46 protein-coding genes and 2 tRNA genes (2 of these 48 running past the window's edge) are annotated in these 57,671 nt (G+C 34.3%); 19 read left to right on the forward strand and 29 right to left on the reverse strand.

The window, feature by feature from the left end; all coding sequences use genetic code 11:
- Positions 1-287, reverse strand: partial view of a helix-turn-helix domain-containing protein gene (locus L0669_RS06000; protein WP_263762063.1) — the 5' portion only. It extends 103 nt beyond the left edge of the window; 287 of the gene's 390 nt are visible here — the first part of the coding sequence; it begins with the start codon at positions 285-287; its stop codon lies beyond the left edge, outside the window.
- 306 nt (positions 288-593) lie between these two features.
- Here L0669_RS06000 and L0669_RS06005 point away from each other — a divergent pair, with 306 nt between their 5' ends.
- Positions 594-1,301 carry a hypothetical protein gene (locus tag L0669_RS06005; RefSeq protein WP_263762065.1) on the forward strand — a complete coding sequence of 236 codons (708 nt, stop codon included), beginning with the start codon at positions 594-596 and terminating at the stop codon, positions 1,299-1,301.
- Between the two features lie 245 nt (positions 1,302-1,546).
- On the opposite strand, the gene L0669_RS06010 is transcribed toward L0669_RS06005, so the two are convergent.
- The 4 genes from L0669_RS06010 to rseP all read right to left on the reverse strand — a co-directional run bounded on the left by L0669_RS06010 (position 1,547) and on the right by rseP (position 3,509).
- Positions 1,547-1,837: a GIY-YIG nuclease family protein gene (locus L0669_RS06010; protein WP_263762067.1), complete on the reverse strand. Its 291-nt coding sequence runs from the start codon at positions 1,835-1,837 to the stop codon at positions 1,547-1,549.
- A gap of 59 nt (positions 1,838-1,896) precedes the next feature.
- A tRNA-Asn gene (locus L0669_RS06015) sits at positions 1,897-1,970 on the reverse strand.
- Between the two features lie 38 nt (positions 1,971-2,008).
- Positions 2,009-2,082, reverse strand: a tRNA-Asn gene (locus tag L0669_RS06020).
- Positions 2,083-2,168: 86 nt separating this feature from the next.
- A complete protein-coding gene (gene rseP / locus L0669_RS06025; protein WP_263762069.1) occupies positions 2,169-3,509 on the reverse strand; it encodes an RIP metalloprotease RseP in 1,341 nt (446 codons plus the stop codon).
- A 200-nt stretch (positions 3,510-3,709) separates the two neighbouring features.
- Between rseP and L0669_RS06030 the strand changes: the two genes are divergently transcribed.
- The 7 genes from L0669_RS06030 to hflX all read left to right on the forward strand — a co-directional run bounded on the left by L0669_RS06030 (position 3,710) and on the right by hflX (position 14,659).
- Positions 3,710-4,780 (forward strand): NADH:flavin oxidoreductase/NADH oxidase, encoded by a 1,071-nt coding sequence (locus L0669_RS06030; RefSeq protein ID WP_173970721.1) that lies wholly within the window; start codon positions 3,710-3,712, stop codon positions 4,778-4,780.
- Between the two features lie 198 nt (positions 4,781-4,978).
- Entirely contained in the window at positions 4,979-6,019 is a 1,041-nt protein-coding gene (locus tag L0669_RS06035) for a Gfo/Idh/MocA family oxidoreductase (protein WP_263762071.1), read from the forward strand.
- A gap of 309 nt (positions 6,020-6,328) precedes the next feature.
- On the forward strand, positions 6,329-7,552 hold the full coding sequence (locus tag L0669_RS06040; RefSeq protein WP_173970723.1) for an MFS transporter: 1,224 nt from the start codon (positions 6,329-6,331) through the stop codon (positions 7,550-7,552).
- 460 nt (positions 7,553-8,012) lie between these two features.
- Complete coding sequence (locus L0669_RS06045; RefSeq protein ID WP_263762073.1) at positions 8,013-10,850, forward strand: TonB-dependent receptor; 2,838 nt, start codon at positions 8,013-8,015, stop codon at positions 10,848-10,850.
- A gap of 20 nt (positions 10,851-10,870) precedes the next feature.
- A complete protein-coding gene (locus L0669_RS06050; protein ID WP_263762075.1) occupies positions 10,871-12,220 on the forward strand; it encodes a DUF5689 domain-containing protein in 1,350 nt (449 codons plus the stop codon).
- 138 nt (positions 12,221-12,358) lie between these two features.
- A complete protein-coding gene (locus L0669_RS06055; protein WP_173970726.1) occupies positions 12,359-13,225 on the forward strand; it encodes a hypothetical protein in 867 nt (288 codons plus the stop codon).
- A gap of 189 nt (positions 13,226-13,414) precedes the next feature.
- On the forward strand, positions 13,415-14,659 hold the full coding sequence (gene hflX, locus L0669_RS06060) for a GTPase HflX (protein ID WP_173970727.1): 1,245 nt from the start codon (positions 13,415-13,417) through the stop codon (positions 14,657-14,659).
- A 159-nt stretch (positions 14,660-14,818) separates the two neighbouring features.
- On the opposite strand, the gene L0669_RS06065 is transcribed toward hflX, so the two are convergent.
- The 6 genes from L0669_RS06065 to L0669_RS06090 all read right to left on the reverse strand — a co-directional run bounded on the left by L0669_RS06065 (position 14,819) and on the right by L0669_RS06090 (position 18,947).
- Positions 14,819-15,769 (reverse strand): DUF3078 domain-containing protein, encoded by a 951-nt coding sequence (locus L0669_RS06065; protein WP_173970728.1) that lies wholly within the window; start codon positions 15,767-15,769, stop codon positions 14,819-14,821.
- Positions 15,770-15,848: 79 nt separating this feature from the next.
- Complete coding sequence (locus L0669_RS06070) at positions 15,849-16,358, reverse strand: DUF2480 family protein (RefSeq protein ID WP_194615142.1); 510 nt, start codon at positions 16,356-16,358, stop codon at positions 15,849-15,851.
- Between the two features lie 75 nt (positions 16,359-16,433).
- Complete coding sequence (locus L0669_RS06075; protein WP_055097577.1) at positions 16,434-16,757, reverse strand: SUF system Fe-S cluster assembly protein; 324 nt, start codon at positions 16,755-16,757, stop codon at positions 16,434-16,436.
- Positions 16,758-16,870: 113 nt separating this feature from the next.
- A complete protein-coding gene (locus L0669_RS06080; protein ID WP_173970730.1) occupies positions 16,871-17,296 on the reverse strand; it encodes a SufE family protein in 426 nt (141 codons plus the stop codon).
- A 2-nt stretch (positions 17,297-17,298) separates the two neighbouring features.
- Positions 17,299-17,724, reverse strand: a complete 426-nt coding sequence (locus L0669_RS06085) for a hypothetical protein (RefSeq protein ID WP_173970731.1) — start codon at positions 17,722-17,724, stop codon at positions 17,299-17,301.
- Positions 17,725-17,732: 8 nt separating this feature from the next.
- Positions 17,733-18,947 carry an aminotransferase class V-fold PLP-dependent enzyme gene (locus tag L0669_RS06090; protein WP_263762077.1) on the reverse strand — a complete coding sequence of 405 codons (1,215 nt, stop codon included), beginning with the start codon at positions 18,945-18,947 and terminating at the stop codon, positions 17,733-17,735.
- A gap of 223 nt (positions 18,948-19,170) precedes the next feature.
- Here L0669_RS06090 and L0669_RS06095 point away from each other — a divergent pair, with 223 nt between their 5' ends.
- Positions 19,171-20,520, forward strand: a complete 1,350-nt coding sequence (locus tag L0669_RS06095; RefSeq protein ID WP_263762079.1) for a serine hydrolase domain-containing protein — start codon at positions 19,171-19,173, stop codon at positions 20,518-20,520.
- 393 nt (positions 20,521-20,913) lie between these two features.
- On the opposite strand, the gene sufD is transcribed toward L0669_RS06095, so the two are convergent.
- The 5 genes from sufD to L0669_RS06120 form a co-directional block, all read right to left on the reverse strand.
- Positions 20,914-22,230 carry a Fe-S cluster assembly protein SufD gene (gene sufD, locus L0669_RS06100; protein WP_263762081.1) on the reverse strand — a complete coding sequence of 439 codons (1,317 nt, stop codon included), beginning with the start codon at positions 22,228-22,230 and terminating at the stop codon, positions 20,914-20,916.
- A gap of 66 nt (positions 22,231-22,296) precedes the next feature.
- The gene (gene sufC, locus L0669_RS06105) at positions 22,297-23,043 is read right to left on the reverse strand and encodes a Fe-S cluster assembly ATPase SufC (RefSeq protein WP_017494567.1); all 747 of its coding nucleotides are present in this window, start codon (positions 23,041-23,043) and stop codon (positions 22,297-22,299) included.
- A 12-nt stretch (positions 23,044-23,055) separates the two neighbouring features.
- Positions 23,056-23,544: a flavodoxin family protein gene (locus tag L0669_RS06110; RefSeq protein WP_173970735.1), complete on the reverse strand. Its 489-nt coding sequence runs from the start codon at positions 23,542-23,544 to the stop codon at positions 23,056-23,058.
- A 7-nt stretch (positions 23,545-23,551) separates the two neighbouring features.
- Complete coding sequence (gene sufB, locus L0669_RS06115; RefSeq protein ID WP_263762083.1) at positions 23,552-25,000, reverse strand: Fe-S cluster assembly protein SufB; 1,449 nt, start codon at positions 24,998-25,000, stop codon at positions 23,552-23,554.
- Positions 25,001-25,069: 69 nt separating this feature from the next.
- On the reverse strand, positions 25,070-25,399 hold the full coding sequence (locus L0669_RS06120) for a HesB/IscA family protein (protein WP_055097560.1): 330 nt from the start codon (positions 25,397-25,399) through the stop codon (positions 25,070-25,072).
- 371 nt (positions 25,400-25,770) lie between these two features.
- Here L0669_RS06120 and L0669_RS06125 point away from each other — a divergent pair, with 371 nt between their 5' ends.
- From L0669_RS06125 to L0669_RS06140, 4 genes are all read left to right on the forward strand, one after another.
- Positions 25,771-26,694 (forward strand): hypothetical protein, encoded by a 924-nt coding sequence (locus tag L0669_RS06125; protein ID WP_263762085.1) that lies wholly within the window; start codon positions 25,771-25,773, stop codon positions 26,692-26,694.
- A gap of 206 nt (positions 26,695-26,900) precedes the next feature.
- Positions 26,901-27,758: an MBL fold metallo-hydrolase gene (locus tag L0669_RS06130; protein WP_263762087.1), complete on the forward strand. Its 858-nt coding sequence runs from the start codon at positions 26,901-26,903 to the stop codon at positions 27,756-27,758.
- Positions 27,759-27,968: 210 nt separating this feature from the next.
- Positions 27,969-29,603: a S8 family peptidase gene (locus L0669_RS06135; protein WP_263762089.1), complete on the forward strand. Its 1,635-nt coding sequence runs from the start codon at positions 27,969-27,971 to the stop codon at positions 29,601-29,603.
- A 64-nt stretch (positions 29,604-29,667) separates the two neighbouring features.
- Positions 29,668-31,548 (forward strand): M1 family metallopeptidase, encoded by a 1,881-nt coding sequence (locus L0669_RS06140; RefSeq protein WP_263762091.1) that lies wholly within the window; start codon positions 29,668-29,670, stop codon positions 31,546-31,548.
- 250 nt (positions 31,549-31,798) lie between these two features.
- On the opposite strand, the gene L0669_RS06145 is transcribed toward L0669_RS06140, so the two are convergent.
- Entirely contained in the window at positions 31,799-32,737 is a 939-nt protein-coding gene (locus L0669_RS06145) for an L-threonine 3-dehydrogenase (RefSeq protein ID WP_263762093.1), read from the reverse strand.
- Between the two features lie 435 nt (positions 32,738-33,172).
- On the opposite strand from L0669_RS06145, the gene L0669_RS06150 reads away from it, so the two are divergent.
- Both L0669_RS06150 and mfd read left to right on the forward strand, forming a co-directional pair.
- Positions 33,173-33,799, forward strand: coding sequence for a hypothetical protein (locus tag L0669_RS06150; protein WP_173969096.1), 627 nt, complete (start codon positions 33,173-33,175; stop codon positions 33,797-33,799).
- A complete protein-coding gene (gene mfd, locus L0669_RS06155; protein WP_263762095.1) occupies positions 33,792-37,157 on the forward strand; it encodes a transcription-repair coupling factor in 3,366 nt (1,121 codons plus the stop codon). The genes L0669_RS06150 and mfd overlap by 8 nt, the downstream gene beginning before the upstream one ends.
- A 137-nt stretch (positions 37,158-37,294) precedes the next feature.
- On the opposite strand, the gene L0669_RS06160 is transcribed toward mfd, so the two are convergent.
- Positions 37,295-38,026, reverse strand: a complete 732-nt coding sequence (locus L0669_RS06160; RefSeq protein WP_263762097.1) for an AAA family ATPase — start codon at positions 38,024-38,026, stop codon at positions 37,295-37,297.
- Between the two features lie 223 nt (positions 38,027-38,249).
- Between L0669_RS06160 and L0669_RS06165 the strand changes: the two genes are divergently transcribed.
- Positions 38,250-38,804 carry a DUF5683 domain-containing protein gene (locus L0669_RS06165; RefSeq protein WP_263762099.1) on the forward strand — a complete coding sequence of 185 codons (555 nt, stop codon included), beginning with the start codon at positions 38,250-38,252 and terminating at the stop codon, positions 38,802-38,804.
- 142 nt (positions 38,805-38,946) lie between these two features.
- On the opposite strand, the gene L0669_RS06170 is transcribed toward L0669_RS06165, so the two are convergent.
- The 10 genes from L0669_RS06170 to L0669_RS06215 all read right to left on the reverse strand — a co-directional run bounded on the left by L0669_RS06170 (position 38,947) and on the right by L0669_RS06215 (position 53,762).
- Positions 38,947-41,127 (reverse strand): glycoside hydrolase family 97 protein, encoded by a 2,181-nt coding sequence (locus tag L0669_RS06170; RefSeq protein WP_263762101.1) that lies wholly within the window; start codon positions 41,125-41,127, stop codon positions 38,947-38,949.
- Positions 41,128-41,176: 49 nt separating this feature from the next.
- The gene (locus L0669_RS06175) at positions 41,177-42,562 is read right to left on the reverse strand and encodes an alpha-amylase family glycosyl hydrolase (protein WP_263762103.1); all 1,386 of its coding nucleotides are present in this window, start codon (positions 42,560-42,562) and stop codon (positions 41,177-41,179) included.
- Between the two features lie 132 nt (positions 42,563-42,694).
- Positions 42,695-43,801, reverse strand: coding sequence for a SusE domain-containing protein (locus L0669_RS06180; protein WP_263762105.1), 1,107 nt, complete (start codon positions 43,799-43,801; stop codon positions 42,695-42,697).
- A gap of 17 nt (positions 43,802-43,818) precedes the next feature.
- Complete coding sequence (locus L0669_RS06185; protein WP_173969087.1) at positions 43,819-45,330, reverse strand: RagB/SusD family nutrient uptake outer membrane protein; 1,512 nt, start codon at positions 45,328-45,330, stop codon at positions 43,819-43,821.
- A gap of 8 nt (positions 45,331-45,338) precedes the next feature.
- Positions 45,339-48,611: a TonB-dependent receptor gene (locus tag L0669_RS06190; RefSeq protein ID WP_263762107.1), complete on the reverse strand. Its 3,273-nt coding sequence runs from the start codon at positions 48,609-48,611 to the stop codon at positions 45,339-45,341.
- 131 nt (positions 48,612-48,742) lie between these two features.
- On the reverse strand, positions 48,743-49,921 hold the full coding sequence (locus tag L0669_RS06195) for a FecR family protein (protein WP_263762109.1): 1,179 nt from the start codon (positions 49,919-49,921) through the stop codon (positions 48,743-48,745).
- A gap of 646 nt (positions 49,922-50,567) precedes the next feature.
- A complete protein-coding gene (locus L0669_RS06200) occupies positions 50,568-51,131 on the reverse strand; it encodes an RNA polymerase sigma factor (protein ID WP_173969084.1) in 564 nt (187 codons plus the stop codon).
- Positions 51,132-51,526: 395 nt separating this feature from the next.
- Complete coding sequence (locus L0669_RS06205; protein ID WP_008466087.1) at positions 51,527-52,183, reverse strand: hypothetical protein; 657 nt, start codon at positions 52,181-52,183, stop codon at positions 51,527-51,529.
- 120 nt (positions 52,184-52,303) lie between these two features.
- Positions 52,304-52,675 (reverse strand): YraN family protein, encoded by a 372-nt coding sequence (locus L0669_RS06210; protein WP_263762111.1) that lies wholly within the window; start codon positions 52,673-52,675, stop codon positions 52,304-52,306.
- A 187-nt stretch (positions 52,676-52,862) separates the two neighbouring features.
- Positions 52,863-53,762 (reverse strand): S66 peptidase family protein, encoded by a 900-nt coding sequence (locus L0669_RS06215; protein WP_173969082.1) that lies wholly within the window; start codon positions 53,760-53,762, stop codon positions 52,863-52,865.
- Positions 53,763-53,989: 227 nt separating this feature from the next.
- Here L0669_RS06215 and L0669_RS06220 point away from each other — a divergent pair, with 227 nt between their 5' ends.
- Together L0669_RS06220 and L0669_RS06225 are read left to right on the forward strand one after the other, a co-directional pair.
- Positions 53,990-55,090, forward strand: coding sequence for an endonuclease/exonuclease/phosphatase family protein (locus L0669_RS06220; protein ID WP_263762113.1), 1,101 nt, complete (start codon positions 53,990-53,992; stop codon positions 55,088-55,090).
- Between the two features lie 101 nt (positions 55,091-55,191).
- Positions 55,192-55,731, forward strand: a complete 540-nt coding sequence (locus tag L0669_RS06225; protein ID WP_263762115.1) for a 3-hydroxyanthranilate 3,4-dioxygenase — start codon at positions 55,192-55,194, stop codon at positions 55,729-55,731.
- A gap of 374 nt (positions 55,732-56,105) precedes the next feature.
- Here L0669_RS06225 and L0669_RS06230 read toward each other — a convergent pair whose 3' ends face one another.
- A complete protein-coding gene (locus L0669_RS06230; protein ID WP_263762118.1) occupies positions 56,106-57,065 on the reverse strand; it encodes an MBL fold metallo-hydrolase in 960 nt (319 codons plus the stop codon).
- Between the two features lie 181 nt (positions 57,066-57,246).
- On the opposite strand from L0669_RS06230, the gene amaB reads away from it, so the two are divergent.
- Positions 57,247-57,671 carry the 5' portion of an L-piperidine-6-carboxylate dehydrogenase gene (gene amaB, locus L0669_RS06235; protein ID WP_263762120.1) on the forward strand. 1,129 nt of this gene lie beyond the right edge of the window, so 425 of the gene's 1,554 nt are visible here — the first part of the coding sequence; the start codon lies at positions 57,247-57,249; its stop codon lies beyond the right edge, outside the window.

The following is a 57,671-nucleotide window of genomic DNA, read 5'->3' on the forward strand; positions in this document are numbered from 1 at the left end:
CAGCTATAATTAAATGAAGACGCATTATCATGATTATTGATTGTATTTCCAATAATGTTTAAAACTGCTTCTTCAGAGAAATTCTTAATTCCTTCAACAGTCACGCCTAAAACTTCGGCAATTGCCTTCAGTTTTTCTTCATCTATAGTTTCACTGTTTTCAATAGCCGAAATCGCCTGTTGGTTTGTTCCTAAAGCTTGTGCCAATGCTTCTTGTTTCATGTCACGAAGTTCACGAATACGGCTAATTTTTCGCCCTATATGATTTGGTTTTGTAAGTGTGCTCATAATTCAAAGATATTTAAAATTCTTGACAAATAATCTGTACCGTAAAATACAAGTTGTTCCTTGTGCGATACATTTTAGTATTTCGCGAAAATTTATTGCTTAGTTGCGATGTGTAAAACAAAAATACAATTTTTCGTACATCCGGCAATTAAATCTATTGCAAACAATCCTTCATTATATATTGCCTTTACAAAATTGACACTTAGACGGCTTTTTAGGTTATTTACAGTTGGTTTTTATTATAAGTAATTCAAAATCAGTATATTTATATGTTTTTTTTTAACGAGTGAACTTTACAAAACCATCATGAAAACGTATGGAATACTTTTTATAGCAATTGTATTTAATTTTTCTTTGAGCTGTTTCGGGCAAAGCAAAGACAATGCTCGCGATGTTACAGCAATTGAAAATGCAACCGTACGCTCTGATAATTCCTCAAAAGAAAATATGGTAATTGTAGGCTATTATGTAGAAGAAACCATCAATATGACTTTTGGCAAAAGAGTCACGAAATACGAAGTTTCAAAATTAGATATGGTATACACAAATGACCTGGGACCAAATAATACCAGAGTCGTAACACCAATATACAGAAAACCTAAAGTAAGAAGAGTTGATTTGGCATTGCAGTCGAAAACCTTTGTTGATAGCAGCGCCACAAAAATTTTGCCCGTTAAAGTCGAAGTTATTGCTCCGGCCGAAGATCCGAAATATGTAACGATCGATGTAGTCGATACCTACGCGAAAGTTTTAGGCAAAGGGTACAAATCTGTAGAGATGCTCACAAAAGTTGCCGACAGGGCTTATTTTGATGGTGATTTGGCCACAGCGGCTAAATACTACGAAGAACTGTTTGTTTTGAAAACAGATTTAGATGCCATGTATTATTATCGTTACGCCGAATCTTTAAAAGGCATCAATCAAATGGGCAAAGCAAATGAAGCAATGCTTTTGTTTGAGAGTAAAAATACAAGCAACAATGTAGTAAAACACAATAAATTGGTTAGGAATTAAATGTCAATTTTTGAAAAGAATTATGATCATTGGTATTTAACATAGCCAATGGTTTCAACCGTTGGAACGCAATAAATCTATTGATACAATCTTACTGCTGAAACTGAAGGTGTAATTGAGCTATGGTAGAATTTGGATTCAATACAAATATTATAAGGCAAAAAAAAAGACTATCGTATGATAGTCTTTTTTTTAAGCTCCCCCTCTTGGGCTCGAACCAACCCCGATAGCTATCGGGGCTCTGATTAACAGTCTGGGTTGTATTTATTTTTGAGTTTTAAAATTATATCAGGGTATTTAATTAGATTTTCGATATAAGTTTTACTTTTCATTTTTTTAATATGCTTCTCGATTAGTAGTGCTTGAGCTTTACACTGGCATGTTATTTTGAGAAATAATTCCCAATCATTTGCGTTTGATGTAAATTTATGGGATTCAGCATTTTCATGAAACTCTAGTCTGGTGTCAAAATTAGAAGTGAATCCAATGTAAAATCGATTAAGCTTGTTGGAATGAAGAATGTAAACAATATTCATAGAAATTAAATTTAGGGCAAAAAAAATACCACTTACAGATGTAAGTGGTATTTAATAAGCTCCCCCTCTTGGGCTCGAACCAAGGACCCTCTGATTAACAGTCAGATGCTCTAACCAACTGAGCTAAGGAGGAATCACCTTAAAGGTAAATATGTTTGCTAAAAAAAGTTGCTCCCCCTCTTGGGCTCGAACCAAGGACCCTCTGATTAACAGTCAGATGCTCTAACCAACTGAGCTAAGGAGGAAGATGTTGCTCTTTTTAGCGAGTGCAAATATAGATCATTTTTTAGATTCTCAAAAACATTTTTGCACTTTTTATTAATTTTTTTTTCTACTTGACAATCGCCTTATAAATATCGTTTCCGTTAGCAAACAAAAGTAGTGTTATAAGTAAAACGAAACCAACGATTTGGGCATTTTCAAGGAATTTATCGCTTGGTTTTCGGCCACTAATTATTTCGTATAATAAAAACATAACATGACCACCATCAAGAGCCGGAATTGGCAATAAATTCATAACTCCAAGCATAATTGATAGCAAAGCGGTGATCGACCAGAAAGTTTCCCAGCTCCAGGTATTCGGAAAAATGTTAAAAATCGCAGCAAAACCACCTACTTGTTTGTACGCTTTTGTTTCAGGATTAAAAATCATTTTAAGTTGTTTTCCGTATCCTACTAATTGATCCTTTCCTTTTGTTAATCCAACCGGAATTGATTCAAGGAAACTGTAGTTTTTCTTGCTTACTTTATAGTAACCTAATTTTTCTAAAGATTCGATATTTAATCCACCAACGTTCACGCCTAATTTTCCTGCATCAGAAACTTTAACCGTAACAGGTACTTGTTTCAAATCACGTAACACAACAGCTGGAAGTGTTTTTCCTTTATTGCTTTCTAAAATAGCTTTAACCTGATCAAAGTATCTTGCATCCTGACCATTTAGGGTAATAATTAAATCTTTTGGTTTTAAAGCTGTATTTCCTGATTCTGGAGTAACAGCAGCAACAGCAAAAGGAATTCTCATTCCCACAAGCAATCCTTTTTCATATTTTGATAATTGATCGGCAAAATCATTCGGTATATTGATCGTTTCTTGTTTTCCGGCTCTTTCAATTAAAACCTGCTTCGCCAGAATAATATTCATGTTTAGCTCTTTGTCAAAATTTTCAACTTTTTTGCCATCAATCGAAATGATTTTATCCCCGGTTCTAAAACCAGCTTTAATCATCGCTGGATTTTCGATTAAAACACCATCTTTCAAATCAGCATTTGCTACATATGTATCGCCATAAGCAAACGCCATTCCTATATATATAATGAATGCCAGAATAAAGTTTACCGTAACTCCCCCCAACATAATAATCAAACGTTGCCATGCTGGCTTAGAACGAAATTCCCAAGGTTGAGGAGGCAAAGCCATTTGGTCTTTGTCCATACTTTCGTCGATCATTCCCGAGATTTTTACATAACCTCCAAGTGGTAACCAACCAATTCCGTATTCGGTTTCGCCAATTTTCTTTTTTAACAGAGAATATTTAACATCAAAAAATAAGTAGAATTTTTCGACTCTTGTTTTAAATAATTTTGCAGGAATAAAATGTCCTAATTCGTGAAGAATAATAAGTAAAGATAAACTCAATAGAAATTGAGAGAGTTTGATAACTATATCCATTTTGTATTTTTAGTTCGTAATTTAACGCACAAAAGTAACGTTTCTATTTTAATTTGATAGTGCAATATAATACTTAAGGTTTTAAATGTTTGTTAATTAATAAACATTTAGATTTCTACTTTTACGCAGAAGCTTTAACTTTACTTTTTTAAACACTATCATACTCAATAGGTAGCGTAAACCCATTAAAAGTTACAATTATGGCGTCATTATTATTTTCTCCACTTACAATAAAAAAAATCACTTTAAAAAATAGAATCGTTATATCGCCTATGTGTCAATACTCAGCAATTGACGGATTTGCAAACGATTGGCATTTAGTGCATTTAGGAAGTCGCGCCAGCGGTGGCGTAGGACTGATTATTCAGGAAGCAACAGCAGTTTCTCCCGAAGCCAGAATTTCTCCATCTGACTTAGGAATCTGGAAAGATGAACATATCGAGAAACTAAAAACAATCAATCAATTTATAGTTTCTCAAAATTCGGTTCCCGGAATCCAGTTAGCACATGCCGGACGAAAAGCAAGTGTTTCGGTTCCCTGGGAAGGCAATAAAAAGTTAGACTTCGCTCAGGGTGGATGGCAAACGGTTTCTGCAAGCGCCATTCCTTATCATGATGACGAACCCTTTCTTCCTGAAGCTTTAGACCAAAACGGAATCCAGAAAGTAATTTCAGATTTTAAAGCTGCGACAAAAAGAGCGGTTCAGGCCGGTTATCAGGTAATGGAAGTTCACGGAGCGCACGGTTATTTACTGCACCAGTTTTTATCTCCTTTAACCAATAACAGAACCGATGAATATGGCGGAAGTTTCGAAAACAGAATCCGTTTTACCTTAGAAATTGTTGAAGCCGTACAATCAGAATGGCCATCAGATTTGCCTTTATTCGTTCGAATTTCAGCAACAGATTGGGCAGAAGGAGGATGGAATCCCGAAGAATCTGTACAACTTTCTAAAATCTTAAAAGAAAAAGGAGTAGACCTGATTGATGTTTCATCAGGCGGATTAGTTTCATATCAAAAAATTCCGGTTGGTCCGGGTTATCAGGTTAATTTTGCAGCAAAAATCAAAAAAGAAGTAAATATTGCAACTGGCGCAGTAGGCTTAATTACCGAAGCCAAACAAGCCGAAGCCATCCTGAAAAATGCTCAGGCCGATTTGGTTTTATTCGCCAGAGAATCATTGAGAAACCCAAACTTGCCTTTAGACTTTGCCAAAGAATTAAACGACGATATTCAATGGCCAAAACAATACGAACGCGCTAAAATTTAAGTAATAAAAAAGGTTGCCACGAATTACACTAATTTCCACGAATTATTATGGTTTAATTTTTTAAGTTCAACGATTTGTGAAAATTCGTGAAATTGCTTCGCCTGTTCGCTATCGCTCGGGTCGTGGCGAAAAAAAATCATTTTAATCTGTGAATCCCGATAGCTATCGGGAGTGGCAAAAAAATAAACACCATACAACATGCAAAAAATAAAAACAGCACTATTATCATACGGAATGTCGGGAAAAGTTTTTCATGCTCCGTTTTTAGATATCCATCCAGGATTTGAACTTTTAGGATCTTGGGAAAGAAGCAAAAAACTCATTCAGGAAGATTATCCAACAGTAAAAAGTTATCCTTCTATCGATGATTTATTGGCGGATGATGTCGATTTGGTGATCGTAAATACACCGGTTGGAACACATTTCGAATACGCCAAAAAAGTTTTATTAGCAGGCAAACACGCCGTTGTCGAAAAGGCCTTTACCACAACCGTTGCCGAAGCCGAAGAATTAGCGGCAATCGCCAAAGAAAAAGGATTAAAATTAGCCGTTTTTCAAAACAGAAGATGGGACAGTGATTTTAAAACCGTTCAGAAAATAATCAAAGAAGGCACTTTGGGAGATTTAGTCGAAGCCGAATTTCACTTTGACAGATACAATCCTTTATTGAGTGCCAAAGCACACAAAGAAACCGTAAATGACGGAGCAGGAATTCTGAAAGATTTAGGCCCGCATTTAATCGATCAGGCTGTATGTTTATTTGGCTCACCAAAGTCAGTTTTTGGAGACATTCGTTACACAAGAGAAAACTCTTTAGTAGATGACTGGATCGATTTATTGTTGATTTACGATAATTTCAGAGTACGATTAAAAGCCAGTTTCTTCGTTAGAGAAGCAAATCCGGCTTATACTATTCATGGTAAAAAAGGATCTTTCTTAAAACCTCGCGGTGATGTTCAGGAAGACGAATTAAAATTAGGTAAAAAACCAAACTTAGAATCCTGGGGAACAGAATCAGAAACCTTACAAGGACTTTTGCATACAGAAGTTGACGGAAAAGAAATCAGAGAAAAAATCCCAACGCTTCAGGGTAATTACTTCTCGTTTTTTGATGGCGTTTACGACTCAATTGCAAATAACAAAACAGAACCCGTTACAGCACAAGATGGAGTAAAAGTAATGCAAATTATAGAAGCTGCAATTGCAAGCCATGCACAGCAAAAAGTAATTAATTTGTAAAGATTTGTCCCACGGATTAGACGGATAAAACGGATCATCACAGATTTGTTTTAAGACAAATATTTTCTGTAGAGACGCACAGCAGTGCGTCTTTTTTTATGCGGACAGATAAAAAAACCTTAGCACCTTAGCATCTCAGAACCTTAGCACCTTTAAAAAAAACCTTTGTCCCTTTGCACCTATGAACCTTTTCTCCTTAAAAGAAAATTTATAAACATACAACGTTATAAATTCACGAACTAGTAGGGTTTTGTAGTCTGTAAAGTTGCTTTTTAGTACTTTTATACTAGAATTCAAAAATAAAGCACATTGATAAGTTTCAATCCATTATCGTTATTCCAAACCAAAGGAAAAATCAAGAAAGTTTACAGAGAAGCAAAAGCCTCTTATTTAAACCGAATTCGCTTTGCTGTAGGAATGTTTTATTTCGGTATGGGATTAAGTTTTGCAACCTGGGCAAGTAGAATTCCGGACATCAAAACAGCTTTGCATTTAACCGAAGGCGATTTGGGTTCTATACTTTTTGCCCTGCCAATGGGGCAATTAATCATTATGCCATTTTCAGGAAAAATGGTCACCAAATTTGGCAGCCATCGCATTTTGATTTTTTCATTGATAATGTATGTTTTATGTCTGGCTAATTTAGGTTTGGCAACATCAGCATTACAACTATCGTTAGGATTATTTCTATTCGGAGTTTTCGGGAATTTGGCCAACATCGCCGTAAATACCCAAGGCGTTTATACCGAAGTACTTTTCAAAAAAACAATCATGTCTTCTTTTCACGGTATGTGGAGTTTTGCAGGATTCACCGGAGCCTTGGTAGGTTTAGGAATGTTGACTTTAAAACTCACCCCATTTCACCATTTTTTAATTGTTGGCGCAGCAGTACTTTTAATGGTTGCCTTTAATTTTAAATTTTTGGTCAGAGCCAAAGAAAAAATAAAAAATAAAACATCCGAAAAGAAAAAGCTATTTGTAAAACCCGACAGCTCTTTGCTTTGGCTTGGCGTAATTGGTTTTTGCAGTATGGCAAGCGAAGGCGTGATGTTCGACTGGAGCGGAGTATATTTTAAAGATATTGTAAAAGCGCCCGGCCCATTAGTTATTTTAGGTTATACATCATTTATGATCATGATGGCCAGCGGAAGATTTTTAGGCGATGGCTTAATCAATAAATTTGGTCGCGAACGCGTAATGCAAATTAGCGGAGTCATGATTTCTGTCGGACTTTTTACCGCAGTTTTTCTGCCTTATATAATACCTTGTACCATTGCTTTTATGCTCGTTGGTTTAGGGGTCGCGACAATTGTTCCTACCGTTTATAGTATGGCAGGAAAAAATCCAACCGTTCCTCCCGGCGAAGCATTAACCATTGTGTCAAGCGTAAGTTTCTTAGGTTTCTTAATGGGACCTCCAGTTATCGGACATATCGCAGAGGCTTTCGGACTTCAATTTTCTTTTGCCTTTATCGGAATCTTTGGTGTTCTCATCGCCTTTATGGTGTCTAAAATTAGAACTACTGAAGCATAATTTTTATAGAATTACTTACCTAAAGACGAAGTTAACAAAAGTTTATAAGCAATATTGTCATTTCGACGCAAGGAGAAATCACACGCGTAACTCGACAAAGATTGATGACATTTGGCAAGGAATATCTAGTGTGATTTCTCCTTGCGTCGAAATGACATAAAATGAGAGAAAATCATTTTAATCATTATAATCTGTGGCTATTAGAAAACTCACAAATCCTCAAATTAATTACTAATGCTTAAAAGGCAATATTATTTATAAATAAAAAAATGTAAGAAATTTCTTTTGTAATGTTTTTTATTTATATTTGAAGATTGAAAATTAAGTTTCGTATTAATTTCAATTTTTTGAAAATCTTTTTTCCAAAGACCAATTTTATCTTTTGATGTACGATTAAAAAGCTTTGGCCATCAAAGCAGTTTAATCTCAAAATTATTTATCAAAGTAAATTGGGGTTTCCATGGAAAAAAAGTACCTGCTGATTTTTATTTTATTGTCTTTTACATTTGCTTTTGCGCAACAGCAAACTACTTTTACAGGAATAGTAATCGATGCCAAAACACAAAATCCTCTTGAAAATATTGTAGTAAGTATTCAAAACTCTTCGATCACACAACTTACCAATACAAACGGAAAATTCGAATTGCATTCTTCTATACTCGGAGAACAACTTCTGTTACTGCACAGTCAGGGATATAAAGATTTACTTTTAAAAATAAATTCAAATCCCGATCAAACCGTAAATCTCGGAATATTACAATTAGAAGATAATTTTTCAGATGACGTTCCGGCAACATTAATCACATTATTAGACAGCGATTTATCAGATGATAATAGTTCATCCGAAATGACTTCCGGACTGCTTCAATCCTCAAAAGATGCTTTTATGCAAGCTTCGGCTTTCAATTGGGGACAAGCCCGGTTTAGAGTTCGTGGTTTAGACAGCGAAAACGGAACCATGATGCTTAACGGAATGATCATGAATAAAATTTATGACGGAAGACCACAATGGAGTAATTGGGGAGGATTGAATGATGTACTTAGAAATCAGGAATTTTCTGTTGGTGCTGCAGCTTCAAATTTTACGTTTGGAGGAATATTAGGCACACAACAAATTTCGACCCGGGCATCGACTTATAGAAAAGGAGCAAGGCTTATTTTTTCAGGAAGTAATACCACTTATAATTGGCGTGCCAATGCGACTTATGCTTCAGGAATGAATTCTAAAGGCTGGGCGTATGTAATTTCGGCAGGAAAACGTATGGGCAACGAAGGTTATTTTGATGGAACCAGTTTTGATGCCGAATCATTTTTTATGAGTATCGAAAAGAAGTTAAGCAATAAACATTCCTTAAACTTCACCGGATTTTATACACCAAATTCCAGAGGAAAAAATTCAGCTAATACAAATGAAGTTACAGAATTAATCAACGAAAAATACAATTCGTATTGGGGTTTTCAGGATGGAGAAAAACGAAATGCAAGAGTAAAAAAAGTCGAAGAACCTTTATTGATGCTGAATCATTATTTTAAAATAAACGAAAAAGCAAACCTCAATTCGAGTGTAATGTATCAATTCGGGAAAGTAGGAAACAGCACGATCGATTATCAAAATGCAAACAGTCCGGATCCAACATATTATCGAAAATTGCCCAGTTATTATACCTCACTTTACGGAAAAGATATCGGAGAATTTTCAGGAGAATTTACACCCGATTATGAAAATGCTGAACTTAATAAAAAGCTATTTTTAGAAAATCCCCAAATCAATTGGGATGCAATGTATCAGGCCAATCAGCAGCCAATAGTAAATGCTGATGGAGTCATTACAGGTTATCAGCCTGCTCAAAGCCATTATGTTTTATACGAAGACCGAACAGATGATAGAACCTTTTGTGCCAATTCAAACTTAAACATACAAATTACAGAAAACAGTTTTTTCGATGGCGGAATCACTTTTCGGAATTTAAAATCACATCAATTTCAATATCTTTTAGACTTACTCGGAGGTGAATATTTTGAAGATATCGATGCATTTTACGTCGGAGATCAGGCGCAATCTGATTTACAGCATCCAAATCGCCAGGTAAAAAAAGGAGATATTTACGGCTATAATTATAATTTGCAGGCAACAACAATTGATGCTTTTACACAGTTTAAATTCAGCTATAATAAAGTCGATTTCTATTTGGGGCAAACCTATTCGACATCTAATTATCAAAGAGAAGGATTATATCAAAACGGAATTTATCCCACAACGTCTTTAGGTAAAAGCGAAAAGGTACATTTCGAAAATTTTGGTTTCAAAGGCGGTTTTACCTATAAGATTTCAGGAAAACAATTGTTATTCTTTAATGGGATGCATCTTACTCGTGCGCCGTCGCTTCGAAATACTTTTGCCAATTCACGTTTGAACAATTCAATTGTTGACGGAATTGAAAATGAAAATATAAATAGTGCCGAAGCCAATTATATATTTCGTTCGCCTAAACTTAAAATAAGAACAACGGCTTATTATACTTTAATAAAAAACACCACAAAAACTTCCTTTTTTTATGCTGAGGGAATTTTCGACAGAGGTGCCAGTTACAATAATACAGATGCATTTGTCAGTCAGACTTTAACTCATTTAGATAAAAAGAACATTGGCGCCGAATTAAGTTTCGAATATCAAATTTCATCTACACTAAAAAGTACTTTATCAGTTGCTTATGGCAATTATACTTATAATAGTAATCCCAATGTTTCGATTACAAATGATGCAAATGCTGCCAAAGGAGATACACAAACGACTTTTGATTTTGGTAAATCATATCTTAAAAACTACAAACAACCCGGCATGCCACAACAAGCCTATTCTGTTGGTTTAGAATATCGGGATCCCAAATATTGGTGGTTGGGAGCAAACATAAATTATTTGGCCGAAAGTTATATCGATGTTTCGCCTATTGCCAGAACAGCACGTTTTTATAAAAATCCGATAAGCGGTTTGGTTTTTCCTGAAGCTACAGAAGAACGCGCAACAGCTTTACTCAAGCAAGAAAAATTTGATCCTGTTTCTTTGCTAAATATTTCGGGAGGTAAATCCTGGCGTATCTCAGGTAAATATGTCGGACTTTTTGCGAGTGTAAATAATGTGCTGGATAAAACCTATAAAACGGGAGGTTTTGAGCAAGCACGAAATGCAAATTTCAGAGCATTAAATCAGGATGTTTCTAGTGGTACACCATCATTTGGCCCTAAATATTACTACGGATACGGAAGAACCTATTTCGTAAACCTCACCATAAGTTTATAAAATTCTAATACACATTCGAAATGAAAAATATATTTTTAAATCCTTTTTTTGCCTTGTCGGTTTTCTTTTTTTATGGATGTAATAATGAAGTTGAAGTTCCAAAATTAGAATGTACACAACCTAATTTAACAGTAAATCAAACGGTTCAAAAAGTAAAAGACCTTTCAGGATTAGTTCCTAAACCATATAATTATAATGATATCATTGAAGCATACGTGGTTTCGAGCGACGAAGGAGGCAATTTTTTTAAGGCAATTTCTTTCCAGACCCTAGCAACTGATAAAACACCCGCAATAGGATTTAGTATCCCGGTCGATGTTTCGAATACCTACATCGACTTTCGTGTTGGAAATAAAGTGTTTATAAAACTTAAAAATCAGTTTACAGATTTATATTTTGGAGGAATGCGAATAGGAAGTTTGTACGTAAGTAATGCAGGCGATCCCACTATTGGAAGGGTTTCGCAAAATGACTATAAAAATGTACTGAATGCTTCGTGTACAGTAATTGATGAAAATCAATTGGTGAAGTCCGTTACTATCGAAGAAGCTTTAAACGATGATAAACTCAATACTTTGGTCGAGCTAACAGATGTACAATTTACAGAAGAAGCAATTGGGCGCCATTATTTTGAAGAATCAAATAATGTGGGCGGTTCGACCAATTGGAATTTAAGGGATAAAACCGGTAATCAGATTATTTTTAGAACCAGTAGTTATGCTGGTTTTGCAGATCACATCGTGCCTGAAGGAAGCGGAAAAGTGAGAGGGATATTGACAAAATTTGGTTCAGATTATCAATTGATGATCAGGTCTGAAAAAGATTTGGTAATGAACGGAAAAAGAACCGTTCCGTTTTTTGCAGAAGATTTTCAATCGGTAAAAAACAATGTGAATTTTACGCTGCCGGGTTGGAGTAATATTGTAGAAAAAGCATCAAAATTATGGAAAAGCATGCTGTATGCCGGAAATGGTTATGCTGAATTTAACACCACAAGTACAACAGCGGCCGAAAATGTTGCCTGGCTGGTTACACCAAAAATAAACCTGAACGGTTATAAAAATGCAGTATTATCTTTTAGAAGTGCTCAGCATGATCTTAAAGTCGATTCTCCGTTAAATACTCTTGAGGTTTATATCTCTACAGACTTTAATGGCTCGAGTGTAACCAAGGCAAAATGGACAAAACTAAAAGCAAATTTACCTTCATTATCAACACCTACACGTCAGTTTATAAGTTCCGGCGGGATCGATTTATCTGCCTATTCAGGAAATATTCATATTGCATTCAAGTATATAGGTTCAGGAAAAGACAAAACCTTGAATGGCGCGTTTATGGTCGATGATGTTAAAATTTTTGGAGAAAAGTAAGGCGTTCAATTTTAAAAAATGAAATTAAAGTATTGATTTTTAAGCGATAATTTAATTGTGTATTGTTTTTAAGTTTTAAACTGTTAAAATTTAATTGAATTTTGTATTTTGGTCATCCCAAATCAATACAAATACCACATGAAAACCTACTTTATCGCCATCATGATGATGGTTTTTCCATGCTTGCTGCACAGTCAGGATCAAAATGCTCCTGTTAGATTAAAGCAGATCAACATTGTAAAAACAAATTACCAAAACTCTAAAGACGGTGAAATTGTAAACAAAACAGTTGTTTTTAAAGAAGGTAAGCTTCAAACTATCACTACATCGGATGTTGTTCAGCACTTTTTTTATAACACTAAAGGACTGTTGGATAAAACTGTAAAAGACAAAGTGGGAAGCGAATGGAAGGAAGTCGTAAATTACTCTTATGATGCCGATAATAATATCACAAAATTCATTAAAAAATATCAGGAAGGTAACGACTACATTACTAAAACCGTAACTTTTGGTTATGAGGGAGCAAGAGTAAAAGTAATTACTAAAAAAAGCACCAATCACCAGAATGTGGTTGATGATGTAGAATATATTGTAGAAAACGGTATCATTGTAAGACGTACCACGAGAGACAGAAACAAAGCAATTATTGGTAAAATCGAATATGTTTATACCAATGATAATGTAGTAAAACACAAAGGTTTAGTTGGAGATAAAATATCTAAAACATATACTTTTGATGATAAAAAATCTGTAGATCAATTAATCGTTCAGAGTTTGTTTGGTGATAATTATAAAGTCATTGTACCAATGATTTCGTATCATGAAGATGAGTTTAGTTTTGAAGCAATATCCTATAACAACGAATTGAATTTTAGTCCGTCATCTACCGTTTTAGTAGGTGTAAGCAGAAAATACAAATACAACAAACTGAACTTTCCAATCTCTTGTTCTCAGATTGAAGAAAACGGAATTGTAAAAACAGAAAAGACTTTTATTTACGAATAAAAACATCTTTTTTAAAATAATTAAACCATTTAAAACTTAAGTTTTGTTAAGATTAGATTCTTAGAATGCTTAATTTTTAAATGGTTTGCTTTTTTATACGAGTACTAATTTCCCAAATAGAACTTAAAAACGGAATTCTATAAGCGTTAGTACCTTACAAATCATTAAATTTGCACCTTATTCAAAGCTATGTTAGAAAAAGAAATTATAAATTTTGAGAAAACAGCCATTGTGGGTATTGTAACTCAAAACCAAAGTGAAGAAAAACTTAACGAATATCTTGATGAATTAGAGTTTTTGACTTTTACCGCAGGTGGTGAAGTTATTAAACGCTTTTCGCAAAAAATGGAACGCCCAAATCCTAAGACTTTTGTGGGTACAGGGAAAATTGAAGAAATTAATCTTTTTGTAAAAGAAAACGACATATCGACTTTAATCTTTGATGATGAATTATCGCCATCACAGCAAAAAAATATCTCTAAAATTATAGATTGTAAAATCTTAGACAGAACGCACCTTATTCTGGATATTTTTGCGCAAAGAGCCGAAACATCTTATGCAAGAACACAGGTAGAATTGGCGCAATGTCAGTATTTATTGCCTAGACTTTCCGGAATGTGGACGCACCTTGAGCGTCAAAAAGGAGGAATTGGAATGCGTGGACCTGGAGAAACCGAAATTGAAACTGACAGACGTATTGTTCGTGATCGTATATCGCTCTTAAAAGAGAAAATAAAAACGATCGACAAACAAATGGGTGTGCAGCGTAGTAATCGTGGTGCAATGGTTCGTGTGGCTTTGGTAGGATATACGAATGTGGGGAAATCGACATTGATGAATGCCGTAGGTAAAAGTGATGTTTTTGTTGAGAATAAATTATTCGCTACACTTGATACAACAGTTCGAAAAGTGGTGATTAAAAATTTACCATTTTTACTTTCAGATACTGTAGGTTTTATTAGAAAATTGCCAACTCAATTGGTAGATTCTTTTAAAAGTACCTTGGATGAAGTTCGTGAAGCCGATTTGCTTTTGCATGTTGTAGATATTTCGCATCCGGATTTTGAAGATCATATCGAATCTGTAAATCAAACTTTGTTAGAAATCAAGAGTAATGACAAACCAACGATTATGGTTTTTAATAAAATTGATGCTTACAAACATTTAACAATCGATGAAGATGATTTGATTACTGAGAAAACAAGAAGACATTATACACTTGAGGAATGGAAACAAACCTGGATGAGTAATGTGGGTCAGAATAAAGCCTTGTTTATTTCGGCGACACAAAAAGAAAACTTCGAAGAATTTAGAGAAATAGTTTACGAAGCAGTTCGTCAAATTCATATCACAAGATTTCCTTATAATAAGTTTTTGTATCCGGATTATAAAGATGCAATCGAAAAAGAAGAAGATTCTGAAGATCAGGAATAAATTAATTTTATCGCAAAGGACGCTAAGGTTTTTATTTTAGCGTTTTACAAAACACAAAGTTCGCAAAACTATATATTTTTAGCTTTGCGAACTTTGTGTTTTTATTAAATTTAACCTACAAATATCTTAGCGTTCTTAGCGGTAAAATATAAGCGGTTTTTAGAATCCGAAATTAATTCCTAAGCCAAATACTTCTCTGGTTTGAAAACCACTAAAAGCATTATCATCATAAATAGCCTGGAATGATAAGTTCGCAGATAAAAACTTGTTCACTTTCATGATAATATTCAATGAGTAATTGATATCTACGTTTTGTGGGTCTTCTAAATAATTAGAATATAAGTTCAAAGTATTTTCAGCAGTTACATTGGTCATGATCGCCAATTTGTAATAAACCGATGCATAGAAACCTAATTCGTAACGCATTGTTTTGTTCGCATCTACACCAAAGTAAGACCCATCTACATAAGGTAATCCGGTTGCCTGATCAATTCCTGAAGTGTAAGCACCATCTACAAAAGTGAATTTTGAAGTTAATGGAGCAAAATTTATTTTTAAGTTATCATCTTTTGTCCAGTAAATACCAGGACCTGTTGTAAGATAACCAGGTGACATAAATTTAGTATTCTCAGTTCTGATTTCTTTTCCGTTCTCATCTTTTCCATACAAATAACCAGTTGAAAATTGAGTTCTGAAATTCAGAAAATAAGAGTAATACCATTCTCCAAAAGCTCTTTTCCCTAAGATAGAGTTGAATTCAAGACGGTCATCAGTCTTTTTTTCGTAATCGGCATTTTTGGTTTGTAAAAGTCCGTAAGAAGCCAAAATTTTGTTATCCCAGGTAAGATCGTCTTTTTTGTAATTGAAATCGTAGTTGATTCCTAAAGTTCCGGAAAAGCTATCTTCACCTCCTGCAATCCAGTTATTAAAGCTAGATTGGTTTAGTAAAAGAGAAACAGTTCCTTTAGCTTTCCAGCCTTCTCCCTCAATAGTATCGTTTATTTTCTTTACTGCTTTTTCAGTATTTTGGATTAATTCTTTTTCAGAATTTTGGGCTTGAACAAAAGTTAAGTTCGCTAAAATAAAAAGTAATAATGTTAGCTTTCTCATGGTATATAGTTTAAATGTGTAAGAACAAATATACTAAAAAAGCGTTAAAACGTAGGGTATTGTTGATTGTAAAAGAAAGTTATTTCTTAGATTCTTTATACAAAGGTACCGCAGAACATGCTTCGCCATACATTATACTTCTTGCAAAAGGTTGCAAATAAGTTGCAGCTAAAATATAAGCGCGGGTCGGAACCGGTTTTTTAGAACATCCTTTTACAATAACAGGTTTATTTTTGTATTCAGAATAATCGAGTTTACTTAAGATTTCTTCATACAAACTTGCGTCTAAATCTTCGATAGTTCCGTTTACTACTTTTTTTGCATAAGGAGCCAATTGAATCGCTACCAAAATCGATGACCAGGCAGGAACAATAGCATCTGTACTACAATTGATAGCAACATATTGATCTTGGTATTGCGACCAATCATGATTTTTTAAATGCTCTCTAAAGTCTTTTTCTTTTAATAAAAAACCTTCTAAAAGCCATTGTGAAATGTCAATTTGCACACGCGCTCCTTTAGGATAATAATCCTCAAGATCAAATACTTCTAAAGCACTATTGGCAACTTTATTGATGATTTCTTCCATTTTCTCTAGTTTGCAGTTTACAGTCTCAGTCACAGTTAAATACTGAAAACTGCGACTGTAAACTGTATACTTTTTTTAAAGCATTCCTAATTCTAATTTTGCTTCTTCGCTCATTAAATCTTTACTCCAGGGCGGATCGAAAGTAATTTCAACATCAACATCTTTAATGTTTTCGATTGTTTTTACTTTTTCTTCAACTTCTCTTGGTAAACTTTCCGCAACCGGGCAGTTAGGAGATGTTAATGTCATTAAGATTTTTACTTCGTAATCTGTATTAACCATTACGTCATAAATCAATCCTAACTCATAAATATCTACAGGAATCTCCGGATCGTAAATGCTTTTTAAAACCTTTACAATTGATTCTCCTAATTCGTTTGTGTCTATTTCTTGTTCCATTTTTTTGTTTTTGTAATTTTTTTTTTTTCGCCACGAATTTCACAAATTTCCCGAATTAAGTATTGTGATAAAAAAAATTCGTGCTAATTCGTGAAATTCGTGGCAAAATAAACTTAATTTTTATTTTTAGCATCAAAAGCCAAAGCGTACATTTTGATGTTTTTTATCATCGAAACCAATCCGTTGGCGCGAGTGGCTGATAAATGTTCTTTTAAACCAATTTCATCAATAAATTGAGTATCGGCATTGATAATATCTTCTGCTTTTTGATTAGAGAAAGCACGAATTAAAATCGCGATAATTCCTTTGGTTAAAATCGCATCACTATCTGCGGTAAAAACAATTTTATCGTCTTTTTGTTCGCCTTGTAACCAAACTTTCGATTGACACCCTTTTATTAAATTCTCTTCGGTTTTATATTCTTCTTTAATCAACGGAAGACTTTTTCCCAGTTCGATGATGTACTCATAGCGTTGCATCCAGTCATCAAACATCGAAAATTCGTCGATTATTTCGTTTTGTATTTCTTTTATAGTCATAATTATTCTTTCGTAAAACTAATCAGCAAATTTACCAATTTTTCTATTTCCTTTGGAGGATAGCCATTGTCGAAACCCGGAGTTTCATATATTTTCTGATTCTGAGTTATCTTCAAATTTCCAATTGCAGCGCCGTCATAAAAACGTTTCTCGGTTGGACCTTTTAAAGTTGGAATACTCTCTAAATTTATTTTCGAAAATTCAGCTACAATCTGTTTCCATTTTGCATCGTCTATTTTGCTTTCTACTGCTTCGGTATTTCTACCATTGGTAACAGAAACGGTTTTATTCTGAACCACTATCTTTTTGTAAAGTCCACGAGACATCGCAGAATATTCCATTTGTGTTGATGTCATATCGCTGGTTTTTTGACTTGAGCAACTTGTTCCGATGAAAATCGTTAACAACAATAAAGATAATAGTCTCATAAATTTTTTTAGCTTAACATGGTTTTTGCCTTCTTAACCGCTTCAACCATTGTGTCAATTTCTTCTATAGTATTGTAAAAAGAAAACGATGCACGAATAGTTCCCGGAATACAGAAAAAGTTCATGATAGGTTGTGCACAATGATGTCCGGTTCTAACGGCAATTCCTAATTTATCGATAATCGAACCAATATCATAAGGATGAATTCCGTCAATATTAAACGAAACTACAGAAGCTTTATTTTTTCCGGTTCCGTAAATTTTCAAACCTTCAATTTCTAAAAGACGTTTTGTAGCGTGCTCTAATAATTTCTCTTCTTGTTTCTGAATATTATCAAAACCAATATGATTTAAATAATCTACAGCTGTTCCTAACACAATTCCGCCCGAGATGTTTGGAGTTCCTGCTTCAAATTTATGAGGAAGGTCAGCATAAGTCGTTTTCTCGAAAGTAACTTCTTTGATCATTTCGCCACCACCTTGATAAGGAGGAAGTTTGTTTAACCATTCTTCTTTTCCGTATAAAATTCCGGTTCCGGTTGGACCACACATTTTATGGCCAGAAAAAGCATAAAAATCACAATCTAAATCCTGAACGTCTGGTTTTAAATGCGGAACAGCTTGTGCTCCATCAATTAAAACAGCAGCGCCAACAGCGTGTGCTTTTTCGATCATGTATTTTATAGGATTAATAATCCCTAATGCATTCGAAATATGATTTACCGTAACCACTTTAGTTTTTTCTGAAAGTAAAGCGTCAAAGGTTTCCATAATCAGTTCACCTTCTTCGTTTATCGGAATAACTTTAAGAATTGCTCCGGTTTTTTCGCATAACATTTGCCAAGGCACAATATTACTATGATGCTCTAATGCCGAAACCAATATTTCGTCGCCAGGTTTTAAAATAGAGGCAAAACCATTGGTTACTAAATTGATTCCGTGCGTTGTTCCTGAAGTAAAAAGTACTTCGTGAGAAAACTTAGCATTGATATGATGTTGGATTTTTACTCTTGAAATTTCGTAAGCATCAGTTGCCAATTGACTTAGTGTATGAACACCGCGGTGAATATTGGCATTTATTTCCTGATAATAGGTTGCGATCGCATCGATCACAACTTGAGGTTTTTGTGAAGTTGCTCCGTTGTCGAAATAAACCAAAGGTTTTCCGTTTACTTTTTCCGAAAGTATCGGAAAATCAGCTCTTATTTTTTGGATGTCTAACATGTCTTATTTAGAAAAATTCTATCTACAAAAGTACTAAAACTAAATTGGTTTATCCCTTAAAACGATAATTTCCTTTTATGGCGCCATTGACAAATGAGTTGAATGTTGATTCTGTAAAATTTAGTTGTGTTTTATAAATTATTTGAATTCAAAATGTGAATTTGATGCTAAAATCATGAGGATAAATTATTTATATTGCAGTAAAAAATATCTTTTTAATGCTATGAAAAAAATCTTCAGGTTACTTGCGCTTGTTTTGTTGATTGTAGTTTTTTATTTTGGATTCACCACTTATCCAAAGTTGGAATTAATCTCTGGCTTTTCAGCCAAAAGTATTGCTTCAGGACATTTCTTAGATCACAGATCGAAAGAATTGATTGAAAAAGGAGATAATGATATTCCTTTGATGGATTTGGCGACGAATACAATTGATGAAGCAGGAAAATTTGCAACTTCATCTGTGTATGGTTTAAAAGAAAGAAAATCGATTTATCGTGAAGGTTTGGGTGCGACTTTAATTGATGATGATTATGATATTTCGAAGCCTTATTTGCTTCCTAAACGAACTAAATTAGTAAATAATCTTCCTTTTCCTTACGGGAATAATCAACCAAAAGACACCTCATTTTCTAATGTTGATTATTCAAAACTAAAGAAAGCCATTGATGATTCTTTCGATAAAAATGGCGGAAAAGCAAAACGTACTCGTGCCGTTGTTGTTTTATATAAAGATAGATTGATTGGTGAAAAATACGATACAGGTTTTAATAAAGACAGTAAAATTTTAGGTTGGTCGATGACAAAAAGTATCACAAGTTCTGCTTTTGGAGTTTTAGCCAAGCAAGGAAAAATTGATATTTATAAACCAGCTCCAATTGCTGAATGGAAAAATGACGATCGTAAAATTATAACGATAAACGATTTGCTGCACATGAATTCAGGATTAGAATGGGAAGAGAATTACAGTAAAATTTGTGATGCTACAATTATGCTTTTTCAGTCTGGAGATATGGCAAAAGTACAACGCGAAAAACCAGCTCAGTTTAAACCTAACACACATTGGAATTATTCTTCGGGAACAACCAATTTATTATCCGGAATTTTAAAAAGTCAGTTTAAGACCCAACAAGAATATCTTGATTTTTGGTACAGTGCTGTAATAGATAAAATAGGAATGAATTCGATGATTGTAGAGCAAGATATGGCAGGAACTTTTGTTGGTTCTTCTTATGCCTGGGCAACAGCCCGTGATTGGTCTAAATTTGGATTACTATATCTTCATAAAGGAAACTGGAACGGAGAACAAATTTTGGATGAAAGCTGGGTAAAATATTCTGCAACACCAACAAATACTTCTAACGGCGCTTATGGAGCACAATTTTGGCTAAACGCAGGTGGGAAATTTCCTGATGTTCCTCGCGATATGTTTTATTGCAGCGGATATCAAGGGCAAATGGTAGCGATTATTCCATCTCTGGATATGGTAATTGTGAGAATGGGATTGAAAGAAGAAGATCAGGGATTTGATTTTAATGGGTTTTTGAAGGGGATAATTTCTTCAGTTAAAAAATAAATTTAAACGCAATCCCGATACCTATCGGGAGCCAAGTAAAAAGCGCGAAGTTTACAAAGTGTGTAATAAACCTTCAGAACTTTTATAATACTATTAATGATTTTATGAAATTAAAATTGAGTGATGATTTTAGATTTTTGCAATATTTAGTTTGCACGATAATTTTTATTGGAAGCTTTGGCTTTTTGATTTACAGTATATGGATTCAGGAAATTTCTGCAATTATTTTCTGTACAATCTTTTCAGTGTTTTTATTCTTCTTTAGAAAAAAGCTTAAAAATTAAAAGCTCAAAACTGTTATAAAACACAAAGTTCGCAAAGCTTATATAAAACTTTGCGAACCTTGCGTAAATCCTAGCTCCCGATAGCTATCGGGATTGCGGTTAAGAAAATCTACAAATCAAATCCTAAATTCACGCCTAATTTTGTAGCAATGATTTTAGTAATACGTTGTTTTAATTCAGGTATTTTAATGCTTTCGATAACAGCATTCGAGAATGCGTACATCAATAAAGCTTTGGCTTCTTTTTTCGGGATTCCACGAGATTGCATGTAGAACATTGCAGTTTCGTCAAGTTGCCCTACGGTACAACCGTGAGAACATTTTACATCATCAGCAAAAATTTCTAATTGTGGTTTTGCATTGATAGTTGCTTTGTCACTCAACAAAATGTTGTTGCTTTTCTGGAAAGCATTTGTTTTTTGAGCTTCTTTTTCTACCAAAACTTTTCCGTTGAAAACTCCAGTTGAACGATCAGAGAAAATTCCTTTATAATCCTGGAAACTTTCACAATTAGGTGTTGAATGGTTTACCAAAGTATAATGATCAACGTGTTGTTTGTCGTTAAGAATCGTGATTCCGTTAAGCGTACTTGTTAATCTTTCACCAAAGTGATAAAAGTTTAAGTTGTTACGTGTAAGGTTTCCTCCAAACGAAAACGTATGTACAGAAGCATGACTTTCTTGTTGTTGAGAAACGTAAGTATTGTCAACTAAGTTGGCTTCGCTATTGTCATTTTGAATTTTATAATAATCGATAATAGCACGTTTTTGAGCAAAAATCTCTGTAACCGAATTGGTTAATACCGGATTTTCATTCAAACTCTGGTGACGCTCGATAATTTGAACATGTGAATTTTCACCCACAATTACCAAATTTCTTGGTTGTACCATTAACGCAGCTTCGTTTCCTGTAGAGAAATACATGATTTCAATAGGTTTGTCAGCTACTTTTTTCTTCGGAATATTGATAAAAGCTCCTTCACTTGCAAAAGCAGTATTTAGCGTAGTAAGACTTTCGTCTTTGCTTGCTACCTGATTGAAGTAAGTGTCAATAATCATTTTATATTTTGGTTTGGTCAATGCCGATGACATTAGACAAACATCGATTCCGTCGTGAGTTGTAGAAGACAAATGCGAACTAAAAACACCATCTATAAATACTAATTTATAAGTGTCGATTTCGTGTAAAAAGTATTTTTTTACCTGATTAAATTCGATTGCATTTTCTTGCTTAGGAAAAACCGTAAAGTCATTTTTTAAGATGGCGTTTAGCGATGTATATTTCCAAGCTTCTTCTTTTTTGGTTGGGAAACCTTTATTTTCAAAGTTTTTTAGTGCTTTGGTGCGAATATCATGTAAATCTGAATGTACATCGACACGCTCTTCAAAAGCCATAAAAGACGATACTAATTTTTCTTTTAAATCCATTTTCGTAGTTGTAAGTTATAAGTTATGAGTTATGAGTTTTTGCAAACTGCAAACTGTAACTGTAAACTAGTTTTCTGCTTTAATCCAGTCGTATCCTTTTTCTTCCAGTTCGTAAGCCAATTCTTTTCCTCCAGATTTTACGATTCTTCCGTTGTAAAGAACGTGAACGAAATCCGGAACGATATAATCTAACAAACGTTGGTAGTGTGTGATAACAATAATTGCGTTTTTCTCACTTTTCAATTTGTTAACTCCGTTAGCTACAATTCTTAGTGCATCAATATCAAGACCAGAATCGGTTTCGTCAAGAATAGCTAATTTTGGCTCTAACATTGCCATTTGAAAAATTTCGTTTCTTTTTTTCTCTCCTCCCGAAAAACCTTCGTTTAAAGAACGAGATAAAAATTTACGATCAATTTCTAACAATTCAGATTTCTCACGAATTACTTTTAGCATTTCGTTTGCAGGCATTTCTTCCTGACCGTTTGCTTTACGAGTTTCGTTGATAGCAGTTTTCATGAAGTTTGTTACACTTACTCCGGGAATTTCTACAGGATATTGAAAAGAAAGGAAAACTCCTTTGTGTGCTCTTTCTTCCGGAGCAAGATCAGCAAGATCTTCTCCGTCAAGGAAAACTTCTCCATCAGTAACTTCGTAGTTTTCGTTTCCGGCAATTACAGCCGAAAGTGTACTTTTTCCAGAACCATTTGGTCCCATGATAGCGTGTACTTCGCCAGCTTTAACTTCTATATTAATTCCTTTAAGGATTTCTTTATCACCAATTGAGGCGTGAAGGTTTTTTATTGATAACATTGTTTTTTTATTTTATATAAATGTCAATTCTATTTTTGTTGTTTGGTTCAGGATGTTGGCATTAAAATGCGCGTGTCCTAAATATTCCATGCCTAAATAATCGGCTGATTTTTTGAAAGGGATGTAAAAACTTTCTTCAATTTCATTGTCGTGTGAATTTGATATCACGCCAATTTTCTTTCCTCTAAGTTTTCGTCCGGTTTCTTTTTCAATTCGGATTAAATCCGAAATCCGATCAAAGAAAACCTTCATTATTCCACTCATATTATACCAATAAATTGGCGTTGCAAAAATTAAAGTATCGTACTTTTCGATAATTCCTTTTATTAAAGGCAAAAAATCATCTTCTCTGTTTTTGCTTTCGTAATCATAATAAGAAATATTATAATCACTTAAATCAATTACATCTATTCCGGTATCTTTAGAAATTTCGTCTACAATTTTTGTTGTATTTCCGTTTTTTCTGGATGAACCTAAAATGATTACTTTTTTACCTTCCATTTTGCAATTAACCTACAGATCCTTCTAAAGAAATCTCTAATAATTTTTGAGCTTCAACAGCAAATTCCATTGGTAATTTATTCAATACATCTTTACTGAAACCGTTTACAATTAAGGCAATCGCTTTTTCAGTTGGGATACCTCTCTGGTTACAATAAAAGACCTGATCTTCTCCAATTTTACTTGTAGTTGCTTCATGCTCTATTTTTGCCGATGGATTTTTACTTTCGATATAAGGGAAAGTATGCGCTCCACAATTGTTCCCCATTAAAAGAGAATCACATTGCGAAAAGTTACGTGCATTCTCCGCTCTTGGGCTAATTTGCACTAATCCGCGGTAACTGTTTTGTGATTTACCAGCTGAAATACCTTTAGAAATAATAGTCGATTTAGTGTTTTTACCTAAATGGATCATTTTAGTTCCGGTGTCAGCTTGTTGGTAATTATTGGTAACGGCGATTGAATAAAATTCTCCTACCGAATTATCTCCTTTAAGTACACAAGAAGGATATTTCCAGGTTACAGCAGAACCAGTTTCTACCTGTGTCCATGAAATTTTAGCGTTTGTTTCGCATAAACCTCTTTTAGTTACGAAGTTGTAAACTCCACCTTTTCCTTCTTTGTTTCCAGGGAACCAGTTTTGAACAGTAGAATATTTAATTTCAGCATCATCTAAAGCGATTAATTCAACCACAGCAGCGTGCAATTGATTTTCGTCACGACTTGGTGCAGTACAACCTTCAAGGTATGATACATAACTTCCTTCGTCAGCAATAACAAGAGTTCTTTCAAATTGTCCTGTTCCTGCCTGATTGATTCTAAAATAAGTTGAAAGTTCCATTGGGCAACGAACGCCTTTTGGAATATAACAGAAACTTCCGTCAGAGAAAACTGCTGAGTTTAATGCTGCGTAGAAGTTGTCTTTTTGAGGTACAACAGTTCCTAAATATTTACGAACTAATTCGGGATGTTCTTTGATAGCTTCAGAAATCGGACAGAAAATAATTCCTTTTTCTCCTAATGTTTTCTTGAAAGTTGTAGCAACAGAAACAGAATCGACAACAATATCCATAGCGACATTGTTCATCATTTTTTGTTCATCTACAGAGATACCTAACTTTTTGTACATTTCAAGAAGTTCCGGATCTACATCATCCAAAGTTTTGTTTGGATCTACTTGTTTTGGAGCAGAATAGTAAGAGATAGCCTGGAAATCTGGTTTAGCATAATGAACATTTGCCCATTCTGGTTCAATCATTTCTTTCCATGCGCGAAAAGCCTCGATGCGCCATTCCGTCATCCATTCTGGTTCTTCTTTTTTAAGAGAAATAGCTCTTACGATATCTTCGTTTAAGCCATTAGGAAATGTCTCTGATTCAATATCAGTATAAAATCCGTATTCGTATTCTTTGGTTTCGAGTTCGATTTTTAAATCGTCTTCCGTGTATTTTGACATTTTTTAGTTTTTTAAAACGCTTAAAATTTAAGATCTTAAGCGTTTAAATTTTTGCTTTTTGACTTTAATTTATAGCGAAAATGATTCTCCGCAACCACAAGTTCTACTTGCATTTGGATTATTGAATACAAAACCTTTTCCGTTTAACCCGCCTGAAAATTCAAGTATTGTTCCGGCTAAATAAAGGAATGATTTTTTTTCAACTGCAATTGTTATGTCGTTGTCTACAAATATTTTATCGTCGTCGCCTTTGGTTTTATCAAATTTTAAATCATATGACAAACCAGAGCATCCGCCACTTTTTACGCCTACTCTTACGTAGTCGCTAGCAGCATCAAAACCATCATCTTTCATCAAGTCGATGATTTTCTTTTTGGCTGTATCAGAAACTTTTATCATTGTTTATGGTATTTGTTTTTGCTTTTATTTCAATTTACATTCAAAACAGTAATCCAATTATTACAATTTAAAGTGCTGTCTTTCAATGTTGAAATAAAATTATCTGCAAAGATACGACTTAAAAACCTTTTTCCATAACGGTTCACATTATTATAACAAATGTTAAAATAGATATTACTTATATTGCTAAATCAAATATCATTGTTAGTGTGAATTATTTTGTTTATTAACGTTTTTTATTAAAAATTTAAAAAGAATATTAATTTGTAGGATTTAAGTATTGATTAGTTCTTTTAAGTGTTAAAAAAGCGTATTTATACCTGTTGTACACAAATTTTAATTGGTACTTTTGCAGAAAATTGGCAGTAATTATGAAAAAACAATACAAAAATAAGTGGGTAAAAGCACTTTTAGCAGTGTTTTTTGTTTTTGGATTAGGTGCTACAGTCTTTATTTTTAGCAGAGAATCAGACAAAAATGTTGCCGAAATTAAAGAGGTAACAAAAAAGGAAGGACTTAGCGAATCAGCTGAATCACTTTCTCAAAGAAATATTTTAGATTCTTTAAATACTTTAAAAGTAGCTTATGATGTGGCTATTTTGGAGAAAACAGCCTTGTCGCAACAATTGGAGCTTGAAAGAAAGAACATCAAAAACTTGATGGAAATCATCAGAGCATCTAAAAATCCCTCTTCGGAACAAATTCAGATTTATAGAAAACAGCTTTCAGATATGAAAATAGCTTTAGAAGCTAAGGTTGTTGAAATTAAAAAACTGAAATCTCAAAATAAAAATTTACTTACTGAAATTGAAAGTCAGAATGTGGTCATGTACAAACAAAAGACTGAAAATGACACTTTGGTTTCGAAACAAAAACGATTAGAATCAACTTTAAAAGATGCTTCGAAACTTGTTCTTGGTAACTTTACTGTGATTGCGCTTCGGGAAAAAAAATCCGGAAAAGAGGAGCAAACTGAGAAAGCGAAATATACCAATAAGCTTAAAGCCAGTTTTTCTATCAACGGAAATCCTGTTGCAAAAACGGGAAAAAGAGTTTTCTATATTCAGGTTCTGGATCAGAAAAATAAAGTTTTAGGCGAAAACAAACTGATAGAATTTGGAAACAATAAAGCCTTAGTTTATAGTTTTATAGTGGCTGTTGATTTTCAGGGAAAAACAGCTAATGTTTATGGAGTATTAAATTCTGATGAAAACAAATTTCAAAAAGGAACCTATTTTGTCAACTTCTTCGACAAACAGGAAATCATGGGAAGCACATCGATTACTTTAGAATAAATTTTTTAACCCACGGATTTTACTGATTTAACTGGTTTTTCGCTGTTTTTTATTTATACAGATAGTTAATATATCTATAAATTTAAAGCTAAAAAAACTGTGTAAATCTGCTAAATCAGTAAAACCTGTGGGCAATTTAACATCTGCGGTTAGCATAACGTAATTGTATTTCCTAGCTTTGTTTTCAATATTAGAAATGTACTCTTATGAAACTTTACCCGATAGAATCAGGAAATTTTAAATTAGATGGTGGTGCTATGTTTGGTGTTGTGCCTAAAACAATCTGGAGCAAAACCAATCCTGCAGATGACAATAATTTAATTGATATTGCTGCCCGTTGCATGTTAATTGAAGATGGAAATCGTCTGATTTTAATTGATACCGGAATGGGCGACAAACAATCGGAAAAATTCTTTGGTTATTATTCACTTTGGGGATCGCATTCAATAGATAAATCATTGGCAAAATATGGCTTTAGCCGAGATGATATCACTGATGTATTTATGACGCATTTGCATTTTGACCATTGCGGAGGAAGTGTACAATGGAACTCAGACAAAACTTTTTATGAGCCGGCTTTTAAAAATGCCAGGTTTTGGACAAACGAAAATCATTGGGAATGGGCTACAAAACCCAACGCACGAGAAAAAGCATCTTTTTTATCAGAGAATATTTTGCCAATGCAGGAAAGCGGACAATTGAATTTTATAAAGCGTCCTGAAGCTGATTTTGGTTTTTCTGAAGAAATGAATTTCGGAATTTATTATGTCGATGGCCATACCGAAAAGCAAATGATTCCGCATATTCAATACCAGGATAAAACCATTGTTTTTTGTGCTGATTTATTAGCGACAGCAGGACATATTCCGTTGCCATATGTTATGGGTTACGATACAAGACCTTTATTGACAATGCCGGAGAAATCAAAATTTTTGAACGCAGCGGCAGATAATAACTATTATTTGTTTTTAGAGCACGATGCGCACAATCACATTATAACAGTAGAACATACAGAAAAAGGTGTTCGATTGAAAGACGTTTTTACTTGTGAAGATATTTTTTAGAAGATAATTTAAAACATAAAAAAATCCCGTTTTCAGTATATTGAAAATGGGATTTTTTGGTTAACAAATTATAATTAATAAAATTTTAGTTGGTTTTTAACGTTGCCTGAACGTTAAAATAAAAATCATAACACAGTGTTAATCGTTAGTTTTATGTAACAAAAAATCATAATTTAGGCCCATATTTTAACTTTTATCAAAAATAGATACATGAGTCCTACAAAAATAAATACCATATCAACTTTTGCATTGCTTGTACTTGCAGGTTGCAGCGCTAGTTTGCAAGCGCAGACTTCTTCTTCTAAAGAAATGATTACCGCTCCTTTAGCAGTGGTTAAAAAAGCACCTGTTAGCGAAAACGAATTAAAAAGATGGAGTCATCTTGATCTGGTTAAAGATTCGATTCCGGGAATGAGTGTTGATAGGGCTTACGCCGAATTATTGCAAGGGAAAAAAGGAGTAAAAGTAATTGTAGGTATAGTAGATTCTGGAGTAGATATCGAGCATCCCGATTTACAGGGAATGATCTGGACAAATCCTAAAGAAATTCCGGGTAACGGAATCGATGATGATAAAAACGGATTTATTGATGATGTTCACGGATGGAACTTTCTTGGAGATGCCGTTCATGAAAATCTTGAAATGACACGTATTGTCAAAAAAGGAGATGATGGTTCTGCTGAATATAAAAATGCATTGGCACAATACGAAGAAAAGTCTAAAAAAGTTTTAGAAGACAAACAACAAGTAGACTTTTTAATAGATGTGCATAATACTATAAAAAAAGAGTTAAATAAAACAGACTATAAATTAGAAGATCTAAGCAAAATTACTTCAACCGACCCAAAAGTAGCGAGAAGTAAAATGATAATGACTCAAATTTTGACAAATGCAGGACCAACTTTTAATCCTGAATCAGAATTAGAAGATTACAGAGAGTCAGTTTACGATCAGTTCAATTACAATCTGAACAAAGAATATGACGGAAGAAAAATCGTAGGTGATAATCCTGAAGATATAAAAGATAATCACTACGGAAATAACGTAGTTTTTGGACCAGATAAAGAAAAAGCATTACACGGAACTCACGTTGCCGGAATTATTGCGCAAATTCGTGGTAATGATTTAGGAGGAGATGGTGTATCAAACAATGTCGAAATATTAACCGTAAGAGCAGTTCCTGACGGAGATGAGTACGATAAAGACATCGCTTTGGCTATTCGTTATGCAGTTGATAATGGAGCAAAAGTAATCAACGGAAGTTTCGGAAAAAGTTTTTCTCCGCACAAAAAGTGGGTGTATGATGCAATAAAATATGCCGCTAAAAAAGATGTTTTAATCGTGCATGCAGCAGGAAACGACGGATACAACATCGATAAAAAAGAAAACATTAATTACCCAAATGATTCTGAAGATAACGTAAAAGAGTTTGCAAATAATGTGATTACAATTGGTGCAATTAATAAATCATATGGAGAAACAGTAGTGGCTCCGTTCTCAAACTTCGGAAAAATAAATGTTGACGTTTTTGCTCCGGGTGAAGAAATTTATGCAACCGTTCCTAATAATAAGTACAAGTATTTACAAGGAACTTCTATGGCGTCTCCAAATGCAGCAGGAGTTGCAGCATTAATTCGTTCATATTATCCAAAATTAAAAGCAGCTCAGGTAAAACAAATTTTAATGGATTCCGGAGTAGCACTTCCTTCAATGGTAATTTTAGGTGAAAATCCAAATCCGGATGAAAAACCGGTAGCAGTTTCTTCTGCAGAATCATCAAGAACCGGTAAAATGGTAAATGCTTATAATGCTTTATTGATGGCAGAAAAAATGTCAAAAAAATAAAACAAAAACAAAAATAGTAACCAAATGGAAGAGTGGCAACTCTTCCATTTTTATTGAAAAAACGATGCGAAAAATTATACTACTTTCCTTTTTGAGTTTAGGTTTAAACTCGGCATTTGCACAAAATGCTCCATATTGGCAACAACACGCCGATTATAAAATGGAGGTTTCTATGGATGTAAAAAACTACCAGTACAAAGGAAAACAAGAATTGGTGTATACCAATAATTCTCCTGATACTTTAAAAAAGGTATTTTACCATTTATTTCCAAATGCATTTCAACCGGGAAGTGAAATGGACGGACGTTTGCATTCTATAAAAGATCCTGACGGAAGAATGGTAACCAAAATAAAAGGTGCCGATGGAAAGGAAACAAAACAAAGCCGAATTGAAACCTTAAAACCAAACGAAATTGGTTTTTTAAAAATTACCAATTTAAAACAAGATGGTGTAACCGCTCAAACCAGAGTTTCGGGAACAATTCTTGAAGTTACTTTGGCTAAGCCAATTTTGCCAAATTCGAAAACGACTTTTACCTTAGATTTTGACGGACAAGTTCCGGTACAAATTCGTCGTTCAGGCCGTAATAATTCTGAAGGAGTAGAACTTTCTATGGCACAATGGTATCCAAAATTAGCCGAATTTGATTTTGAAGGCTGGCACGCAGATCCTTATATCGCAAGAGAATTTCACGGCGTTTGGGGTAATTTTGATGTGAAAATTACGATTGATAAAGACTATACTATTGGAGGTTCCGGATATTTACAGGATAAAAATTCAATTGGTCACGGTTACGAAGATGCTGGTGTAACAGTTGTTTATCCAAAGAAAACAAAAACGCTAACATGGCATTTTATTGCTCCAAATGTGCACGATTTTACATGGGCAGCAGACAAAGAATATACACATGATATTGTAAAAGGACCAAACGATGTCGATTTGCATTTCTTTTACAAAAACAATCCAAAAACTACTGAAAATTGGAAACAATTAGAGCCTTTAATGGTAAAAGTAATGGATTATTATAATCAAAGAGTAGGAGCATATCCGTACAAACAATACTCCTTTATTCAGGGAGGAGATGGCGGAATGGAGTATGCAATGTGTACTTTGATGTTAGGAAACGGAACACTTCAGGGTATTCTGGGAACTGCAACACACGAACTAGGACATTCATGGTTTCAGCACATTTTGGCTTCAAACGAGTCAAAACACCCATGGATGGATGAAGGTTTTACCACTTATATCGAAGACAGCGCTTTGAATGAATTAAAAGGAGATAAAAAAGAATTAAATCCTTTTAAAGGAAATTATGCTGCTTATTATCAATTAGTAAATTCAGGAAAAGAACAGCCACAAGGAACTCACGGAGATCGTTACGATGAAAACAGACCTTACAGTATTTCGGCTTATATAAAAGGAAGTATCTTTTTATCTCAATTAGAATATGTAATTGGTAAAGAAAATGTTGATGCAACTTTAAAGAGATATTTCAACGATTTCAAATTCAAGCATCCAACGCCAAATGATATCAAAAGAACAGCAGAAAGAGTTTCCGGAGCTGAGTTAGACTGGTATTTAATTGATTGGACAGAAACAACAAACACAATTGATTACGGAATTAAAGATGTAGCAGATAATGCAGGAAAAACAACCGTAAGCTTAGAAAGAATTGGCAGAATGCCAATGCCAATAGACTTAACAGTTGAATATACAGATGGAACTTCTGAAAATTTCTACATACCGTTAAGAATGATGAATTTCATTAAACCAAATCCAAACCCGAACGCAAAAAGAACAGTTTTGGAGGATTGGGCTTGGGGACAATCAAACTACAGTTTTACCATAGATAAAAACAAAACAGCGATCAAAAAAATCACTATAGATCCAAGCGGATTAATGGCCGATGTAAAAGCTGCAAATAATGTATATGAAGTGAAGTAATCTTCATTTTATAAAAGTAAAAAAGTCCCGTTTAAATTAATAAACGGGACTTTTTTCGTTTAAAGTATTTTTTAATAGCCTCCAGCTTTAGCTGGAGAAATATGATTTAAATAGAAAATGGCTTTAGCCAAACCGTTACAGTTTGGCTAAAGCCATTTTAGGGTAATTTATTTTTACATCCAACTAAAGTTGGACGCTATTCAATCTTTTTTATAGACCTCAATAAAATATTGAACTCGAGTTATTAGTTTTAACTCAAATGCTCAATCATATCTTTTGTCATCGATTCAAGATCAAAAGTGTGTTTCCAGTCCCAATCTTCTCTTGCCTGAGAATCATCAATACTTGCCGGCCAGCTGTCCGCAATTTTCTGACGGAAATCAGGCTCATACGTAATTGTAAATTCAGGAATATGTTTTTTAATTTCATTCGCAATTTCAGTTGGCGTAAAACTCATTGCCGCTAAATTGTATGAAGAATGTATTTTGATTTTTTCAGCCGGAGCTTTCATGATATTAATCGTCGCATCGATCGCATCATCCATATACATCATTGGCATTTTAGTTTCAGAGGATAAAAAGCACTCGTATTTTTTATCGGCAATAGCCTTATAGAAAATATCAACCGCATAATCTGTAGTTCCGCCACCAGGAGGAGTAGACCAGCTAATTAAACCAGGATAACGAATGCTTCGAACATCAACACCGTAAATATTATGATAATATTCGCACCATCTTTCTCCCGCTTGTTTACTAATTCCGTAAACCGTCGAAGGTTCCATAACGGTATATTGAGGCGTATTTTCTTTTGGAGTTGTAGGGCCAAAAACAGCAATACTAGAAGGCCAGAATATCTTTTTTATTTTTTTGGCTTTAGCCAAATTCAAAACGTGAAATAACGAATTCATATTAAGATCCCATGCAAATGCAGGATTCTTTTCGGCTGTAGCCGATAAAAGTGCCGCCATCAAATAAATATCGGTAATTTGATGTACTTCGACAAGATGTTCGATTTGATTGAAATCTAAAGCATTGACCACCTCAAACGGACCTGAATTAACAACGTCAGTATTTAATTTTCGGATATCAGAAGCAATAACATTTTCTGTACCGTATAATTTTCGCAGTTTTTGAGTCAGTTCTGTCCCAATTTGACCGCAAGCGCCAATGATCAATATTTTTGGATTCATTTGTAATGTTTTTTTAGATGTACAAATATAACGTTTTCGCAAATATTTTTATTTTTCATAACAACAAATTATAAATTTAACAATGATGAAGATGCTTTTTTGGATTATTCTTCGTTGGAGTGTTTAATTTTTTTTACCGCAAAACACGCTAAGATTTTTATCTAACCGTAAGTTTAGAGGGCAAAAGTTCGCAAAGCTGGATCAACACAAAGCTTTGCGAACTTTGTGTTTTTCTAAACTTATTACAAGTAAAAAAATTTAGCGTGCTTTGCGGTAAAATTTTTAAAGAACAAATAGGTTTGTTAAGAATTAAATCCTGTTAATCTGTGAAATCTGTAGCAAAAAATAATATGTTAATCTCAATGATTTATAGCAAAAAACAGAATTCGTAATTGTAAATTTACTTTGTAACTTTGTAGCTTAATGTTTTTTCAAATGAAATATAAAATATCTCTTTTTCTGCTTTTTGTTTTTGTGTTGAATTCATGTCAAAATGAAGATGAAAAACGCCGTGCCGAAAATGAAAAAGAAGCTAAAAAAAAGGAAGTTATTTTTAATAATATCAATAAAGGCTGGGTTTTTATCGACGAGCCCATCAATGAAATTTCAGAACAAAAAGTAAGTTCGTGGAATGAATGGCGCGAATTTTTAAAAGAAATTGGCGATAAACCAAGAAAAACAATCGGAGCATTCCAGAAAAAGTCAACTGCTATTTCAAAAAAAGCAATGGCTTTAAACAATAATATTCCGGCAGAATTTAATGTTCCAGCCATAAAAAGCCGAATTTCTATTTTGATTACCAAAATTAAAATGATGGATCTGTTCATTCATTTGAATCAGATTCCGGCCGATAAAGTGACTTTTTTGGTGGGAGATATCAACAAAGAATTAGTGTCTTTGCAAAGACAAATGGATAATATTTTTGTAAAAAGCAAAATTCCAAAAGAACAAGGAGAAGAGGATTTCCTCAAAATGTTAGATACAACACGTGCCATTCCGAACTCGAATCAGGTTCCGATTCAGGCACAAAATTTAGATCAAAAATTACCAAAAGTTGAGTAAAAACGCCTTATATACAATGTATGATAATCTGCCTAAAAATGAGCAGATTGCCACACAATTACTAGAACAAAATCAGATAAAAATGCATCTTAACGGACTGTTAGGATCAGCAGTTTCATTTGTTTTACGCGCTGTTTTCAAAAAAACCGAGCTGCCTTTTCTTGTTGTTTTAGACAATAAAGAAGAAGCTGCTTATTACCTGAACGATCTCGAACAAATGATTGGCGAACAAGATGTATTGTTTTATCCTGCATCATTTCGTCGTCCATATCAGGTTGACGAAACCGACAATGCCAATGTTTTACTCCGTGCTGAGGTTTTAAACCGAATCAATTCCCGTAAAAAACCCGCCATAATTGTTACCTATCCTGAGGCACTTTTCGAAAAAGTAGTTACACGTCAGCAATTAGATAAAAACACCTTAAAAGTCGCATTAAATGATAAAATTTCGATCGATTTTATCAACGAAGTTTTGTTCGAATACGAATTCAAAAGAGTCGATTTTATTACAGAACCCGGAGAATTTTCGGTTCGTGGAGGTATCGTCGATGTATTCTCTTTTTCAAACGATCATCCTTATAGAATTGAGTTTTTTGGCAATGAAGTAGACAGCATCAGAAGTTTTGATGTTGAGACACAATTATCTGTCGAAACACACAAAAAAATCACCATAATCCCGAATGTCGAAAACAAGATATTTCAGGAAAACCGCGAAAGTTTCTTAGATTATATTGCTGAGAAAACGGTTCTTTTTATCCAGAATACCGACGGACTTTTTAGTCAGTTAGACAAACAATTTGCAAGAGCCGAAGAAGCTTTTGAGAAACTTTCGAAAGAAATAAAACACGCCCAACCGGAACAATTATTTTTAAATCAGGCTTCGTTTATCAAGCGTGCTTTAGATTTTTCGGTGGTAGAATTGGCTTCAAAACCCATTTTCAAAACAACAAAAACATTCGAATTTCACATTCAGCCTCAGCCGTCTTTCAACAAGCAATTTGATTTGTTGTTGAATAATTTAAGCGACAATCATTTTAACGGATATAAGAATTATTTGTTCTGTTCGAATGAAACTCAGGCAAAACGTTTTCATGATATTTTTGAAACTTTAGACGAAGCTAATTCAGAGAATATTCGCAAGCAATATCATACCGTTGTGTTGCCTTTATATCAAGGTTTTATTGACGAAGAAAATCAAATTACGGCGTATACCGATCACCAGATTTTTGAACGTTATCACAAATTTAATATCAAAAACGGTTATTCTAAAAAGCAAAATATTACGCTAAAAGAACTAACCGCACTTTCGGTTGGTGATTATGTAACGCATATCGATCACGGAATTGGAAAGTTTGGCGGATTGCAGAAAATTCAGGTCGAAGGCAAAACGCAGGAAGCCATAAAACTGGTTTATGCCGATAATGATATCGTGTATGTGAGCATTCACTCGCTTCACAAAATTTCGAAATACAACGGAAAAGACGGAACGCCGCCTAAAATTTATAAGTTAGGATCGAACGCCTGGAAAATTTTAAAACAAAAAACCAAAGCGCGCGTCAAACATATTGCCTTCAACTTAATCCAGTTGTATGCAAAACGTCGTTTAGAAAAAGGTTTTCAGTTTGCGCCAGACAGTTATTTGCAAAACGAATTAGAAAGTTCGTTTATTTACGAAGACACGCCGGATCAAACCAAATCGACACAAGAAGTAAAAGCCGACATGGAAAGCGATCGCCCAATGGATCGTTTGGTGTGTGGCGATGTTGGTTTCGGAAAAACGGAAGTTGCCATTCGTGCCGCTTTCAAAGCCGTAGATAATAGCAAACAAGTTGCCGTTTTGGTTCCTACGACTATTTTGGCGTACCAACATTACAGAACTTTTTCAGAACGATTAAAAGATATGCCGGTTTCAATTGGGTATTTAAACCGATTCAGAACCGCAAAACAAAAAGCACAAACCCTAAAAGATCTGGCCGAAGGAAAACTAGATATCGTAATTGGAACACACCAATTAGTCAACAAAAATGTGGTTTTTAAAGACCTAGGTTTATTGATTGTCGATGAGGAACAAAAATTTGGAGTAAACGTAAAAGATAAACTCAAAACTATTGCTGCAAATGTTGATACATTAACATTAACGGCAACGCCAATCCCGAGAACGCTTCAATTTTCGTTAATGGCAGCGAGAGATTTATCGGTTATCACAACGCCTCCGCCAAACCGTTATCCAATAGAAACAAATGTGGTTGGTTTTAATGAAGAGGTAATTCGTGACGCGATTTCATATGAAATTCAGCGAAACGGACAAGTTTTCTTCATCAATAACCGAATCGAAAATATAAAAGAAGTAGCTGGAATGATTCAGCGTTTGGTTCCAAATGCAAGAGTCGGAATTGGTCACGGACAAATGGAAGGCGCCAAACTCGAGGAATTGATGTTAGGTTTCATGAACGGAGATTTCGACGTTTTGGTTGCAACCACAATTATCGAAAGCGGATTGGACGTTCCAAATGCCAACACAATTTTCATCAATAATGCCAATAATTTCGGATTATCAGATTTACATCAAATGCGTGGTCGCGTAGGCCGAAGCAACAAAAAAGCATTCTGTTATTTCATCTGTCCGCCGTATTCATCCATGACCGAAGACGCCAGAAAACGTATTCAGGCGTTGGAACAATTCAGCGAATTAGGAAGCGGTTTCAACATCGCCATGAAAGATCTTGAAATTCGTGGTGCAGGAGATTTATTAGGTGGCGAACAAAGCGGTTTCATCAATGAAATTGGTTTCGATACCTACCAAAAAATCATGAACGAAGCGATCGAAGAATTAAAAGAAAACGAATTCAAAGATTTATATCCTGCAGAGAATGATATTGAAACGAAAGAATACGTAAAAGATCTACAAATCGATACCGATTTTGAGCTTTTATTTTCTGATGAATATATCAATAATGTTACAGAACGTTTGAGTTTGTATAACGAATTAGGTTCTGTAAAAAATGAAGCCGAATTAGTCATTTTCCAAAACAAACTAATCGACCGTTTCGGTCCAATGCCGCCGCGTGCCAATGCTTTGATGAACAGTATTCGCATCAAATGGATTGCTACCAACGTAGGTATTGAGAAACTGGTAATGAAAAAAGGTAAAATGATTGGCTACTTCGTTTCAGACCAACAATCAGATTATTACCAATCGTCTAAATTTAGAAAGGTTTTACAATTTGTACAAAAACATAGTAATCTTTGTCAAATGAAAGAAAAACAAACGCCAAACGGTTTACGACTTTTATTGACTTTTGAGAATGTAAAATCTACCAAACGTGCTTTGGAATTGATGGAATTATTGGGGGAATAATTTTTTTATTTTTTAGGAGCAGATCTATTTCGTTTCATAAGAGCTTTAGTCCCGCTATCCCTTGCAATCTTTTATGCCGAACCCCGGCACAAAAGGATTTTCAGTCCTATCGGGGCTAGGTGAGAAATTTGGTAGTTCTATTTGTTATGATCTAATAAAATCTCAGTCATATTTTTATAATTATTCAGAAAACCTTTGGTAACCAGATAATGTTCGGTTTCTTCATAATCGATTTGTCTTATTCCTTTTTCATCCAGTTGATATATTATGGCATTTGGATAGGCCAAGAGAATTGGAGAATGAGTAGCAATTATAAATTGTGAATTGTTTTTTACATGCTCATCTATTGCCGTAAACATCGTAAGTTGTCTCATAGGAGATAAAGCAGCTTCGGGCTCATCAAATATATAAAGTCCGTTACCACCTAATCTTTCAGTAAGGATTTTCATGAAAGATTCACCATGAGAACATTCATGTAAAGAGTGTCCCGTTCCTTGTAGATTATCAGTTTCTTCCATGTAAGTGGCAAGGTTGTAAAAACTTTCGGCACGAAGAAAATAATAATCTTTTGGAAGGCTATAACTTTTGACAATCTTCAAATAATTAAAAAGACCTGAAATATTTTGATGCGTACTAAAACGAGCATGTTTACTTCCTCCTTCTTGTCCAAGTCCCATATTTAAAGCAATAGCTTCTATTAAAGTAGATTTTCCAGAGCCATTTTCTCCTACAATAAATGTAACATCGGGGTGAAATTCTACTTTGTCCAATCCTTTTATAGAAGGTATCGTAAAGGGATATTGTTCATAACTCTCAATCAAATCTCTTTTAAGTGAAATCTCTTTTAAATAAGGTTTGTCTGTTATCATTATGAATTATTTTAATTTGAATGCCCAAAAATAAAACATTTAAGCGTAGGAGTTCCTTAATTTGTTTTGCGATAAACTTCCATAAAGTTTATATTATGAGTTTAATTCGTAGCAAAAAAACTATTCTAAAAATCTAAAGATTAAGTTTTATTTATCTTTTACTTAGGAAAATCCTTAGAACTAATAAGTTTTCTTTGAGAGAAATTTTAAAGCAAACTTCTCTATGCAATATCAATTTATTCTCTTGTTTTTATTTTTTGGATTAACCTCAATTTTCGCTCAGGAAAAGAAACAAATCGTTTTAAATGATTCTCTAAAATTAGAAGAAATTGATCCGCTTCGTCCTGCAAAAGCAGCATTTTACTCGGCTATTTTTCCTGGTTTAGGACAGATTTATAATAAAAAATATTGGAAACTTCCTTTGGTTTATGGAGCAATAGGAACGAGTACTTACTTTTATATCGATAGTCAGAAAAACTATAATATTTACAGAGACGAATATAAAAAGAGACTTGCCGGAAACACCAGTGGTTCTGAATTTTTGTCCAACTTAAGTGAAAGTCAGTTAGTATCTGCCCAAAAGCAATTTCAACGAAACAGAGATTTATCCGCTTTATTTATCGTCGGGTTTTATGTTTTGAATATTATAGACGCAAATATTGACGCCGCTTTGTCACAGTTTAATGTAAGTGAAAGATTAGCCTTTAAACCTGCGATTATAAAAAATGATATTGCATTCAATAATAATTTCGGTCTTGCTTGTTCCTACTCTTTTTAAGAGCTTCAAACTTGTAAATTATAAAAGGATTAAAAAGATTTTATAATCTGTGAGAATCTTTTTAATCTGTGGCTAACTGCTTTAAAATAAAAAACGGCGTATGAGAATTTCATACGCCTTTGGTTTTTCAATTCAATAGAATTTACAGTTTTTTCAATCCCTTCAATTCTGTAGCATTTCCTTCTTTAATGCTAATGGCAACACCGCCGCCTGGGGCTAAATATTGTTTTAAAATTGTTTTTGAGTTTATTACAACTTTAGTCACCGTATATTTTTGTGGATTTACGTTCCAGTTGGCTTCTTTTGCATCAGCATAAATCGTAGCGATGAATTTTTTTCCGGCTGGTAAATAATCAAAAGTAATGTTGGCCGTTCTTGAATTTTCGTCGGTAATTCCGCCAACAAACCATTCATTTTTACCTTTTGCTTTACGGGCAATCGTGATATAATCTCCAGGTTCAGCTTCGAGGATATAACTGTTATCCCAATCTACAGCAACATCTTTAATGAACTGAAATGCATCTGGAAAACGCTCGTAATTCCCCGGAATATCTGCCGCCATTTGCAACGGACTGTACATTGTAACATAGTAAGCTAATTGTTTTACCAAAGTGGTATTGACACGTTGCGAACTTCCTGTTCCGTAATACGAAAGATCTGTCTGAAAAATTCCCGGAGTATAATCCATTGGGCCTCCCATTAAACGGGTAAATGGCAAAATCGTAGTGTGATCCGGAGCTAAACCTCCCATAGATTCAAACTCGGTTCCGCGGGCAGATTCTTGTGCAATCCAGTTTGGGAAAGTTCTGTTTAAACCCGTTGGACGCACAGCTTCATGGCTGTTAATCATGATTTTATAATCGGCTGCACGTTTGGCTACATTAATATAATGATTCACCATCCATTGACCGTCATGGTGTTCGCCACGCGGAATAATTTTACCTACATAACCTGTTTTTACAGCATCATAACCGTTGTCATTCATAAACTGAAACGCACGATCTAAACGACGCTCATAATTGGTTGCTGATCCTGAAGTTTCGTGGTGCATGATAATTTTTACACCTTTTGAAGCTGCATAAGCATGAACCGCTTTTACATCAAAATCCGGATAAGCTGTTACATAATCAAAAACATCTTCTTTCCAATTTCCAATCCAGTCTTCCCAACCAATGTTCCAACCTTCAATAAGAATCGCATCGAAACCATTTTTAGAAGCAAAATCAATGTATTCTTTTGCGCGTTCTGTAGTAGCTCCGTGTTTTCCGTTTGGAGTAAGTTTGGTGAAATCATTCGTCATTTTTACGTTGTTTTCTTTTCCGAAAGCCCATGTACTTTTTCCGGCTACAAAATATTCCCACCAAATCCCGATGTATTTTACAGGTTTAATCCACGAAACATCTTTATAACTTGTTGGATCGTTGAGGTTCAGGATTAATTTTGATGCCAAGATATCTGTTGCTTTATCGCTTACTACAATAGTTCTCCAAGGCGATTGCGCATCTGTTTGCATATAACCTTTTGCACCAACTGCATCTGGTGCTAAATGACTTACCATTTTATTGGTTTTAGCATCAACTTCAAGATACATTGCCGGATAATTAATTAATCCTGCTTCGTGAATGTTAATGTATAAACCGTCGTCAGATTTCATCATCGATGGCGTCTGTATAGAAAGTTCTTTGATTGGCTGCTGTGCATTAATTTCAATTGTCGCTTTTTTCATCAAAGAAGGAATTTCTGAAATCTTTGAAGTCGTATAAGCATATTCATTAGTATCGTAATCTCCCGGAATCCAGAAAATTTTATGATTACCAGCCAGATTAAATTCAGTACGTTCTTCTTTTATTACAAAATAATTCAGATCATTTTGCTTTGGAAATTCATATCTAAAACCTAATCCGTCGTTGAATAAACGAAAACGAATGCGAATGTATCGGTTGTTGTTTTTCGCTTGCGCTAAAGTGACAACCAATTCGTTGTAATGGTTGCGAATTGTTTTTTCTTCACCTAAAACCGGATTCCAATTTTCATCTACAGAAGATTGTGCCGTGTTTGTAATGGTAAATCCATCCATAAACGAAGGCAAATCCTTCAATTCTAACCCTAAAGAACTGGGTTTTATAATTGCTTTTTGTTTATATGATAATTGATAAGACGGAATTCCGCCTTCTTTTAATTCAAATTTTAAAGAAAGATTTTTGTTTGGCGAAGTTAATTCCTGCGCCTGAATCCATAGTGAATTGGCACAAAGAAAAAGTAACAACGCGATTTTTTTGCTCAAACGAATCTGGAGCAGCATTTTTTGGAATTGAAAATTCATGTTATTTAATTTTTTGCAAATCTAATCTAATTTTAAAGTTGCGTAGGTATTAGTTTTTTAGCACTAAATATTGGTATGGCGCAACTGTAATTTCAGCGCCAAGAGTTACTGTGTTTCCTGTAAAAGCATCTTTCCAGGTTCCTTTTAATGAATTTGCAACAAGATATTTTACATCATTATTAGTCAAGTTCGAAAGAACCAGAACTTTTTCAGCATCTTTTACCATTGTAAAAGCGCTTATAGCATCGCTGCTATATCCTGTATAACTTCCTTTTTTTATAGCATTACTTGAGTTTCTGAAAGCAATTATTTTTTTGTATTGCGCCAACATTTCTGAATCGGCAGTTGACCAGTCAATTGGATTTTTTTCGAAATAATTGATTCTTTGGGCATAGCCAATTTCCTGTCCGTTATAAATCATCGGAACAGATTTCATATAAGCGGCAACAACGAATGTAGCTACAGATCCTTTTTTACCTCCAAAAAGTTCAATTGGAGTTCCTTCTGCAAAGTTAACATCGTGATTGCTGGTATACCTTACGATTTTATTGTTCTCATCGTAATTTGTTGAATATTCTGCAGCATTTGCATTTTGTATTGTACTTGCAGATAAGTTTTCTTTAAATGCTTTTTGTAAAGCACTGAAAAAACCAAATCCAAAAGTATAATCAAAACCAGATCTAAACTGACTCACTTTTGTGCCTTCTGCCAACATTAATATTTTCTGGTTTTTTTTAATGTTTCTTAGTTTTGAAATGGCTTCAGACCAAAAATCCTGTGGGACAAAATCAGCATAATCGCATCTGAAACCATCAATATTTGCAGTGTAAACCCAGTAAGCCATAGCATCAATCATGGCGTCTTTCATTTCTCTATTGTTAAAATCCAATTGGGCAACATCATTATAATTTGTCCCGGGAGGAATAATGATTTTACCGTCAGCACCTTTTTGATACCAATCTGGATGTTGGGTAATCCAGGCATTGTCCCATGCCGTATGATTGGCAACCCAATCCAGAATCACAGCCATGTTTTTTTTGTGTGCTTCTTCAACCAATACCTGAAGATCTTTTAAAGTTCCAAAATCTGGATTTATTGCTTTATAGTCTTTTACAGCATAAGGTGAACCCAGTCCTGACGCAGCTTTTTCTTTTCCAACCGGAAAAACAGGCATTAAATAAATCACATTTACCCCCAATTCCTGAATTTGAGTCAGGCGGTCCTGAACACCTTTTAATGTTCCGTCCTGACTGAAAGAACGAATATTTACCTGATAAATGATGGCGTCTTCTTTATTAGGCATTTTATCGAATGAGACACCATATTGTGGATAAACAGGAGGTGTATTTGAATCTGAATCGTTATCAGATGAACTACAGGAAACAAACGCTAACGTAAGCAGTAGTGCATAAACGATGTTTATATTTGATTTCATAATTTTAAATTTTTTAATACGTCCAGAGTTTGTTTTGAGAATGTAAACTTTTAAGATAGCCTGCCTTTCGCTCAAAAAAGGCAGGTATCAACTCAAACTAATCTAAACTGTAATTTTAAATACTGTTATAGATTATTTTTTAACTATCGTACATGTTGCAGTTGCCGGATAACCGTTTGACACAGGATCAACTTCATCTATTTTAAAAGTGATTTCATAAGTTCCTGCTTCGCTAATGCCATAAGCACCTCCATTATCAAGATTAATCGTGTTTGTTGATGAATCTGCAGGTCCGTAATTAACTGACCAATTATTATTTAATTTGAACTTTACAGCTCCAGGTAATAAATTGGCAGTAATTTTCCATGTTTTAGTTTGATGATCGTATGACATCGGAATAGCGTTATTCCATCCGTAATCTTTATCTTCAGGTGTTGGTGCATGTGTTGCATCTCCTGCAATTCCCCAGGCATACGGAGTAGAAGACCATTTCAGTGTATTTAAATTTACTTTAATCTGGTAGGAACCTGCGCCAGGCAGATGGAAATTAGGTTCGCTTGCATTTTTCAAATCATTGTTGGTATTTCCTGCACCATAATATTGATCCCAGTTTCTGCCAGTATTTAATTTAAAATCAGTACCATTACCAGCAGGAAGTGTTACATACCCCTGATAAACCCCTTTTGAGATTGCCGTTAAGGCAGCAGCAGTTCCTACATTAAATTCTCCCTGATAAAATCCTGGCATATAAATTTCGCCAAAAACTACACTTTTTTCATAAGGAGTAACGATTAATGTGATATAATCGGAGTAAACTTTATGATCTACACTGGCTTCTATACGAACAACTAATTTTCCCGGAACATTAGGCAAAAGCCCTAAGTCTATGGCGATTTTGTTTAAATCTCTCCCTATTATAGCTTTGCTTAAAACATCTTCACCCGCTTCTATTCGTTTCGATTTTAGCCACGCCTTTGGTCCGGTGATATCCGGAATTACATCAATTTGCAATGCGTAAGTAACAGGAGTACCAACCGGAAATTTGACAGCGGGCCATGAAATTAATTCTACAGATTCATCTTCTGTTTCTTCATTTAGCACTAATGTGATAGACGAAGCTTCAATAGTACTCGAAAAAGGAACAGTTTTTAAGGTCGTTAATTCTGCATCATTTTCACAGGAGACACCTAACAAAAGCAAGCTGCCTAATACAAATAATTTACTTATATATTTTTTCATAGTAGTTTTCTTTTTTATTATCCTGGATACCCTGGATTTTGTTTTAAACTTCTGTTAGCATTTAAAGCAGATGTAGGAATCGGGAATAATTTTCTATAAGCAGGTGATTCCGCTCTGAACTGATTTGGCAGTAAAAATTTGTTAAAGCGAATCATATCCTGTCTTCTGTGTCCTTCCCAATTTAGTTCAAGACTTCTTTCGTTGTAGACATCATCAAGAGTTGGGTTTGCAATTAATGCATCTAATCCCGCACGTACTCTAATTTGGTCTATAAAAGGTTTTGCAGCTCCTGCATTTCCTAAACGAACATTACATTCTGCCATCATTAAAATGACATCGGCATATCTGTAAATTGGAAAATCGTTAGAAGCCCCGCCTCCTGTATTCGATCCGGCCGGATAAAACTTAATATTGCGAACACCAGCTTGCGGAGGTGCTCCCGGATTATCTAAAGAGGGAACATCTAATGTATAAGTAACACCACCTGCCTGTTCGCCTACTAAAAATTGTTTTTTACGAATATCATTATCAGCATATCTCAGATAAAAATCTTTAGGAACAATAGTACCGTTCCAGCCATCATATCCAAATAAAGCTTTTGCATTTAGTCCTGAGAGGCTTCTAACTGCATAAACATTACGTGATAAAATATCGATAGTAGCAAAAATGGATAAAATGGTTTCGTCCTGAGGCGATACATCCCCAAATAACTCATAGTATTTATTTCCAAGTGGGCTAGATGTATTGGCTTCACCAGAGTGTAGTGAAAATCCGCCATCGCTTACTTTATTACAAGCGGCTAAACACTCGCTCCATTTTGCTTCACCAGTATAAACTTCTGCATTAAGATATACTTTCGCTAGTAATGTATATCCTGCCCATTTGTTGAAACGGCCATAAAAATCGCCTCCTTTTGTACCATAAAGTAATTCTACATTTTCGGTAAGTTCTTTTACAATAAAGTTATATACTTCTTTACGGCTTGCCTGAGGAATTTTATCTACAGTAACATTGTTGTCTGTATAAAAAGGAACATCTCCAAAATCATCTATTAATAAATAATAGAAAAAAGCACGCAATACTTTGGCTTCTGCAATTTTTGCCGTTTCTGCATTTGATTTTTCTAATAATCCCACTGCTAAATTAGCATTGAAAATACCTTTGTATAACCAGTTCCAGGTATTGTTAATGATCCCTTCGGTAGGTAACCATGTGTGTTTATGCAAACGGGCATAATCCTCCTGCCAGTTACCATCGGTTCTGTGCGGAATAACCTGCTCATCTGATGACATACAGTTCAGATCATACCAACCATTGTCTGCACCTGCATAACCAACACCAGTAGCTCCATCTCTTGTAAATTCTCCTGGAATCTGTGCATAAATGCCTGCTAAAGCGCTATTGGCTCCTTCGGGAGTTGAGTAAAAGTCATCTGCAGCATATTTGTCGTATACATTTTCGTTAACGTCAGTACAGCTAAATAAGGCCAGGAAAGATACACCTGCCAACAATATATTTTTAATTTTCATTTCTTTTACTATTTAAATTTTACACTTAAACCAAATGCAATACTTCTGGTACGAGGATAAATTCCTTTATCACCTCCAAAATTGTCTTCAGATTTGCCACTTCCACTTATGTTTAATTCCGGATCAATACCGGTATAATTGGTAATTAGTAATAAATTACTTCCAGTAAGTGAAAGTCGGATTGAATCAACATATTTATCAGTAAAACGGAAGCTGTAACCTGCTGTAACATTTTCTAATCGTATAAAAGAACCGTCTTCTAACCATAGATCAGAAGCGTATGTTGAAGTACGAATGCCTTTATCAACACCGCTTTGTAAAATATTTGATTTACCGGTATTTTCAAGCATGCTTAGGTTTTGATTAAGCTGATTGTACACTTTATTTCCTCCTGAACCTCTCCATAACATAGAGGCATCAAAATTTTTGTATCTGTAGCTTGGATTAAAAGCAAACGTATAAGTTGGTAACGCAGTTCCTGCATAATAACGATCGGCACTTGTAACCCCTTGATCAATAGCGCCATCTCCGTTACGATCTAATACGGTTTCTACACCATTAGAATTTACACCTGTATGCTGCAGAGGATAAAAGGCACCCACAGGTTTTCCTTCAACCAGTAAAGAGTTTGGAGCTCCCCATCCCACATAATCTGTATTTAAAGGAACGCCATTAATACTTCCGCTTAATTTAAGTACTTTGTTTTTCATAAACGAAGCATTACCGCTTAATGTAAGTGTACTGTTTTCTGTTCTGATAAGATCATAAGCCAAAGAGAGCTCTAAACCTTTATTTGAAATACTTCCAACATTTGCTTTGATGGTATTATAAGCATAAGGAGGTTGTGATACTGTGTAATCCAATAATAAATTATCTGTTGTAGCATCATAAACATCTACAGTTCCTCTTAATCTATTGTCTAAAAGAGCGAAGTCTAAACCAATATTGGTTTGTTTTTTGGTTTCCCATTGTAAATCAGCATTTGCATTTTGACTAATACCGAAATTGGTGATTAATGAACCTCCAAAATAAGCCAATCCCTGTCTGCCTACTAATGAAAGTGAGTTTTGAGGGTAAAGACCTTGTTGGTTACCTGTAACACCATATCCAACGCGTAATTTAAGTTCGCTAAATAAATTTTGAGTTCCCATAAAAGACTCTTTGTTGATTTGCCATGCTACAGATGCAGAGGGGAAATCTCCCCATTTGTTATTTACACCAAATACAGATGAACCATCTCGTCTGAAACTTCCCGTAAATAAATAACGATTAAGCAAAGTATAATTTACACGTCCTAAAAACGATACTAATGTTCTGTCATTTTTATAGGATTCTATATCTCCAGATGCCACTTTTGATAGATCACCCAACTGCAACGCGTTGTAAGTCGTTTTGTCACTAACAAAACCTTTTGCCTGAGCGTAATTACCCTGATAAGTTTGGTTTTGCCATTCATATAGAGCCAATGCGTTGATGCTGTGAATGCCAAATGTTCTTTTATAAGTAAGACTTGCATTCATCAATTTTTCGTCTTGCTTTTCATTTTTAATGTTGGCATATCCATTTTGACTAATTGCATAGGCATTTGTTGATTGTACAGGAAGGAAATATCCAATAGAAGTGTTTGTTTTTCTCCAGCTACCAAACCAGCTTGCGGATAATCCTTTAGCTAAATCCAGATCAGCCTTTAGGCTTCCAAATAAATTGTCTTCTTGTTTTTCATTAGTAACTGTTTGTGCAGCTGCATAAGGATTTAAATATTGAAACACATTTGGATCTGTAAAATAGCTTCCATCAGGATTAAAAACAGGATCTGTTGGTCGCATTAAATAAGCATTTGTAATTAAATTTGATGAATAAGCGGCTGTTCCGATATTTGCAATACTAAGATCTGTATTATTAATTCCGTTAGTTAAATTAAATGACAATTTTAATTTATCATCAAGGGCTGTTTGTGTAGCCTGAACGCGTCCAATATATTTTTTATTACCAGTGTTTATTACCACTCCGTCTTGTAAAATAGCTGTTATAGAAGCTCTATAGCTAAATTTATCTGTTCCTCCGCCAAATGCCAAACTGTGCGTTTGTGTTACACCGGTTTGAGTTAAAAGACCATACCAATCTGTATCTGAAGCATGATTTGCAGATGAAGGAACGCCAACGCTCTGAGCCGTTTTCCACCATTGGTCAGCACTTAACATATCGAGTTTTTTTGGAATAAAATCTAAAGAAGTAGATCCGGTATACTCTAGTGTAGTTCTTCCTGCTTTATTTTTTTTAGTGGTTACGATAATTACTCCGGGAGCTCCTCTTGAACCATAAACAGCAGTTGCAGAAGCATCTTTAAGAACATCGATACTTTCTATTTCGCTTGGCGGAACCTGATTTAACAAATCCATATTTCCCTGAATTCCGTCTACGACTACCAAAGGATCATTTCCTCCAATCAAAGAGCCAATTCCTCTAATACGCACGCTTGGTCCTGAACCCGGTTCATTACCAATTTGAGTAATGTTTACACCAGCAGCTTTACCAGCAATTAATTGTAGTGGGTTTACAATAGCACCCTGATTCATATCTTTGGCAGCAATTGAAGAAACGGCTCCGGTAACATCTTTTTTAACCGTTGTGCCGTAACCTACAACAACTATTTCCTGTAAATCTGTAGCATCAGGAATAAGCTGTACGTTGATAACATTTTGGCTGGCCACTACTTTTTTTTCTTTATATCCTACAAAAGACACAACAATTACAGATGCGCTGCTTTCGACAGTAAGTTTAAATTTTCCGTCAAAATCCGTCACCATTCCGTTTCTTGTTCCTTCTTCAGTAACCGAAGCACCCGGTAAAGGCAAGCCATTTTCGTCTGTAATAATTCCGGTTACGGTTTGTTTTTGATAAGGTATGCTTTGTGTTTTGAGTTCCGGCTTTTTTAAGATAATTTGAGTATCCCTAACTTTAAATTCTGTTGAGGTTCCTTTAAAAAGTTTATCCAGAACAATATTAATAGGCTGGTCTTTTACAGAAATAGAAATTGTACGATCTAAGTCAATGTCGTTTAGTTTATAAATAAACCTGAAATCTGTTTTTTGCTCTATGGTCTCAATAACCTTTTCGATTGTTGAATTGTTTAATTCAAGAGTTACTTTTGTTTTTTGGGCATAAGTATTCCCTCTGATATTAAACATGGCGACCAAAATAAGTAGTGTAGTTAGTTTCAATTTTAGGTCATATTGGAACATTGGGTATTTAAACCCAACATTCTTTGATTTTTTTTTCATAATTTTGTTAATTGATTGTAGTTAATTCGTTATATTCAATCACTTAGTAAATCGGAAATTGTTCGCAGCTCTTTCCGATTTTTTTATTCTTGTACTTTTAGTCCTTCATATTTTTTCATTGGTTTTAGTGGTTATTTAATTAGTATTTGATTGTTTTTTATGGTGTAATTAATGCCATGAATATCATTAAAATAGCTCATCACTTTTTCTATCGATTCATCGCTAAAACTTGCGTTGAATTTCTCATTTGCCAGTTTTTCATTTTTATTTATAATGGTGACATTGTAGCGTCTTTCTAATTTTGTAATAATATTTTTGAAAGTCATATTTCTAAAAGTCAATCCGCCATTGATCCATGAAGTATAAATATCAGTAATAACAGCTTTGGTAGAAATCACAGTATTTTCTCTGTTGAAACTTCCTTTAAAACCAGGTTTTAGAATCGTATTTTTGGCAGCATCAAATTCCTCGTTTGAGCGATACATTCCAATAGAACCTTCAACCAGAACAACATCTGTTGCAGCATCTTCGAGATAATTAGAAACATTAAAATGTGTTCCTAAAACGCGCACATTCAAAGCATCGGCATTTACTATAAAAGGATGTTTTTTGTCTTTGGCAACATCAAAAAAGGCTTCTCCATCCAGAAATACCTGTCTGTTTTCTCCAGCGATAAATTTTACAGGATATCTTAAAGTTGTTCCTGCATTTAAATGCACCAAAGTTCCGTCAGACAATTGCAATCTGAATTTTTTGCCATACGGAATTTTGATGGTGTTGTAAGTTGTTTTTTCTAAAGCAGAATTATCATCGTAAACAATTTTATCTCCATCCTGATTTCCAACCACATTTCCTTCAGCATCTCTTACTTCAACTTTATTGTTTTCAGAGATTATTTGTGTATTGCCATTTTCTAATTGCAATACAATGTCTGTGCTTTTAAAATCGAATTTAGGTTCAGTTTTAGTTTTGAAAATATCTTTTTGATAAGCAAAACCAATTCCGAGTAAAACGACAATTGATGCAGCAATCGAAATGTATTTTTTGAAGTTTGATTTCTTAGGATTGATTTCTATTACAGACTCCTCTTCTTTTGTACTTGATAAAATAGAAGCAAAGATAGAATCGGCCGTTTGTTGACTCATTTTAGGCATTTCGCCCAAAAGATCCTGAATATCTTCTACAGTAGGAAAATCGTCTGTAAGTTTATTTTTTTTATAATAGGCAATTACCTCGTTTGTTTCTTCGGGCGTACATTGGTTTAAAACAAACTTTTGTAAAAGGCTCTTTATTTCAGAATTTGAATTCATTACGAATTGATTTTAAGTAGGGATTTTATATAATACAGTTGAAAACAAGTTGAGTACTACTCAAACGTTGTAAATTTTTTAATTTTAACATTTTAATGGAAACAAAAAACTTGTGAAGTGTTGATTTTGTTGGGGTTATTTAGTTAAAAATATTTTTGTTTTTTTTGAAAAATCATCCGTTTGTTGTCCTGATGCAGGAAGATTTTCCACAAAGATTGAAGAATTACATTCGTGTAAATTCGTGGAATTTGTGGCGAAAAAGTCAAAGAAACTTCTCAGTCTTGTCATTTCGACGAAGGAGAAATCACACTAGAAAATCGACAAAGATTAGTGCTTTTAGGATCGGAATCACGAGTGTGATCCTTCCTTCGTCAAGATGACAAACCACGCGAAAACATTATTATGAAAATGATTGCCCTAGCCCCGATAGCAGAGGAAATCCTTTTGTGCCGGTGTTCGGCACAAAAGATTGGAACGTATAGCGGGATTAGCTCCTAAAAAAAGATTTGGTTTATTATAGAAATCAGGATGACAAGCTTTGCGATCTTTGCGTAAACCTTTGCGCACTTTGCGGTTAAGCTTAAATTAAGCACAAAAAAAATCACCCGGAAAGAGTGATTTTAATGGTTAAATGTGGTTTTTTGGTTTAGATAATTTCGTCATGAACTTGAAAAAAGACTCGCATCGATTCTAATGCTTTGCTCATTTGGTTCCTGACTGTATTGATTGAGATCCCGAGTTCCTGACTGATTTCTTCGTAACTCATGCCTTTTTTCCGGGACATCTTAAAAATTTGCTTTCGTTTTGGTGGCAATTGTTTCATGGCCTGCTTTCGAAGTTTTTTACAATCGGCTTCACGAATCAGGTAATCACCATATTCATGAGATTTCTGGCTTTCGTAAAAGATTTCTTCTTTGAGCAATATATCATTCGCTGCTTTATTCAGGCAATTAAAAGCCTGATTTCTGGCAATGGTAAAAATATAAGCCTTAAAAGATTGTTCCAGATTTAAGTTTTCGCGATGTTGCCACACTTTCATAAAAACATCCTGAACATTCTCTTCAGCAGCTTCTTTAGATTTTAAGAGACTAACGCTATATCCATAGATATCCTGATAGTATAAATCAAAAAGTTGACGAAATGCCTTTTCGTTGCCATTTTTGAGTTCACTCACCAATAATTTTTCGCTATGCTCTATCGCTTCTGACATTAATTTAATTAGTCTATATTTAAATCTAATTATATTATCATACTATCAAAATGGGTACTCTAATTTGCTGACTGGTTAGCAAATATATAAAAATATTATTCGCAACAAATTTTATTAAAAAAAACTTAATTCTATCTTTTTTAATAAAATTTATGCTGAATACCAGTAAAGCCATTGTTAAGCCCCTTTTTATCAAGTCAATAAGTTTTGCGCTTATATTTTTTAAATTAATTATTAAGACAGATATTTATTGCGAATATTCTTATTTGTAATTAAAAGGAATGACGATTTTACAATTTAAAGAGCAATAAAAAATCCTTTTACCTTTCCTGAAAAGAAAGATAAAAGGATACTATAATAAAGAATCTTTGAGGATTCTGTAATGTTTAAATTTATTAGTTTTTAAGGTCTTTAATTACCTTAAAAGCAACATCAACCTGATCTTCTCCAACTAAAATAGTGAATTCATTCGATGTAGAAATTACCTCATTAATGATGATTCCTTCCCAGGCCAAACGTTGAAAAATGAAATAATAAATACCAGGAACTACGATGTTTTCTTTTGGCAATTTTACGGTAATAGAAGCTAAATTATCTAATTTCTGAATTAGTTTTTCGCGCATAAAATGCTTTTCTACCAAATGATTTACACTGCTGCTAACCACGATGTTAGTTTCGTTTACACCACGAGATGAGGTATAAAAGATGTCAGATAAAGCATTAATATCAGAAATTAAATCAGCTTGTTTGTTCAGAACAGTTTCAGAAGCAGCAAAAGTGTAATCTGTCAATTCAGAACGAACAGTGATTTCGCCAATATTCTTAATTACTTTATTGATTTTATGGTTTAATTTAAAATCCAATTCCTCCGTGAGTCGTTTCAACGACATTACTACAGCGCCTTGTTTTACTTCCTTGCCAAATTCACTTTCTAATTCGGTCATAATGTTCCGTGAAAGCGACGTCAGGTTGATGATTCCAAGCGATAGCGCGTTTAATAAAAAAGGTTTTGTTTTGATGTAATTTTCGACGATTGAAGAAACGGTTTTCATAATTTTTTTTCTTTTTTTTTGTAACTTGATTGTGTTGGTTTAGTTAATAGGGGTGTTATAAATCTTTACAAAGATAAATAAAAAAACAATTTGTTACAAATATAACAATAAAAAATTATGTTAAAAGTGATAAAATGCGTCTGTAAAATGTTCAATTGCAAATGATTCCCCATTTTTATGGATCGCTACGATGTCAAATCTAATGTTTAAATCATTACAAAAATCCTTTTCCCTATCGTTTATGTAGGCATTTACTGCTTTTATCAGAAGCTGAATTTTTTTTGGCTTCACAAAATCTTGCGGAGCACCAAAATCTAAACTCGATCTTGTTTTGACTTCAACGATGGCCAAAATAGATTCTTTTTGAGCTATAATATCAATTTCGGCTTTCTGAAAAGTCCAGTTTCGATCTAAAATTTTATAACCTTCTTTTAAGAGATATTCTACCGCAAGTTCTTCGCCTTTTTTCCCCAGATCATTGTGTTCAGCCATGTTTTTTAGTTTTCAGTCTCAGTCTCAGTTTTACAGTTTGAGTTGGAGATGTTGTGTTAGAAATGTATGTGCATGCAAAAACGCAAAGTCTACAAAGCCTTATTGAAATTGCTTTGCGACTTTGCGTCTTTGCTAGATTTTTATGTGGTATTTTGGATTCTTCTTGATTTGAAGAAACGAGAAATTATTATTTTTGAAAAGAAACAGTACTTCCGGTTTCGTTTACTTCAATTGAAATGGTATTTCCCATGATCAAAGCCCTGTTGTCCTGAATATGTCCTGCCGGAAAATTGAAGATTACCGGAATATTGTATTTTTTAGTAACATCATCTACAATTTCAACAGCATTTTTACCCCACGGTACTTCGTTGTCTTTCATTTTGGTCATTCCGCCAACGAGAATTCCTTTTAGGTTTTCAATACAACCGTTGCGTCTTAAATTCATCATCATTCGATCGATATGATACAAATATTCGTCAAGATCTTCGATAAATAAAATTTTATCCTTACAATCAATAGCCGATGGAGATCCTAATAAACTGTATAGAATAGATAAATTTCCGCCTACTAATTCGCCCGTTGCCTTACCAAAACGATTCATTTTATCAGGAGCAATTGTATACGATAAAGGCTCGCCAAACAAACTCGATTTCATCGAACTAATAGCTGCCGGAGTAGCACGCGGAATCGTAACCGGCATAATACCGTGAATTGATTTATAGCCCATCGTGTTCAGATGATTGTGCAAAACCGTAACATCGCTAAAACCAATAACCCATTTGGGATGTTGTTTGAATTTGGTAAAGTCCAAAAGATCAATCATTCGTACCGTTCCGTATCCGCCACGAACACACCAAATCGCTTTAATGTTAGGATTGTCTAACTGATGTTGAAAATCGGCAGCGCGTTGTTCGTCAGTTCCGGCAAGTTGGTTAAAATCAAGTCCAATTGAGGTTCCTACAACAGCTTCTAAACCCCAGCTGTGCAATAAATCTATGGTAGGCTTTAAGTTGTCTTCGATATTTTTTCTGGCAGTTGCTACAATTGCAACCGTATCTCCTTTTTGTAAGTAAGGTGGTGTTATCATGTTTTGTTGGGATTGACAGGTAAATGATTGTAAAGTAAAAATAAGTAATATGAATTTACAATGAAAAAAGTAATTTTTAAAGTTTTTGAGTCCGCTCATGTGCATGGTTTCTTTGCTGGTTCATTATAAAGGTAAACAAATATAGAAATTTAAAAAATTAAATTTATTTGAAAATTCCTACAAATAAATTAATTTGCTTAAATTGAACTTTTTAAAATAATAAGTTCATGAAGATTATTAGATTTCAGGTTTGTTGCATAGCGCTATTTTTTCTTCCAATTTTACACGCTCAGTCAAAAAAATATACCATTCATACCGTTGCATTTTACAATTTCGAAAACCTTTTTGATACCATAAACGATCCAACAACGCACGATGACGAATGGACACCAAACGGAGCGCAGCACTGGACAAAAGAAAAATACGAACAAAAATTAAAAAATCTAGCCAGGGTTTTATCCGAAATTGGAACTCCGGAAAATCTTAATGCACCAACCTTAATTGGGGGTTCTGAAATCGAAAACCGCGGTGTCCTCGAAGATTTAATCAAACAACCTAAATTGCAGCATCTTGATTACGGAATCATACATTTTGATTCGCCGGACCAACGCGGAATCGATGTGGCATTGCTCTATCAAAAGAAATATTTTAGGCCAACATCCTATTCTAATATTCCTTTATATATCTATAAAAATAATGCAATTGAAAAAGAGGAAAAGAAAGAAGAAATCGATGATGAAATCGAAATAAAAACATCGAATAACAACCGGATTTTCACAAGAGATCAGCTTTTAATAACCGGTTTTCTAGAAGGCGAGGAGATACATATTATTGTCAATCACTGGCCATCAAGATCTGGCGGAGAAAAGAAAAGTAGCCCGTTTCGGGAATTGGCAGGAAGTTTAAACCGAAGAATTATCGATTCGCTACAGCAAATAAATCCCAATGCAAAAGTCATGACGATGGGAGATTTAAACGACGGACCCTTCAACCGTAGCGTAAAAGTAGCCTTGGGAGCCAAAGCAAAAAAGAGCGAAGTTCCTGAATTGGGTACTTTTAATCCCTTCGAAGAAATGGCCAATAAAGGCATGGGAACAATCGCTTTTAGAGATTCCTGGGATATTTTTGATCAGATTATCATAACCGAATCCCTTATAAAACAGGATTTCTCGACCTTCAAGTTCTGGAAAGCCGGGATTTTCAATAAACCATTTCTCATTACAACTTCAGGACAATACAAAGGATATCCGCTTCGGCACAGCCTAACCGAAGTAGGTTTTAGCGATCATTTTCCCGTTTATATTTATCTCATAAAAGAGATGAAATAAATACGGTTTACAATCTCAGTTTTCAGGATATTGAGACTGAAAACTGAGACTGAGACTGAAAACTTTTCCTTAACTTAGCTAAAAACTTAGTACCACTAAAAATGTCAATAGCAAAACCCTTCAATTTAAATAAATGGATCGACGAAAACCGTCATTTATTAAAACCACCTGTAGCCAATAAAAATCTTTATGTAGATTCCGGCGATTATATTGTCATGATCGTTGCTGGCCCAAACGCCCGTAAAGACTATCATTATAACGAAACCGAAGAGCTTTTTTATCAACTCGAAGGCAGTATAAAAGTGGTAATTCAGGAAGATGGTGAACGCAAAGAAATGGAATTAAATGCCGGAGATATGTATTTGCACCCAGCCAAGATTCCGCATTCTCCAGTTCGTTCAGAGGGTTCTATAGGTTTAGTAATCGAACGCAAACGCGCCGGAAAAGGCTATACTGACGGACTGCTTTGGCATTGCGACAATTGCAATCACAAACTTTACGAAGTATTTTTCGAACTTCATAATATCGAGAAAGATTTCCTGCCACATTTCGAACATTTCTATAATTCAGAAGAATTAAGAACCTGCGACAATTGCGGAACCGTAATGGAATCTGATCCCAGATTTGTAGCGAAGAAATAATATATTGGCTCAAACATCCTAACAGGTTTTTAAAACCTGTCGGGTTTAGCAGACAATTAGAAATAAAGGTCTTTGAATTAGAACTTTTAATTTTTTAGGAGCTATTTCCCGCTATCCGTTTCAATCTTCTGTTTTTTAAAGAAAAAAACAAAAGGATTTCCACTTCTATCGGGGCTAGGAAATTTGTTTTCAAAAGAAGATTTATATTATAATTTAAGTCATCTTGTCATTTCGACGAAGGAGAAATCACACTAGAAATTCCGCAATCAAAATCGCCAATCTTTGTCGAATCCCGAGTGTGATTTCTCCTTCGTCGAAATGACAAAAAAAGAAAAAAAATCTCTTTAATCTATGAAATCTGTGGCTTTAAAAAATTACAACTCAAACTTTTTCCCTTGTTCAGGATAAATAATCTTAAATCCTAAATCATTTTGCTTTTGCAATTGTTCTTTAAGTTTGATGATATTTTTGGTTGGCGGTTTCAAATGCGTAACAATAATATTGAAACCTTTCAAAGTTCCTTTTCCGGATAAATCTTCTAAAGTATGAAGTTCTTTCATCAGGTGATTCGGAGTTAAGTGCCCGAACAAGAATTGATCAGGTTGCTCATTAGGGAATGAAACTTCAATAAAAATTCCTTTCAATTGTTTACTTTTTATTAGAGGAGCAATTGCTGTCCAGAGTGATTTTAGCTTATCGCTTTTTTCTACCGAGTCAGGTCCGGTATCTCCTAAATAAAGCACATAGGATTCTCCATTTTTAATTAGAAAAGCTGTACTCTCAAACGGATTCACATGGCTTAACGGAAATACTTTTACCGTCATTGTTGTATTGGTAATTGGAGTTTCTTCTCCGATATTTAAAGTCTGAAAATGATATTTTTTTAATGGAGTTCCGGGACCTTTATCGCCAAAATTGGCCCAGGTTTGATCATTAAAATAATGATTCTCCATCATTTCCATGCATTTTTCAGTGGCGTAAACTGTTTTTGAAGAATCGGCCGGAGAGTTAATAATCAATCCTGAAACGTGATCTAAATGCGCGTGAGAAATAAAATACCCTTTAATATATTTACGTAAAACCTCGCTTGTCGAAACTTTAAAAACCTTGTTTTCAATTGCTTTTTCGATTCCGGCATTTATAGTTCCAGCATCTAAAGCGATAAAATCATTTGTATTGGTGGGTGCTACTAAGTAAGCCGAAAGATTTTTTTCGTCGATACCACCTTTTATTCCTAACGGAACAACCTGAAAAGAAGCTTTTTGTTCTTTTTGCGCAAAAGCATTTACAGAAATTAAAACGAAACAAATCAGAAGGCGATTGAAAACAGACATATTTAAATAATTTTGTTGCTGCAAAGTTCCTGAATTATGACGAATAAATACAGGAATATTTCTTTAATTGACTTTTATTAATCCTAAATTTACCTGATTTTAACAACTTGCTTTTGTTGAAATTCAACTCTAAATAATATCTTTACATAAAAATATAACAATTTTAACTAAAAAAGTTACAATGACAACAATAGCATCGCAATTTGGAATGAATGAGGCTCTGGAAAAATTGGGCATCAAATCGATAAATGAAGGAACATCAACCGGATTAGAAAACTTTTCTTCAGGAGAAATTTTAGAAAGTTATTCACCAGTTGACGGAAAATTAATTGCTTCGGTAAAAATGTCGACTCCTCAGGATTATGAAAAAGTAATGCATTCAGCAACAGAAGCTTTCAAAACTTTTCGTTTAATTCCTGCGCCACAACGTGGAGAAATTGTTCGTCAGTTTGGGCAAAAGTTACGTGAAAATAAAGAAGCTCTTGGTAAATTGGTTTCTTACGAAATGGGGAAATCATTACAGGAAGGATATGGAGAAGTTCAGGAAATGATCGATATCTGCGATTTTGCAGTTGGTTTGTCTCGTCAGTTACATGGTTTGACAAT

It is taken from the genome of Flavobacterium bizetiae (assembly GCF_024271895.1).
GTDB lineage: Bacteria > Bacteroidota > Bacteroidia > Flavobacteriales > Flavobacteriaceae > Flavobacterium > Flavobacterium bizetiae.

Bases quoted from the DNA above. Each gene is read 5' to 3' on its own strand.
- L0669_RS06215 (WP_173969082.1), bottom strand. From the start codon at position 53,762: ATGATAACACCACCTTACTTACAAAAAGGAGATACGGTTGCAATTGTA.
- L0669_RS06110 (WP_173970735.1), bottom strand. From the start codon at position 23,544: ATGGAAGGTAAAAAAGTAATCATTTTAGGTTCATCCAGAAAAAACGGA.
- L0669_RS06190 (WP_263762107.1), bottom strand. From the start codon at position 48,611: ATGAAAAAAAAATCAAAGAATGTTGGGTTTAAATACCCAATGTTCCAA.
- L0669_RS06095 (WP_263762079.1), top strand. From the start codon at position 19,171: ATGAAAAAAATCTTCAGGTTACTTGCGCTTGTTTTGTTGATTGTAGTT.
- L0669_RS06220 (WP_263762113.1), top strand. From the start codon at position 53,990: ATGAAGATTATTAGATTTCAGGTTTGTTGCATAGCGCTATTTTTTCTT.
- L0669_RS06230 (WP_263762118.1), bottom strand. From the start codon at position 57,065: ATGTCTGTTTTCAATCGCCTTCTGATTTGTTTCGTTTTAATTTCTGTA.
- sufD (WP_263762081.1), bottom strand. From the start codon at position 22,230: ATGGATTTAAAAGAAAAATTAGTATCGTCTTTTATGGCTTTTGAAGAG.
- L0669_RS06010 (WP_263762067.1), bottom strand. From the start codon at position 1,837: ATGAATATTGTTTACATTCTTCATTCCAACAAGCTTAATCGATTTTAC.
- sufC (WP_017494567.1), bottom strand. From the start codon at position 23,043: ATGTTATCAATAAAAAACCTTCACGCCTCAATTGGTGATAAAGAAATC.
- L0669_RS06175 (WP_263762103.1), bottom strand. From the start codon at position 42,562: ATGAAATCAAATATAAACATCGTTTATGCACTACTGCTTACGTTAGCG.
- L0669_RS06200 (WP_173969084.1), bottom strand. From the start codon at position 51,131: ATGTCAGAAGCGATAGAGCATAGCGAAAAATTATTGGTGAGTGAACTC.
- L0669_RS06005 (WP_263762065.1), top strand. From the start codon at position 594: ATGAAAACGTATGGAATACTTTTTATAGCAATTGTATTTAATTTTTCT.
- L0669_RS06205 (WP_008466087.1), bottom strand. From the start codon at position 52,183: ATGAAAACCGTTTCTTCAATCGTCGAAAATTACATCAAAACAAAACCT.
- L0669_RS06150 (WP_173969096.1), top strand. From the start codon at position 33,173: ATGAAATATAAAATATCTCTTTTTCTGCTTTTTGTTTTTGTGTTGAAT.
- L0669_RS06185 (WP_173969087.1), bottom strand. From the start codon at position 45,330: ATGAAAATTAAAAATATATTGTTGGCAGGTGTATCTTTCCTGGCCTTA.
- L0669_RS06070 (WP_194615142.1), bottom strand. From the start codon at position 16,358: ATGGAAGAAATCATCAATAAAGTTGCCAATAGTGCTTTAGAAGTATTT.
- hflX (WP_173970727.1), top strand. From the start codon at position 13,415: ATGTTAGAAAAAGAAATTATAAATTTTGAGAAAACAGCCATTGTGGGT.
- L0669_RS06075 (WP_055097577.1), bottom strand. From the start codon at position 16,757: ATGGAACAAGAAATAGACACAAACGAATTAGGAGAATCAATTGTAAAG.
- L0669_RS06225 (WP_263762115.1), top strand. From the start codon at position 55,192: ATGTCAATAGCAAAACCCTTCAATTTAAATAAATGGATCGACGAAAAC.
- L0669_RS06210 (WP_263762111.1), bottom strand. From the start codon at position 52,675: ATGGCTGAACACAATGATCTGGGGAAAAAAGGCGAAGAACTTGCGGTA.
- L0669_RS06090 (WP_263762077.1), bottom strand. From the start codon at position 18,947: ATGTTAGACATCCAAAAAATAAGAGCTGATTTTCCGATACTTTCGGAA.
- sufB (WP_263762083.1), bottom strand. From the start codon at position 25,000: ATGTCAAAATACACGGAAGACGATTTAAAAATCGAACTCGAAACCAAA.
- L0669_RS06055 (WP_173970726.1), top strand. From the start codon at position 12,359: ATGAAAACCTACTTTATCGCCATCATGATGATGGTTTTTCCATGCTTG.
- L0669_RS06065 (WP_173970728.1), bottom strand. From the start codon at position 15,769: ATGAGAAAGCTAACATTATTACTTTTTATTTTAGCGAACTTAACTTTT.
- L0669_RS06035 (WP_263762071.1), top strand. From the start codon at position 4,979: ATGCAAAAAATAAAAACAGCACTATTATCATACGGAATGTCGGGAAAA.
- L0669_RS06030 (WP_173970721.1), top strand. From the start codon at position 3,710: ATGGCGTCATTATTATTTTCTCCACTTACAATAAAAAAAATCACTTTA.
- L0669_RS06135 (WP_263762089.1), top strand. From the start codon at position 27,969: ATGAGTCCTACAAAAATAAATACCATATCAACTTTTGCATTGCTTGTA.
- L0669_RS06165 (WP_263762099.1), top strand. From the start codon at position 38,250: ATGCAATATCAATTTATTCTCTTGTTTTTATTTTTTGGATTAACCTCA.
- L0669_RS06170 (WP_263762101.1), bottom strand. From the start codon at position 41,127: ATGAATTTTCAATTCCAAAAAATGCTGCTCCAGATTCGTTTGAGCAAA.
- L0669_RS06085 (WP_173970731.1), bottom strand. From the start codon at position 17,724: ATGAGACTATTATCTTTATTGTTGTTAACGATTTTCATCGGAACAAGT.
- L0669_RS06080 (WP_173970730.1), bottom strand. From the start codon at position 17,296: ATGACTATAAAAGAAATACAAAACGAAATAATCGACGAATTTTCGATG.
- L0669_RS06120 (WP_055097560.1), bottom strand. From the start codon at position 25,399: ATGATAAAAGTTTCTGATACAGCCAAAAAGAAAATCATCGACTTGATG.
- L0669_RS06050 (WP_263762075.1), top strand. From the start codon at position 10,871: ATGAAAAATATATTTTTAAATCCTTTTTTTGCCTTGTCGGTTTTCTTT.
- L0669_RS06145 (WP_263762093.1), bottom strand. From the start codon at position 32,737: ATGAATCCAAAAATATTGATCATTGGCGCTTGCGGTCAAATTGGGACA.
- L0669_RS06125 (WP_263762085.1), top strand. From the start codon at position 25,771: ATGAAAAAACAATACAAAAATAAGTGGGTAAAAGCACTTTTAGCAGTG.
- L0669_RS06045 (WP_263762073.1), top strand. From the start codon at position 8,013: ATGGAAAAAAAGTACCTGCTGATTTTTATTTTATTGTCTTTTACATTT.
- L0669_RS06180 (WP_263762105.1), bottom strand. From the start codon at position 43,801: ATGAAAAAATATATAAGTAAATTATTTGTATTAGGCAGCTTGCTTTTG.
- L0669_RS06130 (WP_263762087.1), top strand. From the start codon at position 26,901: ATGAAACTTTACCCGATAGAATCAGGAAATTTTAAATTAGATGGTGGT.
- L0669_RS06160 (WP_263762097.1), bottom strand. From the start codon at position 38,026: ATGATAACAGACAAACCTTATTTAAAAGAGATTTCACTTAAAAGAGAT.
- L0669_RS06140 (WP_263762091.1), top strand. From the start codon at position 29,668: ATGCGAAAAATTATACTACTTTCCTTTTTGAGTTTAGGTTTAAACTCG.
- rseP (WP_263762069.1), bottom strand. From the start codon at position 3,509: ATGGATATAGTTATCAAACTCTCTCAATTTCTATTGAGTTTATCTTTA.
- L0669_RS06195 (WP_263762109.1), bottom strand. From the start codon at position 49,921: ATGAATTCAAATTCTGAAATAAAGAGCCTTTTACAAAAGTTTGTTTTA.